Origin of the sequence: Capnocytophaga periodontitidis, from assembly GCF_016126015.1 — a bacterium.
Classification (GTDB): Bacteria; Bacteroidota; Bacteroidia; order Flavobacteriales; family Flavobacteriaceae; genus Capnocytophaga; species Capnocytophaga periodontitidis.
Genome location: NZ_JAEFDB010000003.1, coordinates 109,730 through 166,424 on the forward strand (window position 1 = coordinate 109,730; position 56,695 = coordinate 166,424).

Sequence of the window (56,695 nt, forward strand, 5' to 3'; positions counted from 1 at the left end):
GCCGTTGCGCCTCGTTGGTTATATAAGGCAGGTGACTTTGTAGTAGGCGGGCTATATTTTCGTAGAAATCACCTTCACTACGTACGAGCGCCCCCTCGTATATATCGTTCACCGAGTTGAGCATCTCATAGAAAAAGAAGTCTTCGAGGGTGTTTGCCAATAGCTCAGCCTCGTCCGAGTCGTGATGCAAGAGTACTATTGGGCACGAGCAACAAGCTCGCGCCAGCGAAAGAGCGTTTTGGTCGTACAAAAAGCAATAATAATCACCGCCGCCCGTTTGTCCGAAAGGAATAAAAAGGTAATCGGGGTTGATGCTGAACCAACTGTCCTCGCCGTTGAGTTCTTCGATAGTTTCGGCAATATTAGCAAGTGGAATCAACTCAAACTCACCGCTGTACAAAAAGAGCGGTGGGTGGTTTTTAAGTCGTGGATATACTTCTTTACTCCAAAGCGAAGAATATTCGCCTATATCGAGCATTTGGTCGGCATAAAGCCGATGATATAGTTCAGAATATTGAAATTGGTATTGTTGTTCTAAGGCTTTTAACATAATGGAAAATTAGCAAATTAGAGAATTAGCAAATTGGCAAATTGACTAATTTGCTAATTTGTGAATGTGAATAGCATCCGATTGGTGGAGGGGAGTGACGGTAATATCAGTAATCTGGATTTTATCAGGCAGATTGACGATATAGGCGATAGTATCGGCGATATCTTCGGCATATAGGGGTGTGATGCCTTTGTAGACATTATCCGCTTTCTGCTGGTCGCCTTTGAAACGCACCTTGCTGAAATTGGTTTCTACCAAACCTGGTTTTACGTTGGTTACCTTTATATTTTTGTCCATTAGCTCTATGCGCATCGCATCGCTGAGAGCTCTTACGGCAAACTTGGTCGCGCAATAAATACTGCCATTTGGGTAGGCTATTTCCCCCGCTACCGACCCGACGTTCACTATCGTCCCCACCTTGTCGGTGGCAATCATTAGCGGAATCACACTATTGGCAATATAGGTAAACCCTTTGATGTTGGTGTCAATCATCTGGTCTATATCTTCTATGGCGTAGGTGTGGAGGTGTTGCAATCCTATTGCCAAGCCCGCATTGTTGATAAGCATATCTATTTGTTGCCATTTTTCGGGTAAGGATTGGATATTTTTCGCCACCTCTTGGTAGTTTCTCACATCGAAAACTAAGGTAATGACCTCTATAGCGTGTTCTTTTTCGAGTTGGGTTTTCAATTCTGCCAATACCTCAGCACGGCGAGCGCAAAGAATGAGGTTTACGCCCATTTGCGCCAATTTTTCAGCTACTGCTTTACCTATCCCACTGCTAGCACCTGAGATAAAAGCGATTTTTCCTTTGATACGATTTAGTTCCATTTGTTTAGATATTTAAGTGTTAGGTTTTAGAATATTTCACTTTAGAAAATTATTCTTTTCTTAAATAGGCTATTTCTTTCTGCAACTGAGCAATTAAATCATCTTTAGATTTGATGAGTAGTTCAGTTATTTCCTTATTTTCTTGGTAAAAATGTTCTATTTTTTGTTGGTATACAGCATCGTTATGGTAATTGTTCTGTACCATTTGTTGTTTTTCTAAATCGAGCAATTCTCCTACGGGGATTTCTAATATCATAGAAATTTGAAAGAGTCTTTCTACTGATAGTTTAGTTTCTCCTATTTCCAATTTGCGATAAGCAGGCACAGAGAGGTGTAATTCCTCCGCCATATTTTCATAAGAATACCCTTTTTTAGTTCTCTCTTGTACAATTCTATTGATTACTTTTTCTATATCCATCATAATAAGTTAATGATTTGAGAGGCAAAAGTAAAAAATATTATCGAAAAAGTAAAATATTTTTTGAAAAAGTTTAAATAGAATATTGTTTTAAACACTTACTTTTGCACCATTAAAAATCATTTAAAAACCATAAAACAATGAAGAACTTTCTATTATTTCTAATTTTTGGAATGGGATTAATGTCTTGTTCTGATAATCTAACAACTTCTAAAACTGATAAGCTAATAAAAGAAGCCTTGGCAGAAACAACTCCTTTTTATGGAGCTGCCCGTATTTCAGAAAGTAAAGGAGAATTTATTTCTAAAGATGATTTACCTATCTATGAGAAGTTAGTTCAAGAAGGCTATATCACTATGAAAAATACAGAGTTGCCTTATGGTATTATTAGTAAAAGTAGCTATGATATAGCTTTTACTGATAAAGCTAAACCTTATATGATTGGTAATAGAGTGCGTGCTTACACTCTTGTATTTGATAAAACTGACGAAATACAAATAGTAATGCAGAACAAAGCACGTGTAAAAGCTATTTTTAAAAAAGAAGATAGAACGCCTTTTTACGATTTGTCTTTTTTAGGTAAAGATGACACGTATATGAGAACCTTTACCTTTGATAAAACAGAGAACAAGGGTTGGGTAACACACAGCGTACTTCCTATGCTTAGACTTTCAATGGGAATTTTTCAAAAAGAATAAATAATTAAAACAAGTATATAAACTGATGAAAAATCTATTTTTAATGCTATTTGCTGCCTTGTCTTTTATAGGGTATGCTCAAACCAATAACGATTGGGAAAAAGTAATCATCACTCGTAATCCTGAAGATATTAAAGGATTAAAACGTTTGAATGATGTTTCTGCCGAAACGAGTAGATTGTATGGAAAGCAATCTAAATTGCGAGATGAAACTACTAAGAAAATCAAACAAGAGGCAGCTAAAATAGGTGCTACTATAGTACTTATCACAGTTGATAATTTTGCGATGACACCTATCAATAACGTGAATATGGTAGGGACTGCTTATAGTGGTGAAGTTTCTCAGCAGGAAGAAAAAGTTCCTCAAAAAGTAGAAGTGAGTGGAGAAAAAGTATCAGAAGAAGATATTATTATTACACGAAATCCTGAAGATATTAAGGGATTAACACGTTTGGGAGATGTATCATCAGAAGCAAGTAGACTTTATGGAAAACAATCCAAATTACGAGATGAAGCAACCAAAAAATTAAAGAAAGAAGCTGCAAAATTAGGAGCGAGTATAGTGCTCATCACAGTTGATAATTTTGCAATGACCCCAATCAACAATGTAAATATGGTAGGAACAGCTTATAAAAAATAATCTGCTATCATAATAATATCTAACTTTGCCAAAGTTTTTGCCTATGTGGCTCGCATCTTTGGCAAAGTTTTTTTATTCTATCTCCTAACCCCATATTTTCTTCATTACCTCCTCCACAGTAGGCTCGTGATATTTGCCTTTTTTATCTTTGGTGGTATTGAACACAGTAGGGTCGAAATGCGGGCAGTTGAGTTCTAAAAACTGAAAGAAGTAGCCATCGCTGTAAAACATATAAGGCATAAACTCCTCCTGAAAGTCGTTTTCGCACTCAAATTCATTGTCTATGATGATACGTACAAAAGCAGCGATATCTTCACGAGTGAGGTTGTTGTGCTTTATAGGGTCGGGCATTGCCAAATCAAAGGCAAAAGCCTCAATACCATTGCCTTCCCACCATTCCCATAGCCAAGTATCGGAAAGGTCTTTGCCCGTGAGTTTACTGAGGTATTGCTCCATCGCCTTGTATTCTTTGTCAAATACTTCTTCGGGAGTGTCTTCACTTTGGGCATCATGAAAGGCTTCGTAGTCTTCCAAACGTTTTAGTACAAACGGGTACAGCTTTTCTGCTGTTGCAAAATCGGGGCGTAGTTCTTTTCTAAGTGTTTGCATTTGTTTAGGGTTTAGAATGGGACAAAGGTAGTGAAAAATTAGTAGATTAGCAAATTTTCCAATAGGCACATTAGCTGTATTTCTTTTCTATTCTGTTGATGATGATTTTGCCTGTGCTTTTGTAATAGGCTTCTGTAAAAGGGAGTGCTTTGAGGTAGGGGATATCACTCTTGTCACCAAACGCCTGAAAGCATACAGCAGCACTACACATTAGCATTTCGTCTTTTTTAGACTGCCCAAAGCTGATGATTTGTTTTAAGATAGGTACAAAAGCCTCGTGAAGGTTTTTATTCACTTTTTCACTTTTGAGTTGGTGTGATATATCACAAAGTTCATAGGTGTATTCTTTTACAAAATCCTGCTGCTCATCGGTGATTTTAGAAGAAAAATTTTGGGCAATTTCCAAAAAAGCAGGGAGTGATTCCTCTATGGGTAACTCTTTTAATACTCCAAAAACAATGCTAAAGAAATCTTTTGTTTTGTGTATTGATTTTACCAAGCCTTGTACCCCTTCTTCTAAATAAATGCAAATGGCATCTACCCACGAGGCGAAAGGCACAATAAGCTCATCGTTCAGTGGTTGCCAATGGTATTGCACTACCATTTCCTGCAAGGGAGTAATGTACTCTTTATTAGGCGTTTTGAGAATTTTTAAGAGGTCTTCTACCTCCAAATTGCCTTTTTTCTCCAACTGATGGAGCTTTTTGATGTGTTTTGCTACTGCTTCGGTCATATTGTTAATTTAGTTAATTTAGTAGCTATATAATTTTAACTTTACCAAAATATTTAATTGCCTGTCGTGCTACGACTCATCGTCGTAGGAAGTGTAATCCCATTCCAAGCCAAAGTTTTCCATAGCGTCTAAAAGAGTATCAAATAACTCTTGTTGAGCGCTGCCTATAAAAATAGCTGTGGCTCGGTTTGTATCTCGGTGTACAGCAAGGGTAATGACTATTTGAAAATTAGCATCGGTAAAGGTGCGTTGTCCTTCCCAACTGAGAGAGGTAAGTTCGGTATATTGTTTTTCTATATGGGCAACTGCTCCTGTGGGTACTTCAAAGTCTTCCATTTTCCAACCGCCCATTGCATTAGCATTGTAACGCAAGCCTCCCATCACACCGTTGTAAATAGCTATGTACAGCCAAAAGTCGGAGAGCGTTTGAGTTTCTAATACCCAATCGGGGTCGGTTTCTGAGCCGTAATTTCCCCAAACGGGTGGGTTAGAGATTGTCAAATCCTCTTTGCGAATTGCCCACATTACCACCCCTTGGTTTTCTTCACAAAAGCAAAGGTAATCCCCTGCAAAGTACAACTGCTGGGGTGTTGCTAAACTGTTAAACGACTGGTTTACGCTTTTCGTTGCCCCTAACTGTAAGTAATACGCTCGGAACATTTGAGGCAAGGTGATGTTTAAGCGCTTTTCAGCTTTTAACAACTGTGCTTCCGAGAAGCCTTTGCAGTCTTTTGGTGTGAGATTGTATAGTTTTTTGATGTTTTCCATATCACTCATAATACTTGTTTTTTAATTAATTAACTGAAATATTTGCTAAAATCTAAAAAGTGTTGTATTTTTGTCCCCGAAGATGAGTTAAAGTCATAGACTCGCTGGGCTAATAACCCAGATGCGTTATCGGACGTGTTGAGTAAGGATTTTAACTCATCTTCTATTATTTTATCTTCTTTCTTTTTCAAGAATAAAGCTGAAATATTTTTCAATATCTCCATTGCATCAGGAGTTAATGTTGCAATTAAATAATCTTTAGCAACTATTTCACTTCTTTTTACTTTATTGAACAAACTCATTATAAAGTTCTTAGCCTTATCCTTTAAAGTTTTCATAATCACGATTGTTTAATATTTCAATAAATAAAAGCCCCATATCATATTGCTAAATTCTCCTGCTACAAAGCTGTGTGTCTCGCCGTTTATCACTACTTTATAAAGGCAAAAAGACCTTTCGGCGTGATAGAGAGGGTCTGTTACTTTTACGTATTCTCCCGTATCTTGCCATTTGTAGTCAAATATATTTACGCCAAAGAGTTTTACCTCGCCTTCTACTCCCGAGGTTTCAAACTGCCACGTTTTTTGCTTGAATAATTTCATACGTTAACGATTAGTTCTAAAAACTTCGAGAGTACTTCATCTGTAAGCCAAACCCCATTGGCAGAAAGGTAAAAAACATACCCAGACTGGTGCATTGCCATTGTATTTACTTTAAAAATGACGGGCTTGCCGTGTCGGGCACCTACTTTGGTTGCGGTTGCTATATCAATGCTGAGGTGTACGTGTTGGCGGGTTTGCTTTTGGAGTCCGCTTTTGAGAATGCTCTCTACAAACCTGCTGGCAGTGCCGTGATACAAACATTCGGGAGGTGTTTGGGGCTCTAATTCTAATGTTACGGCAAGTGAATGCCCTTGATTGGCGCGTATTTTTGTGTTATCCTCGCTAAAAGCATACCGCTGTTTGCTATCGGTAGTGACGATTTCTTCTAACATTTTAAGGCTGAACACTGGGAATTTACGCTTCATATTCTTAATGAGCACATTCACCTCAGCCCAACCGTGTGTGTCGAGGCTAATACCAATCGCCTCAGGGTGGTGTCGCAGTACCAAACTAAGAAATTTGCTCTCTTTTTTATGTTTTTCAATCATTTTTATAGGGGGTAGGGAGTAATTTTTGATAGGTTACTTTTTACAAAAACACTATTTTATTTTCAAATAAACAAGATATAAAACCTATTTCCGAAACAAGTTCCTCGCTGCTTTCTCACTGCATTTTTGGTGTTTAGCATAAGCCTTAGCTGCACGCAGGCGTATCTGTTCATCGCTTTCACCATTCACATAGCCCGTAAGTGCATCGTGAAGCGTGTAGGCTTCGGCAGCCATCAATCCTGAAGTCCAAACCAGTGGATTTACCTTTGCGTGTTGCAGGTGAGGCTCGAAAAAACGCTTACTATAGCACGCCAAGATAATCACATCGCGTGTCTTGCCATCGGTATTTTTATAAGTGGTGTTGAGTTGAAAATCCATCAGTCCGTCGTGTCCTACATACGCAACCAAATCGGCATTGCCAGCAGCGGCATTTTTCAAGAAGTTTTCTGTACAAGTTTTGATATATTTGCCGTCGTAAGCATCGGCGATGAGCGTATAGTTTTTAGTAGCGTGTTTAAAGGTTACTCGCTCCAAAATAATATCACTATAAGGCTTTTCCGATTTTATGAACTTCCATTCCTTACTGCGTTTAAAATAAGTGCGCACGCCATAACCACAACCCCAATAGAGGTTGCTATCAGCATCTTGCCCATTGCCAATCCCTTTGGGTACCGGCACAATGCCCTGATACTTATTATCGCAGAGGGCTACCAAAACGTGTATGGTTTTCGTCTGTTGCGCCCATATAGGGGCTGTAACCAAGCAAAAGAATAATAGGAGGTGTTTCATTGTGTTTTCAGTCAAATATTGTTTGTCTGTTTCTAAGAAAGAATCTTTTATAGTTTTAATTATTTCAATCGAAATGTCTCGTTATATTCTTCTTAAAAATCAAAGGTTGAAAAATGGTTTTGCTTTCCTCTACACCACCTTCAACCTTTGATTATTATTTAAAGTCTATTGTTTAAACACGTTGTTTTCTCTGTTGATATCCACACTTCTGTTGTTAGGGTCTAACACTATGCTTTGGATATCACTCAGTGGCATATCAAGCTCAAAAGTGTAAGTGAGGTTACCCCATCCCCAAGCAGGGAGCACAAGGCGAGAGTAAGCAGGATAAGTATTAGGTTTTTCGCCGTAAGTCATTCGCAAAGGCACATATACATATTGAGTTTTTCCAGCTTTATCAGTTACAAAAAGGTCGATAGAGAGGGGCAATCTGCCTAAACGCTTGAGGGTAACAGTAGTTTTATTGCCTTTGGCAGTCACCTTGTCGATAGCGTAATCGGCTACGTGGTCGGTTTGCATAAACTCGTTGAGAAACCACTGCAATTGCAAACCCGATACTTTTTCGGCAATGCGAATAAAATCGTTAGGGGTAGGATTTTTGAAAGCAAATTCGCGGTAGTAACGTTTGAGAGTTTTTAGTAGTGCCTCATTGCCCATTAAGTAGTCTAACTGGGTGAGAAACAACTGACCTTTGTAATAAGCGGCAATGCTATAGGCGTAGTTGGTTGCATAACGATCGGAATGAGTGATAGTAGGCTCTTGCAAACCCGATTGTACCAAATTGAAGTAGCCTTCATAAGCATCTTCAAAAGGATATGCGTTTTGAGGGACAAGTCCTAAAACTTGCTGTTCCGCAAGGGTTTGTATATACGAAGTAAAGCCCTCGTCCATCCACGGATAAGCTGCTTCATCGGTAGCTAAAAGATGCTGAAACCAAGCGTGGGCAAGTTCGTGAGTGGCAGTACCTACTAATTTTTCATATTTTTCACCGCCTACCATAAGGGTACACATAGCGTATTCCATACCGCCGTCACCACCTTGGATAAAAGAGTATTGAGGCCAAGGATAAGCACCGATGAGCTTGTTGAAATAATCAAACACTTTTAGCATATCAGGCTGAATGCGTTTCCAAGTTTCAGGATATTTTTTGTAGAAGAAGTGTATAGTTTTACCATCGGCAAGTTGGTGTTTGTCGTGTACATACTGAGGGTCGGCAGCCCAAGTGAAATCGTGTACGCGTTCGGCGACAAAATGCCAAGTTCTGGTTTTAGCTTTTTTAGGTAGCGCAGGAACTTTCACTCCTGTATCTTCATAGCCAAAACCTATTTCGTTAGCGTTTTGGAGTATACCTGAACCTGCTACCATATAGGTTTTGTCGAGGGTGATTTTCACATCAAAATTGCCCCAAACGCCATAGAACTCACGTCCTAAGTACTCGGTGGTATGCCAACCTTGGTGATCGTAAGCCACCATTTTGGGGTACCATTGTGCCATTGAAAGAGCTACACCATCGGGGTTGTTGCGCCCTGCACGGCGTATCATTACGGGCAACTGACCTTCAAAAGTCATATCCAGTACTGTTTTGCTATGAGGGAGGATAGGGGAGGGGAGGGTAACTTTCAAGATAGTACTCTCGTGAGTGAAAGTCGCTTTTTGCCCATCTTGAGTCATAGCTGTAATGCGCAAAGAGCCTATTTCCGAAGGTGATAGTTTGGCAATTCTACTCTCGTAGATAGGTTTTTGTTTAGTACCTACGTTGTTAGCCATACGTCTATCGGGGTCGGGGAGGGCTTGCAAGTTGCTGTCCATCTCGCTATTAGGTTGGAAAGCATTGTAGTAGAGGTGGTAGAATACCACGCGAAGAGTGTCGGGGGAGTTGTTTGTATACGTGAGTTTTTGAGTGCCTTTGTACTGAAAGGTTTTCACGTCCATTGTCACGTCCATTTGGTAATCAGCTTGTTGTTGCCAAGGATTGTCTTGCGCACTTACATTCAGCGCAAAAGCGAAGCCACAAAGGGCTAATAGCATTTTTTTCATCAGATGAATTGTTTTAGTTTTTTTAGAAAGCGCAAAGATAAAGGTTAATTTGCTCATTTCCAAATTTGCTCATTAGCAAATTCTTTACTACCTTTGTCGCCTCAATTATTGTTAATTATTCATTGTCAATTGTTAATTGAAATATTATGGATTTTTTATTTTCTGTTGATGCTCTTGTGGCACTCCTTACCCTTACTTTCCTCGAAATCGTTTTGGGGATTGATAATGTGATATTTATCTCTATCGTTACAGGTAAATTACCCGAAAACCAACGCAAACGTGCTACTCGCTTGGGACTCTTCTTGGCAATGTTTATGCGCATAGGTCTGCTATTAGGGATTTCCTTCCTCATTCGCCTCAAAGACCCGCTTATCAGTTTTGATTGGGGTTGGTTCTCAGCACATTTCAACGGACAAGCACTGATACTTCTCGCGGGAGGTATTTTCCTACTCTACAAATCAACTAAAGAAATTCACGCGAAAGTAAATCATATAGAGCACGTTACAGAATCGGAACAGCCTCAAGCGCGACAACACGCCTCATTTGGCGGGGTTATCGTGCAAATCTTACTGATAGACATTATCTTTTCAATAGATAGTATCCTCACAGCTGTGGGTATGACTAACGGACTTAATGGTGCTTTGTACCTAATGATTATCGCTGTAATTCTTTCGGTGGGAATAATGATGCTCTTTGCCAACCCAGTAGGTAATTTTGTGAACCGCAATCCGTCAATCCAAATATTAGCACTTTCATTCCTGATACTCATTGGTTTTATGCTCATTACCGAGAGTATGCACCTATCAGAAGCAGTACTCGCTGGACAAACAGTAGGGGCAGTGCCTAAGGGTTATTTATACTTTGCTATTGCCTTCTCATTGGGCGTTGAGTTTTTGAATATGAAAATGCGGAAGAAGACTGAAAAATGAAAGTATATACCAAATGCAAACATTGCGCTGAAGAACTGTCTTGCGCTACAGAAGCTACTGATCGTGTGGAATTTGCGATGCGCGAAGGGGAAGAAAAATCACTCGTCTGCCCTAACTGCAATCGCCGTTTTACTTATGAACCCAACGATTTTCGCGCCAAACCCTCAAAAATAGGGCAAATAGTAGCCTTAGCCATTCTCATTTTGGGAGTGCCTATACTTATCTATGCTTTTGCGGGAAAAAACTACATTGTATTAGGAGGCTATTTACTGATTCCGTGGGCTGTCTATGCGATTATCACCCAACAAGACCGCAGCAGAGTAAGTAGTTTTAACCAAGTGCTTTTTAGAAGAAAATCACAACGAGAATAACTTGCCAGAAAATATAAAATAATACATCTTGACACATCTTAGTGAAATTGCTGAAGTTGTATAAGTTATAGAAAAACAAAACCCGATAGTTTGATTGCTCAGAGACCTATCGGGAATAAAACTGGGGCAAAAATACGAATAATTTTAGAAACAACAAAAAATATAATGGTTTTTGATGATTTTAAAGATATTATTTCAGAGCAACGTATGAATAGATATCTTTTTTCTGTAAACAATAACACGCGTAATGCACAAACTCTCTACAGGAAAAATCTAAAACTCTCACAAGAAATGTTTACTATTATTTCTTGTTTTGAAGTAGCTTTACGAAATAAGATAAACAAACATTATACTTCTCTATATGGTATTGAGTGGCTGTCCGATTTTATTTATGAAGGAGGAAGATTTGATACTCCATCTACAGAAAGAACTCAAAATATTATTCGTTTTGCAAAAAATAAATTAGGTGCTGATTATACACATTTTAAGTTGATGGCAGAATTAGATTTTGGTTTGTGGAGATATTTATTTGCACGTCCTCAATTTGTAGCAGGAGGACAGAATTTATTACAGATTTTTCCTTCTAAACCACGCAGTTCAGTTTCTATGCAATATAATAACACTTATATTTTTAACGAACTTACAAAAATTAATGAACTTAGAAACAGAATAGCCCATCACGAACCAATATGTTTCAAAAATAATACTGCTGTTATTGATACTAACTATATAAGACAGATATACAATTTGATTTTACAATTATTTACTTGGATGAATATCAATGCTGCTGAACTACTTTATGGTTTAGATCATATTCAAAATGTTTGTAATGAAATTGATAAATTAAAAAATTAGTAAAAACAATGAACAATATTTTAGGATATGACACTATAAAGAACTATTTAAAAGCTAGTGTGGAAGCAGGTCGCATTCCACACGCTCAGTTATTTGTCGCTAGCGAAGGACAAGGAGGACTGCTAATGGCAATCGCCTACGCGACTCTCATTCTTTCGCACGATAACCCTAAAGCAAAAAACCAATGTGCTCAACTCGCTCACCCCGACCTCCATTTTGCTTTCCCCACAGCGACTAACGACAAGGTGAAAAAAGACCCTATTAGCTCGCTCTTTATGGACGAATGGCGCACTTTTGTAAAGGAACAGCCCTATGGCTCTCTTTTCGATTGGTTCGTATTCCTTGGAATTGAGAAAAAACAAGCCAACATAGGGGTAAACGAGGCTAAAGAGATTACTAATAAGTTAGCACTGAAATCATTTGAAGGGGGCTATAAGGTGATGATTATCTGGATGGCAGAGAAGATGAATCCCGAAGCCTCTAACAAGCTCCTCAAACTCCTTGAAGAACCCGCCGATAAAACGGTCTTTCTCTTGGTGGTAGAAGATGAAAATGCCCTATTAGACACTATCAAATCGCGTTGCCAAATTCTGCGTTTTCCGCCACTCAGTGAGAAAGCTATCAAGGAAGCGCTCATCGCACGTGGTTTGGCTGAAGCCGAAGCAACCAAAATAGCCCTACGCGCTCAAGGAAACTTCAACAAAGCCCTCCAACTGATGGACAACAAAGAAAGCGAAGAAGCAACCTTTGAACGTTGGTTTATTGCGTGGGTGCGTACTGCCTACCGTGCGCGTGGCAACAAAGCCTCTATACGAGGACTCTTGCAATGGAGCGACGAGATTAATACGGTGAATAGAGAGATGCAAAAGCAATTTTTACTCTATTGTGCAGAGGTGTTTCGTCAGGCATTTTTGCTGAACTACACAGCCTCCAATTTGGTGTATATGCAATTCAACGATCCTACTTTTCAACTTGCTAAATTTGCGCCTTTTATTCACGGCAACAATATCGAGGCAATACATAACCTCCTCGAAGAAGCCCAGTTACACGTGGAGCGCAATGGTAATGGCAAAGTTATTTTTACCGATTTGGCTATCAAACTCACCCGACTATTACACACTAAGCAATAAGACAATTTTTCTAATTTTCTAATCTGCTAATTTGCTAATTTGAAATTATGTTAACCGCAATTTCCCCCATTGATGGTCGTTATGCCGATAAAACGACCTCCCTTGTGCCTTTCTTTTCCGAAATGGCACTCATTCGTTATCGCGTACAAGTGGAAGTAGAGTACTTCATCGCGCTCTGTGAACTCCCCTTGCCTCAACTCGCTGCCTTTCCTAAGGAAAAATACACCGATTTGAGAAAACTCTACCAAAATTTTACCGAAGAGGAAGCTCTAAAAGTAAAAGAAATAGAGCAAACTACCAATCACGATGTGAAAGCGGTAGAATACTTTATAAAAGAAGCCTTTGATTACTTACAACTGCAACCCTATAAGGAGTTTATCCACTTTGGTCTTACCTCTCAGGATATCAACAATACCGCTATTCCGCTTAGCATCAAGGAAGCCGTACAACAAGTGTATTTACCTGCCTTAGAGCAATTACTCGGAAAACTGAGAAGTTTAGTAGTCCAATGGAAAGATGTGCCATTGTTAGCACGCACTCACGGTCAGCCGGCATCTCCTACGCGTTTGGGCAAGGAATTCGAGGTGTTTGTCGTTCGTATGGAACAGCAGTTACAAACCCTTATCGCAGTGCCTTATGCTGCCAAATTTGGGGGAGCAACCGGTAACTACAACGCTCATAAAGTAGCCTATCCTAATATCGATTGGAAGGCTTTCGGTACCCGCTTTGTTGAGGAAATATTAGTGTTACACCACTCATTCCCTACTACCCAAATTGAGCATTACGACCATTTAGCTGCTCTTTTCGATGCTCTCAAACGCATCAATACGATTCTCATCGATTTGAACCGCGATATTTGGACGTATATCTCTATGGATTACTTCAAACAACAGATAAAAGCAGGCGAGGTAGGCTCTTCGGCTATGCCTCATAAGGTAAATCCTATTGATTTTGAAAACTCTGAAGGTAATTTAGGTATTGCCAACGCTCTTTTAGAGCATCTATCGGTGAAATTGCCTATTTCCCGCCTGCAGCGCGACCTCACAGATAGTACAGTATTGCGCAATGTAGGGGTGCCTTTTGGTCATATACTCATCGCCTTGCAATCTACCCTCAAAGGACTCAACAAACTGCTTTTAAACGAAGATAAAATCCGCCAAGATTTACAAGACCATTGGGCAGTAGTAGCCGAGGCTATCCAAACGATTTTGCGTCGTGAAGGCTATCCTAATCCGTATGAAGCCCTCAAAGCCCTTACGCGTACCAATACCGCTATCACTGCCGAGACTATCAGCAACTTCATTGATACCTTGGAAGTAAGTGAAGATGTAAAGGCAGAACTAAAAGTCATCACCCCCGAGAACTATACAGGAGTTTAGTTTAGGCAAGAGATAAGAAGTAAGAAAAAATGCTATACTTTGCCAAAGTTTTTAATTGCTCGTCGTGCTACGCCCTTTGGCAAAGTTTATTACCCTGATAATCAATCGTCTTTAGTTACATTGTAGGGGCGTTTTGCAAACGCCCCTACAAATAGAATTCTTCAAACAGATTTATTTTTTATTGGAATAGTTGTATCAAATTTTCTATGACCCCGAAGTTGGTTTGCTTAGCAAGGGCGCGTAAGCGCTCTTTTAAGGTCAAACGCTTGCTCAACTCTCCTTTTTTACAGCGCTTCAAATCGATGAGAAGTTGCTGAATTTCTTCATATATCCTTGTTTTCCAATGCGGCTGACGTTTAGAAACAAGCTCAGGAATTGAAGGGTCAAACAAACGCAACATATCCACCGTTTGGGCAGCAAATTGAGTGTCGCGCTCATACACAAAACGCTGCGACATATTTTCTACAGGATCTTTCGTTAGAAAAAGTTCTTCGCTAAAAGTACTATAAATCTCTATTGCAAAATCCACTTTCCCCATCCATATAAGGGCATTACACAGTTTAGAAATGAGAATATCAGGAGTGTTAAATTCCTCATCAAACACGTGTAAGGGTTTGGCGCGTAGGTTGCGATGTAAAGCAACTTCAGCCACGCGAATCGCTTCTTGTTCATTGTTGTTCAAGTAAGCCAATACTACTTTGGCTATGGTATAACGCGTTTCAGGATAATGAAAGAAACTATCAGGATAATCTCGCCATACCGATTCGATGTATTTATCAGCTTCTGCAGTATATTTTTCTACAAAACCCCCCCCCCCCCCCCCCCCCATTTTGTACTGCAAAATACACCATAAGCAAGAAAAGAATTTTGGCATACTCTCAAGTGTTCCAAAGGTTGAGTGGCGAGATAGGTTTCGATGAGGTGAACATAACTCGCTTGTGCCATATAATCGTAGTACGGGAACCAAGGGTAAAGCGACTGAGTGATTTTTGGAGTGTTTTTATAGCGTTCCAAAAACGAATAGGCATAAGGTAAATCGTTTAAAATGATAGGAGCGTAAGCCTCGTGAGTGTCACGCAGTTTAACGTCGAAAAAACTCGCGCCCGAGAAAGCAATAGTGTCGTAGAAAGAGTTGATAACCTCGCGCAGTTGTGTAGGGGTAGCAGGGGTTGTGTTGTTGCAAAAGCTCTGCCAGTCAGCAAAACCAATGTAGTTACACAGCAAGTTTAAGCTTGCAGTGCTAAGTTGTTTCTCCTTGTCAATTTTTCCAAAGAAGCGGCGCAAGGTTTGGGTAGATAGACGCGTTTTTTCCGATAATTCTTCAAAGTCAGCTATAGAAGTAACTGTTTTTCCAAAGGAGCGGTTTACTTCGTTTTGTAAGCGGTTAATGTGTTGTTTATAAGCGTTATCAGTAGCTAAATCATTTGTCATTTTCCACGTCAAGTATTTATAATAGGGGTGCAAATATACACAAAAAACACCAAACTGTACAAAATTGTACAGAAATTTTATACACAATTGTACAAAATTGGACTTTTGTATTTTTTGGAGCGATTATACTTTTGCCGCTGAAAAAAGATAACAACAGAAACCGAAAAATAATAAATAATGTCAGTAGAATATTACAGAAAACAAATCATCGACCTCAGAGCGCGATTAGCCAAAGAGAAAGAAAACAAGAAGAAGGACAATGCTTATTATGGCGATATGGCAAAAAAAGCTTCTTCTCCTAGTAGTAAAGCTTCTTATAAAAAGACTAAAGTAGATAAAGCCGCTTCTCACGACCGTGCTATCGAAAGTCTCAAAAAACAAATAGAGCGTTCTAAAGAAAGTCTTGCTCGCGAAAAGGCAAGAAAAAAATAAACAAGTAAACAATTTAAAATTTTTATAATATGATTAAGCAATACAAAGAATTGGTAGCTACTGATTTGTATATCGTGGCTATCTACGACAACAAGTCTATCGACGTGTACAACCGCTACGAAAACGCTAAAGGTGCTTTGCGTCAAATCGCTGATGAAAACAACTTCAAGTATGACGAATCTTGGAATACTCGTCAGTTTGGCAAAAAATTAATTGATGCCCTTGGAGGCGGAGCTCCTGCTATTGCCGATGAAACTTACTGTGTGTATACCGATGCCAAAGGTACCGTTATCTGTGGAAGCAAGTTTGAAGGCAGTACTAAAGAAGGTTTGCGTACCGTAGCTGCTAAGTACAAAATTAAGTACGACGAGGCTTGGAACACTCAACAGTTCGGTAAAAAAGTAATTGAAGCTTTGCGATAAGAGCTGATTTCTAAGAGAGTGTCTATTTTTAGGCACTCTCTTAAAAAAAACTGAAATAAACATACTAACACTAAATAAAGAAATAAAAATGGCAAAAAAAGCTCTTGTAACAGGAAGAACACAGAACAGAACAGCCCTTGGTATTATTGCTGCTTATTTAGAAATGTACCCTAGTACAACTCTAAGTGAGTTAAAACAAATATTCGCAAAAAGTAGTGTATGTCCCGATGCAGGTATTGGCGAACTATTCTACACTACTAAAGACCTTGAGGCTGAGAAAAAAGCAGGAAATGAATGGTTTGAAAAAGACCAAGCTTGCTTTACTCAAGATGGTGAATGGTTAAAAGTAAAAGGCAATAAAATCGCTTTCTGCAAAATGTGGACAGCTCCCAGCCTTGCTAAACTACAACAAAAAGCCGAACAATATGGCATCACAGCTCAAGTAGGCGACCTTCCTAAAACCGCCCCTAACTACAAAGTAGGGTATGCAATCACTTATGAAGGTGGTAAAAAAGGAATTCCTTTTTGGGTGTGGATTGTATTGTTAGTACTCTTAGCAGGAATCGCCTATTTTTTATTAGCCAATAAATAAAAAAACTGTTGCTATTCAAACCATTCCTCCTACTGAAGAAGTACAAAAAGTAGAGTCGCCTCAGCTATGAAGGTTTTGGAAGTAGCAAACAAAAAACACTAATACCCCCAACTCCGATGAAAATAGACGTGTGGAGTTTATCGTACTTAAATAAAACATTTTTTTAACACTTAAAAAATTCTAATATTATGGGAATTAAAACAAAAACTATTGCCCCTTTTATCGCTGCTGCTGCAACTGCACAAGGAACTTACGATGAAATTGCACAAGAATGTGTAGCCGATTTGGCTGAAGAACTCGAACTCAACGACCTACAAAAAGAAGTAGAAGCAGCTTTCAAAAAAATAGAAAAACTCAGCGATGACGATTTTGATGCTTATCTCGAGGAAGCTGCTAAAGCTGTGAAAGCTGGTGAAAAAGAAGCTACATTACTTATTAGCTTGCAAGTATTAGCATCCGATGGTGTGATTACTGCCGACGAGATGGAAAACTATTTTGCTTTTGCTGAACTACTTGGCATAGACGATGAAAAAGCAAGCAAATTGTTTGACGATTTTGTAGAAGAAGCTGATGATTTAGAAATCGAAGCCTAATGTATAACCTTAATTTTTTTAACTATGGCACTTAAAAAAACAGCAACTGGAAAAGTAGATAAAAGAACTACTGAATACAAAGAAATGGTAGAAAGAGCAAAAAAAGCTCGTGAAGCTGCTAAAAAAGAAAAAGCAGCTAAAAAATCCGACAAGAAAACTACAACTTCAAGTGGGGTAAAAAGAAAAGCCGATGGTAAAGTAGACCTTCGTACCAAAGAAGGAAAAGCTATAGCCGAAAGAATGGAAAAAGCCCGTAAAGCCAAAGAAAAAAATAAAAAGAAAGGCGGCGTATTGTCACGACTCATTAAAAAATTAGTATAATAGCAATACACACTTTTTTAACTTTGCCTGAGTTCCAAACTTAGGCAAAGTTAATATTAAATAATCAACTTATGGGACTATTTAGCAGTATTTTAAAAGGAACAGGATTCTCTTTTTCGTGGAAACGTGCTGTAGGACTTACAGCACTCCGCAGTAAAACCTCTCGCAGAATAGGAGTGCCTACTTCTCGCCAAGGGGTAGAACGCAAAATAGGTGCAACTTTATTGGGAGTCCTATTTGGTACAAGCAAAAAGAAAGGAAGAAAGAAAAAATAAATATTTGTACAATGAAAAAATATAAAGAAATAGCAGCTAAAGGAAAGTATGTAGTCGTTTTGTATGACAATAATGCTGTAGAAGTATATGTAAAACAAAAAGTGACTATTGCAATTTTGCATAAAATAGCTGGCGAAAACGGGCTTAAATTTCATCAAGATACAGCCGTTGAAAATGGCATAGAATGGTTTGCTAAAAAGATACTTGACACATTGGGAGACCCCAATGCTATCGTGGGAGGAGAAGATTGTTTGTATATAAACAAAAATAATACTCTTATTTGTGGAAATCGCTACGCGGGAACAGTCAAGGAAGCTTTAAGAAAAATCGCTGAGGAATTTGAAATAGACTATCAAGATACTTGGAATACTCAGCAATTTGGTCGTAAAATTATAAATGAGTTAAAATAATAGATACTATTAGTTTATGAAAAAAATAGTACTAATCTCTTGTGTTTCAAAAAAAGCTCCTCAGCCTATGCAAGCAGAGGAGCTATACCAAAGCCCTTTATTTGTAAAAAGTTTAGCTTATGCTAAAAAGCTAAGACCCGATGCTATTTACATATTATCGGCACTACATCATCTGCTCCCTCTTGATAAAGTAACCGCCCCATATAACCTTACTCTCAACACTATGAGTAAAAAGGAAAGAACAGAATGGGGTAAGAAAGTAGTGGAGCAACTTAAACAAGTGGCAAATTTAGAGGAAGATACTTTTGTGGTTTTAGCAGGAGAAAACTACCTCGCACCTATCCAATCTCACCTAAAACATCTCGAACTCCCCTTAAAAGGAATGAAAATAGGTGAACGGCTACAGTTTCTAACGAATAAAACAGCTTAAAATGAACTCATTAGCAGTACAATTACATCAGTTATTTAACGCACAAAAGCGTTTTACTTTTCCTTTTGAAGCAAATAAGAACGAAATTCCTACTAATGGTATTTATATTATCTTTGAGAAAGGTGAAAAATTTAATGATTGTGATAGAATCATCAGAGTAGGTACCCATACAGGAGATAACCAACTCTATTCTCGCTTAAAACAACATTTTGTAAAAGAGAATAAGAATAGAAGTATTTTTAGAAAAAATGTAGGGCGTAGTCTGTTGCGTAAAGATGACCCTCATCATCCTTATGCTGAAAAATGGGAATACGATACTACCTCAAGGGAAGGTAAACAAAAGTATGCACACTTGCTGGATGTAAATTTTGAAAAGGCTTTAGAAAAGCGAATTAGTGAATATATACAGCAAAACCTCTCTTTTGTAGTTTTTGAAGTAAAAACTAAAGACGACCGACTATTCTGGGAGAGCAGAATCATTTCTACCCTTTCTAATGCTGCAAAAGCAGGAGAAATAAAACCTTCTGAAAATTGGTTAGGTAGTTATTCTCCTAATGAAAAGATTAGAGAAAGCGGACTTTGGTTAGTGAATGAATTGTATAAACAAAGTCTCAACAACGAAGAATTTGAAAAGCTAAAAAACTTAGTAGAAGGTAAATAATTTGATCACTTTCAAGCACTCCCCTGTTATGCGAGTCTTATAAAGGCTAAACCATAATTAGGTATCAAATATCAGGTGTCAGACATCAGGTGTTTAGTAATAATCAAACAAAAACCACCGTTGTGCATTTACCCGCTCAGCGGTGGTTCTTTATTGCCTTAACTTTCCTAATGAGCAAATTGGCGAATTGTCAAATTATTATTACCTTTGTGTCTCAATCTTTTAGAAAAAATGTGAGCCTACAAACTTTATAAAAATGAAACACCACCTTACCACCTATAGCCATATTGTATTAAGAAAGAGGTATAAAGATATTACTTTTAGTGTAATGTACGAGACTATCAATGGCGGACTTGTAGAGAAATTTAATGAAGGTACTCAAAGTAAAACCGAAAAGTACAAGAATATTGAGGCTTTGAAAATCTTAGCTGATAATGGGAGGAAGTATCGCCTATTACCTGTAATTCAAGATAGACAGAAAAATCCTGATGCATTTAATTTGATAAACTTAAGATATGTAGATATAAAAGTAGCAGAAAGTACCAATGGGAAGAATGTTACACAAAGTGCACTAAAAGAGGCTAATAGACAGAATGTAAGTGAGCTAATTATACATTTCCCCGAAGAATTAGAGTCTAATCGTGATGTGTACGATGCTTTAAAAGCTTCATTTAAGCAAGGAAGAGCAAGTAATATTGAGTGTATAACTATTATTACCCATAAGAAAAAAGTAATATCCTTTAAAACAGATAGGCTAAAATAACTAGGAGGCAAATTGAATTACCATCAATTTGCCTCCCGGGGGGGTGTGTGCGTATAGAGACCCGAAGTCTCGTCACTCACCATCAAAACGATTTTAATCTGTTTTGCGTTGCAAAGATATTACTTTTTTAATACATACGCAAATTTTTTGACTGTTTTTTATTTGTAATATTTCTATCAACTATACTTAATGATTGATAATTAAACCCTTACACCCTATCCTCTAACCTCTTCATTGTTATCTGTCCATTGTTAATTATTAATTGTTAATTGTAAAGAATACTGCCTCCTAATCTTCTCCTCTGGTCGTAAGCAAAAGGTGTATAAACAAAGTAGAAAACCCCATTCTAAGGGCTTCATCAGTATATAAGTGAGGTTTGAAGCCCAGCGACTTTTGATTTTTTTAGAGAGGTCGTAACCATAGCGGTCATAGTTCTTGCGTATAAAGCGGTGTAGGGTAGGGGAGAGGTCGACGATAAGTTCTTCAAAGGCGTTAGCAATTTGCAACTGTCGGTTTACGATAATGCGCTGCTTGCCCCGTATCCCCCAGCGCAAAGGTTTTACTAATTGCGGACTTCCGCAGGCAGCTACAGTGCAAAGATAATGCCCTTGGTGGGGTAAATGCGGCGGGTGGTCGTGTTGTGAGAACCCCCAAGTAGTAGTCTCTGTCAGTGCTTTGCTCACAGCATCGTAATCATCTCCAAAGAGCATCAGGATTAAGGTAATGAGTACAAACACAGGCAATATAGCTATTACCGAGGAGCAAAACAGCGCGCTTTTGGTAGAGAGTTTTTTGTTCAGCTCGTTGAGCCATTGGTATTTAGAAGGTCTAAAAGATAGGTTTTTAGGCAAATTATAGAGCGTGCGAATGATGATGCTTAAACCTACTAACAGACTGAAAGTAGGGAAGCAAGCTAAGATTTCAGCACCTTCTTTGGCTCCCGTCAGTTGTAGGATAAGAGCTCCATTGAAAAACAACCCTATATAGAGCACACACAATCCCAATGCTAAAATTAGTGGGGGTAAAGCTGATTTGCGAAACCAAAGTAGTAGCAGGGAAATATGGTATAACACAAAAAATATCATATATATCAGTCGGTGTTTGGAAGCAATAAACTCATAACTTTCAAGTCCAGCAGGGTCAATCGCTTCGTAATAAGGGTGTTCCTCTCCTGAAAATAAAAGGAATAGTAAAAATGTAACAAAATAAAATTCTGCTATGATAATCTGCCATATAGGTACAAATTTGCGCAATAGTAGTATAAAGCATATCGCAAATACAACTAAAAATAGTAATTCTATCATATTTCTTACCTATTAATTGTTAATTGTTAATTGTTAATTGTTAACTCTTACCTCTTACCTTACTTAAAACAATCGCTCCTGCCATTGCCACATTTAGGCTTTCTGTTTGTTGGTGTTTGCTAAAACGCGGAATAGTGATTGCCTTATTCGCTAAGGCACGCACTTCGGGGCTTATCCCATTGGCTTCATTGCCTAAGATGAGTACACAATCTTTGGGAAATTCGGTAGTATAGAGGTCTTCTCCTTCCAAATCCATTACATATACGGGCAGACTACAAGTAGCCAAAAATCCCGCTAAATCCACATAATGCACTGCTACACGCGTAAGTGAGCCCATAGTGGCTTGCACTACTTTAGGGTTATAGCAATCTACGGTTTGGGTGTTGCATAGCAAAGTTTCGATGCCAAACCAGTCGCAGAGGCGTATCAGTGTGCCTAAATTACCAGGGTCTTGTACGTTGTCCAAAGCGAGAATTACCCCCTCTTGCAGTATGCCCTTTTGCTTGCGTTGGTGAAAAATAGCCAAACCCTCATCAGGGTTTTTGAGGGCACTTACCTTTCTCAATTCCTCTTTGCTCACCAGCGTGATAGGGTGATTGCTAAGAGCTTCAGCAAACACTTCAGTAGCAATGAGCAGTTCCAATCGGTAGCCTGCTTGCAGAAATTCCACGATGCTCTTTTTCCCCTCTACTATAAAGAGATTCAGTTCGTTGCGATATTTTTTCTGTTGTAGTTTCTGAATTAATTTGAGTTGATTTTTGCTAAGCATAAAATAATTGTGTATTTTTGAGCCCTAAAAAACAAAAACTTGTGAGAAATACGCGTTCCCCACTAAGTCTTATCGGTATGCTACTCGTCTTAACCATTGCACTCAGCGCGTGCGATGCTACCAAGCGTGTGCCTAAAGACCGCCATTTGCTCAGAGAAAATCTCGTGTACGTGAATGGCTCTAAAACCGACGATGCAAAGATAAACAATTTTGTGTTACAAAAGCCTAATTCGTATATTTTAGGAATGCCCATCAGTTTGTATATCTACAATTTGGGAAACCCTAATGCCGAAAAAGACTTCGCTCAATGGATTGACACACACCCGCGTTGGCATCGTTTTCTCAAAGGATTCCTATCCGAAAAACAGGTGGGCAGACTCCAGAAATCGTTTTTAGTATCGGGTATCGACCACCAATTGCAACGCATAGGCGAAGCTCCTGCCGTACTTGATACAGCCCGCGTACATAAATCTACCAAACAATTGGGAGCGTACTTCCGCAGTATAGGCTATTTCAACAACAAAGTAACCGATAGCATTTTCCCTCTTCCTAAAGAAGAAAAACAACAAGCCAAAGTAGGCTACTACATCACCACGGGCGAGCGTTACTATTTGGATAGCCTCAAAACGAAAATCACTTCTCCCGAAATTGATTCGGTTTACCAATTGCACAAATCAAAAACTTTCCTCAAATCGGGGGCGCCCTATCAGCTTAGCGATTTTAGCAACGAGCGTTCACGCCTATACGAACTTTTCCGCAATAATGGTTTTTACACTTTTCAGCAGAGTTCTATCAACTTCCAAATTGTGCGTGATACAGTTACCGCCCAAAAAGACACTAAATTGCAGGTAACCACCGATATAGGTGACCTTGTAGAACGCGATGGCGATGTGATTACCACCAAAAAATACAAAGTACACCACATCAATAAAATACGCCTCTACACCGATTATGACAACAAAGTAGATAAGAGTACTTTGGACTCTTTGCAGTATCGCGATATGCTTATTTATTACAAAGGCAAACTTCGCTATCGTCCGCGTGTGCTGTACCACGCTACGGGGCTGCGGAAAGGGGCGGTCTACTCCGATGTGGAGCGCGGTAATACCTATCGTCAGTTCAATAACTTGCGCGTGTTTCGTTACCCTAATATGGAGTTTAAATACGCTGCCAATGATACCTTGCAAAACAAACTCGATGCGAATATCTACCTATCGTCTATGGATAAATTTTCACTGCGCCTTACCAATGAGATTAAGCGTTCGGAAATTGAAGCTATTGGTTTTGGGATAGGTACTTCGTTTGCAGCGCGTAATATATTTAGAGGGGCTGAAACTTTAGAGCTGAACTTCCAAGGTACTTTTGCCTCTCAGCCTACACTCAAAGATACGCGATTTTTCAATACCTCGGAAGTGAGTGGTGATATCCGCTTGATATTCCCTTCTATCGTTTTCCCACTGAATACTCGCAAACTCATTCCGTACTATATGACCCCTCAAACTATTTTGCAAGGAGGTATGAGCTATCAAACGAATATAGGGCTCGACAAACGCACTACTTCGGGCTTGTTGCGCTATGTGTGGAATCCGCGTAACCAAAAGAATAAGGTCATTTTCGATTTGATAAACGTACAATATGTGAACAATATCAACCCTGGTAACTTTTTCAATATTTACCAAAGTACGTATGAAAAGCTGAACGATATTGCTCGCAAATATAGCTTAGGCAGCCGATATGTAGATAGCAGAGGAAATCTTACCCCCAGCGAAGGTACATTCAATTTCTTAGAAGATATTTTTAATCGAACAATAACTGTTCAACCTGATGATGCGTTGCCTTTATTCGGTATTTTGGAGCGATATAACCGTATTACTAACAACGACTTTATCGTGGCGAGTAGTTTTACTTATATCATCAATAGCAAATCACAGTTTTTTGAACGCAATTTCTCTCAACTCCGCTTCAAAATAGAAGGAGCTGGCAGTTTGCTCAATGCTATTACAGCTACTTATAAAGTGGTGAATACCGATGGGAGTACCAAAAATAAACTCTTTGGGGTGGAATATGCCCAATATGCCAAAGCTGAGGTCGATTTCATCAAGCACTTTCCTATTGGCAAACAGAGTTCTTTGGCATTCCGTTCGTTCTTAGGAGTGGCAATTCCGTATGGCAATTCCGATAATATACCGTTTTCACAGAGTTATTTTGCGGGAGGTACTACCGATAACCGCGGGTGGAAAGCCTATCGTTTAGGTCCAGGGTCAAGTCAGTCGATTTTGGACTACAACGAGGCAAATATGAAGATTACTCTCAATCTTGAATATCGTTTTCCTATTTTAGGGGCACTCAAAGGTGCACTTTTCACCGATGTGGGGAATATATGGAATGTTGCCGATAACACACCTTTTGAAGAAAATAAATTTAAGAATCTTTCATCACTGAAAGATGTAGGGTTGAGTACAGGTTTAGGTTTGCGTTATGATTTCAATTTCTTTGTCATTCGCCTCGATATGGGTATCCCTACCTATGATCCTGCTGAACCTATAGGCGATCGCTGGATAAAGAAATTCAGAATAAAAGAAACGGTGTTTAACTTTGGTATCAACTATCCTTTCTAAACGAATATGCAACCGCTTACGTGTATTATAGTAGATGATGAGCCTATGGCGCTCTGCCTTCTAGAGAGTTATGTGAAGAAAACTCCTTCCTTGCAACTTGTAGGGAAGTTTAGCAATGCCATAGAAGTATTGCAATTTCTGCACAACCACCCAGCTCCCGAGCTTATCTATATGGATATACAGATGCCAGAACTCAACGGTTTGCAACTCTCCAAAAAGCTCCCCACGGCTTCTAAAATCGTCTTTACTACAGCTTTCGATCAGTATGCCTTAGAAGGTTATAAAGTAAATGCGATAGGCTATTTGCTGAAACCTTTTGATTATTCCGAGTTTTTGGAAACGGTAGAAAAAGCCCTACTTCTCACCGAAACTACTGCCCCTCAACTCACCGAAGTACCTGATTATATGTTCGTAAAAACCGATTACAAACAAGTGAAGGTGCTCTACAGTGATATTCTTTATATAGAAAGTCTAAAAGACTATGTGAGAATATACCTCATCGGTGATACACCTCCTATCACCACCCTGATGAGTTTAAAGAAATTAGAAGAAGAGTTACCTCCAGAACAATTTATGCGCGTACATCGCTCGTTTATTGTAGCCTTAGATAAAGTGGAAGTGGTAGAGCGCAACCAAGTAGTATTTGGCAAACAGCGCATCACCATTGCCGAACACTGCAAAGAGGCATTCTTTGAGAAGATTAAGTTATAAAAAAGCTGTTTAAACACATTGTTTAAACAGCTTTTTATCTATTACTTGTTACCTGTTACCTCTTACCTGTTACCTCTTACCTATTATTTAAGAGTCTTTTTAACGGCAACCTCTTGGAAGGCTTCTATAACATCGCCTTCGTGGATATCGTTGTAGTTCTTGATTTGCAAACCACAATCGTAACCTTTGCTCACTTCTTTTACGTCGTCTTTGAAACGCTTGAGTGAAGAAAGTTCGCCGGTATAAATCACCACATTCTCGCGCAATAGGCGTATCTTAGAGTTGCGGTAAATTTTACCATCGGTTACCATACAGCCTGCAATGGTTCCTACTTTAGAAATCTTGAAGAGTTCGCGTATCTCTACTGTACCGGTAACCTCTTCTTTGAACACTGGTGAAAGCATACCTTCCATCGCGTCTTTCAAATCGTTGATAGCGTCGTAGATGATAGAGTAGGTACGGATATCAATAGATTCTTTTTCTGCCAAAGCACGTGCATTGGTCATTGGGCGAACGTTGAAACCGATGATAATCGCATCAGAGGCTGAAGCCAACAATACATCCGATTCGGTGATAGCACCCACACCTTTGTGAATGATAGATACTTGAATCTCTTCGGTAGAGAGTTTTTGGAATGAATCGGTGAGCGCTTCTACCGAGCCGTCTACGTCTCCTTTGAGGATAATGTTCAACTGTTTGAAATCGCCGAGGGCAATGCGTCGTCCAATCTCGTCGAGGGTGATATGGCGCTGTGTACGCACCGATTGTTCGCGTTGTAATTGAGCGCGTTTAGCTACTATTTGTTTAGCTTCTTTCTCATCTTCAAATACGTAGAACTTATCACCAGCTTGAGGAGCGCCATCGAGACCTAAGATAGTAATAGGAGTTGAAGGGCCTGCTTCTTTCACCTTTCTACCACGCTCATCCTGCATAGCGCGTATTTTACCTGAGTTAGTACCTGCAAGCACATAATCACCTACGCGCAAAGTTCCTGATTCTACGAGTACAGTAGATACATAACCACGACCTTTGTCGAGAGCAGCTTCTACTACAGTACCTACAGCAGGCTTGTTAGGGTTTGCTTTTAGTTCGAGAATTTCGGCTTCTAAGAGTACTTTTTCCAATAGTTCAGGAACGCCAATACCTTTTTTGGCTGAGATGTCCTGTGATTGTATTTTACCACCCCATTCTTCCACAAGTAGGTTCATACCTGCCAAGCGTTCTTTAATTTTATCGGGGTTGGCATTAGGTTTATCAATCTTGTTGATAGCAAAGATGATAGGCACTCCTGCCGCTTGAGCGTGGCTAATAGCCTCTTTGGTTTGAGGCATCACATCGTCGTCGGCAGCTACTACAATAATAGCGATGTCGGTTACTTTGGTACCACGAGCACGCATAGCGGTAAAGGCTTCGTGACCAGGGGTATCGAGGAAAGTGATGCGCTCACCGCTTTCGAGTTTTACTCCATAAGCCCCTATGTGCTGAGTAATACCACCACTTTCACCTGCGATTACATTTTCTTTACGAATGTAGTCGAGGAGAGACGTTTTACCGTGGTCTACGTGACCCATAACGGTTACGATAGGCGCACGAGGTACTAAATCTTCAGGTTTATCTTCCTCGGTGTGGATAGCCTCTTCGATGTTAGCGGTTGCGAACTCTACTTCATAGCCAAATTCATCGGCTACGATAGAAAGTGTTTCGGCATCAAGGCGCTGGTTCATTGTAACCATAATACCAAGTGACATACAAGCGCCAATCACTTTGTTGATAGGCACATCCATCATTGTAGCCAATTCGTTTACGGTAACGAACTCGGTTACTTTGAGTACTTTTTCTTGTTGTTCTTGTTCTGCGAGTTCTTGTTCTGCTTTTTGGCGGTGAGTTTCGCGTTTTTCTTTGCGGTATTTAGCTCCTTTAGATTTGGCACCTTTTCCTTGCAAGCGTTCGAGGGTTTCGCGTACTTGTTTTTGTACCTCTTCTTCAGTAGGTTCTATTTTAGCAATAATCTTGTTTTTCTTTTCTTTTTTAGGAGTGTCGCCGCCTTTAGCCACATTCACTTCATCTTTACGGATGCGTTTGCGTTTGCGTTTTTCGCTATCGTTAATAGCGCCAGTAGCACCAATAGCGGTTGTTTGTGCCTCTTTATCTTTGTCCTTGTCCTTATGGCGATTGCGTTTGCGTTTTTTCTTCTTTTTCTCAAACTGACTGAGGTCAATTTTTTCACCTACCACTTTAGGGCCTGTAAGTTTTTGGTATTGAGTTTCAATCACGCCAATAGGAGTCTCAGGGGTAGCTTCTTCTTTGTGTTTGGCGTGTTGTTCCTTTTTCTTAGGCGGGGTAAGGGCTTGCGTCAAAGGGTTTTGATAAACAGATTTATTTTTTTGAGCGTCGGGTTTTGGGGATTCTTTCTTTTTGATATCTTTCTGGTCTTTGTGGTTATGATCTTTATTTTCGTTGTTTTTAGCAGGCTCAGCAGGAGGGGTTACAGCTGCTTTAGATGCTACTATGGGCTCCACAGGAGTAGGAGGGGTGTTCACTACTTCGGTTTTAGGAGTTTCGTCAGGAAAAGTTTTTTCCTCTTTTTTACCCCCGTCGAGGTCAATTTTGCCCAGAGGTTTGAGTCCTGCCAATTGAGCTTTAGCACGAATCACTTCCTGTTCTTGTTGCTTGCGTTTTTCTTTATTTTCCTTCTCTTGTTCCATACGGATGGCTTCACGCTCTTTGCGCTTATCTTCTACAATTTCTTTAGAAACCGCACGCTTGTTTTTGTCGGCTTTAAATTTGTTAGAAAGAAACTGAAAATCTTCTTCAGTGATTTTAGTGTTCAAACTCGCTTCAATTTCAACATTTTTATGTTTTTTGAGTTCGTCCACGGCTGTCGCCAAAGAGATGTTCAAATCCTTTAAAACTTTGTTAATTCTTATTGTTTTTCCCTCGCTCATATATATGTTTTTAATTATCAATTAGCAATTGGCAATTCGCAATTGTCAATTTCCTTTTTTTGTTACCTCTTTTCACTTACTTTTTACCTGCTACTCAAATTCGGCAGCAAGTACTTGTAGCACCTCTTTTACGGTTTCTTCCTCAAGGTCGGTGCGTTGCATTAGCTCTTCAGCTGAAAGTTCAAGTACGCTTTTAGCAGTATCAAGACCTGCTTTTTGGAGCTCTTCAATTACCCATTGTTCAATTTCGTCGTTGAACTCGGTAAGTTCAATATCTTCTTCGGTTACTCCTTCGCGATATACATCAATTTCATAACCTGAAAGCTGACTTGCTAAGCGGATGTTGTAACCTGATTTTCCAATAGCTTTAGATACTTCTTCGTTAGCTAAATACACATCGGCGCGCTTTTCTTCTTCATTGATGATTACTGAAGATACACGTGCAGGTGCTAAGGCGCGAGTGATGAGCAATTGTGGATTGGTGGTGAAAGGCAATACATCGATGTTTTCGTTGCCTAACTCGCGCACAATACCGTGAATACGAGCGCCGCGTACGCCTACACAGGCTCCTACGGCATCAATGCGCTCATCAAATGAATCTACAGCTACTTTAGCTTTTTCACCTGGGATACGCACTACTTTACTAATGGTGATGAGACCGTCGGCTATTTCGGGGATTTCTTGCTCAAACAAACGTTCTAAGAACACTGGAGAGGTACGCGACATAATAATGGTAGGTTTAGTGCTTTTAAGCTCTACCGATTCTATAATTCCGCGCACGTGTTCCCCTTTTTTGAAGAAGTCGGACGGAATTTGTTTTTCTTTAGGGAGAATGATTTCGTTGCCTTCGTCGTCAAGCAGGATAATAGCTTTGTGACGAATGTGGTGAATTTCGGCAACGTATAGCTGACCTATCAAGTCTTTGAAACGCTGATAGATAGTCATGCTATCGTATTCGTGGATTTTGGAGATAAGATTTTGGCGTAATGCTAAAATGGCACGACGACCTAAGTCATTAATTTTAATTTCTTCAGAAACGTCTTCCCCTACTTCAAAGTCGGGTTCGATTTTGCGAGCTGCCGAAAGGGCGATTTGCTGGTTGTCGTTAGTAACCGCATCGTCTTCCACTACCACGCGGTTGCGGAAGATTTGTAGGTCGCCTTTATCGGGGTTGATGATGATATCGAAATTATCGTCAGAGCCGTATCTCTTCTTAAGGGTGTTGCGGAAAACCTCTTCCAAAATAGCCATCAAGGTTTCGCGGTTGATGAGTTTATCATCTTTAAACTCTGAAAACGATTCGATTAATTCAAGACTATTCATATACGTTTAATTAAAATTTAATGATTACTTTAGTTTCTTTTATGTCGGTGAGCGCAAAAAATTGCTCTTTTTTTACAGTGATTTTTCCTTTGCCTACGGGTTTAGGTTCGCGAGTTTCGGTTTCAAGAACGGCTTTACCTTCTTGCAATCCTTTGAGTACCCCTTCGTGAGTTTTACCGTCAAGGGTTGTGATTTGTACGGTTCTTCCAGCGTTTTTGGTGTATTGGCGCTCCATTACAAAGGGTTCGGTAGCACCAAAAGAGGTTACTTCTAAAGCGAAATCTACAGTTTCGCGGTCTAAAGCACCTTCTACAGCACGACTGAGTTCAATGCAATCGTCTATACAAACGCCTTTATCGCCGTCGATAGTGATGCGGATGGTATTGTCAGCACCCACAGTTAAATCAGTGAGGAAGAGTTCAGGATGATTGCTTAAAGCCTTATCTACTAACTCTTTAACTTGGTCTTTAAAATTCATTTGTTATAAAAAGAGGGGACTAAAATGTCCCCTCTAATGTTGTTTTTCGGGGCAAAGATACAACGTTTTTTTGAAATAACAAGAAAAAAGTAAAAAAAGTTTTGGAAATTAGATAAATAGGTGGTAGTTTTGGGGCTCTATAAAGCAATATAAATAATGAAGAAACTTCTAATTTCTAAAAAGTTTGAACGCGATAGTATCCTTGCATAGACAATTTATGTAGGGGCTAATGGCAATTAGCCCTCATAAAAAATAATTGAAAAAACAATGAAAACATTTCTATTAACAATATTGTGCTGTGTGAGTACTCTCACTTGGGCGCAAGAAAATAGCTTTTATCAGCAAGATTCTATTATGTTGCTCAGTCAGCTTAAAGATAAAAGTTTTAAGATAGATAAAAAAGTAACAATTGATTGCATTCCTTCTATAGATATGCACCACTCTACTACCTATAGCAGGACAAAAGTAAAGAAGGCGTTTAGTGCTATTTTTGATGAGTTTTTCGAGAGAAAACTCAAAGAAAAAGATTTTAAGTTGTTCTATTATCCAGCTATGGATTATAATACTACACCAGAAACAGAGCATAAACTTTATGGTCTTGTTTTAAAGGAATATGATGGTAAGGTTGATGAGCTTTTGAGGATTTATTGGTTTGAAAAAAAGGATAATAACTTTTATTTTATATGGATAGAATGTGCTATTAAGAATGAATAATAGAAATGAGAAAAGTGACTTTATTGTCGGGTATTTGGTGTTTGATTTGTGTGATAATCAACCCTTTTGTATTTTGGGAGATGTTGTTTAATAATCTTTTGCATACAAGTGATAGTTTTAGGTATAATAATGCGGTTGAAATAATAGGGGGGACTATATTTTTTACTGCTTTTATAGTGTCACCTATATTTCTCATATATCAAACGGTGTTGAGATTAATGCAAAAGTCTCATTATAAAGTCTTTAAAATTGTAAAAATTACTTATTTCTTTTTGTTGTTGAATGTAGTGTTTTATAGCTTTATATATTATATTTTGAGTAACGCAACAAAATAAAGTTTAGGAAATTAACATAATAAAAGGCTGATTTCATAATAATTTATTACTAAAATGAAAAGAAAAGAAACTTTTTTCTTGCAAATAAAAAATAAAAGTCGTACATTTGCCTCATCAAACAAAAGTTTGTGGAAATGAAATAATTTAAAAAAATAGAGTCTTATGAAAAACATCTTAGTAACTACCGATTTCTCTGAGAAGTCTATCGCTTCTCTTCACGTAGCAATAGAATTGGCTAAAAAACACAAAGCTAAAATCTATTTGCTTCACGCTATAGAATTGCCACTGCGCTTAATGACCGAGAGTCAAGTATCTGTGCCCGAGGCTATGTACTTTCTCAACCTCACCAAGCAACGTTTCACCGATCTCCGCAAAACTCTCAATACCGATGTAGAAATCCTTGATTTGGTAGAAACATCTCCTCTACCCGATGCCGTAGAAGATGTTGTGAAAAAACACCATATCGACCTCGTGTTAATGGGTTCTAACGGTGCTTCAGGAGCTAAAGAACTCTTTATAGGTTCCAATGCCGAGAAAGTAATTCGCTCTGCTTCTGTACCCGTGTTAGTAATTAAAAATCCACACGAAAAACTCAAAATTAAACACGTTATGTTCGGTTGCGACTTCTCTAAACGATTTTTAAAACCTTTTGAAAAAGCGTTGAAATTAGCAAAACTCTTTGGTGCTAAAGTAGATTTAGTGTATGTGAATACCCCTTATCAATTCCTTACCACTCACGAAATTAACCACCGTATGCAAGAATTTCTCAAAGAAGCTGAACACGTACGTCAGCATTACGAAACTCACGTATACAACGATATTCGTGTAGAAACAGGTATTCTCAACTACGTGAAGGATAATAAAATAGACCTTATTTGTATGTTCCCTAACGGACGCAAAGGTATCGCTCATTTCTTCAACGGCAGTATTAGTAGCGACCTTGTAAACCACTCTAATACTCCAGTGCTTACCATTAAGTTAGAAAAAGAAAAATAGTCGCTTTTGTGTTGCGAACTTTGCCAAAGCTTCCTGCCCGTGCGGCTCGCATCTTTGGCAAAGTTTGTTATAACAAATTTGCTAATTTGCAAATTATTCGTATCTTTGCACCCAAATTACATAAATGAACACTTGGGGTCGACCGGTTTTGACAGTAAGTGGCATTGAACAGTAAGCATACCGAGCTGTGAAATGAATGCTCGTTAATCTCTATTTCAAAATTTTAAATGGCGAGAATAACTACGCTCTTGCTGCCTAATCTGAAGTTTAGTAAGATTTCTGGCTAAGTCCCTACAAGGTAGGGAAGCGAGATGTCTCTGAAAAGCCCTTGTTGACGGCGTTTCGTATAGAGGCACCATAAAAGTCAACATCGAACCTGCAGTAAGCTTCTGCTAATGGTTCTTAATTTCAGGAAGCTAAGCGTAAAATGGGCGGTGCTCGGTCAGTTTTACGACGAAAATCAAACGAGTACTAAGTATGTAGAAAGCTCTTTGATGACTTATTTGGACGAGAGTTCGATTCTCTCCGACTCCACTAAACAAGCAATAGGCAATAGATAACACGTAACAATTAGAAGTTGATAGGTTATTGGTTGCCTTTTTCTATTTTTAACCATTTACTAATTTGCTAATTCCCTAATTTGCTAATTATACCGTGTGGATTGTAATTCGTGAAAATATAAAAATAGCTCTCGATAGCATCCGTGGGCAACTCTTGCGCACCATCCTTACTGTGCTCATTATTGCCATCGGTATTACTGCATTGGTAGGTATCCTCAGTGTGATTACCGCTTTGCGCAATACCCTCGAAGGTAACTTCTCTTCTATGGGAGCAAACACATTTTCTATAACTCGCTATCAGTATAGTCAGCGCGCTGAAGGCAGCGGAACTACCCAAAAACCTCATCCTTATATCACTTATCAAGAGGCAACTGCTTTCAAAGAACAGTTCAATAGTCCGTTTGCCAAAACAAGCATTTCTATAAATGTTGCTTCAGCAGCCGAAGTGAAGTACGAAAACAAAAAAACCGACCCGTTAGCGGTAGTAATAGGGGTAGATGAGTACTATATTGGCAATTCAGGATTAGAAATAGAAGAAGGACACAATTTTAGTGATTTTGATATCCAAAACAACAGCAAAGTATGTGTCATAGGTCCCGATTTTAAGAAAACTCTCTTCAAAGATATAAATCCTATCGGAAAAACTATTTCTATACGGGGGTATAAATTCAAAGTAATAGGGGTGCTCAAAGAGCAGAGTTCTTCTTTTGGCAATTACGAAAATTTTCAAGTGTTCATTCCCTTAAATATAGCACGTGCCGCTTTTCCTGTAGATAATCCTAATTTCCAATTAAAAATAAGCGCCCAAAGTAAAGATCAGCTTGACGGCCTTGTAGACGATGCTACCATCGTGATGCGCAATCTTCGTCAGTTAGCACCTTTGCAAGAGAATAATTTTGGTATAGAGCGCAGTGACGACCTTTTGCAGCGCATAGGTAATATCACAGGTACACTCACCATTGCAGGTTTTGTAATTGGGCTTATCACTATATTAGGTTCTTCCATAGCCTTGCTGAATATTATGCTCGTTTCAGTAACCGAACGCACTAAGGAAATAGGCATTCGCAAAGCTTTAGGAGCAAAACGCAAATCCATAATCTTACAATTTTTTACTGAAACGCTACTTATCGCACAAATGGGAGCAGTAACGGGTATTGTGTTGGGTATTAGTTTAGGATTTGTGATAGCCAAAGCCGTAAAATTCCACTTTACTATTCCGTGGGGTGTGATAGCAATAGCTATCGTCATTGCAATAGTAGTATCTGTAATTTCAGGCTTGTACCCCGCGATGAAAGCTTCAAAATTAAACCCTGTAGAAGCATTGAGATATGAATAACTAACCCCTTACCTATGTTTAACAACCTCCATATAGAAAACGAACCCGTAAATATCCCGTTGCCCTACGGCATTACCCTCACTATCAAGCGTGAGGATAAGAACCACCCTTTTGTGTCGGGTAACAAGCTCCGCAAACTCAAGTATAACATTGCTAAAGCTCAAGAGGAAGACAAAGATACCCTCCTCACCTTTGGAGGGGCTTATTCTAATCATATCGCTGCTACAGCTGCTGCGGGGCAAATTGTAGGTTTGAAAACTATAGGTGTGATTCGTGGTGATGAATTAGCTTCTAAAATAGATGTTAACCCAACGTTAAAGTTTGCTAAATCTTGCGGAATGGATTTTTGCTTTGTCAGCCGTGAGAATTATCGCCAAAAGCATACGCCCGAATTCTTACAAAATCTCCAAAAACGCTATAGTAACAATATTTATATAGCCCCCGAAGGGGGTACTAATGCGCTGGCTGTGAGGGGTTGTGAAGAAATCCTTACCCCTGAAGATAGCGTTTTTGATGTGATATGCTGTGCAGTAGGTACCGGAGGTACTATCTCAGGACTTGTTAATTCAAGCGCTAATCACCAGAAAGTCATAGGTTTTCCTGCACTTAAAGGCGAGTTTCTCACTGATGTAATCAAGCAATATACTACCAAAACAAACTGGGAATTGATACACGATTATAACTTCGGTGGTTATGCCAAAGTGAACGACGAATTGGTGGATTTTTTAAATGATTTTAACAGTCAAACAAAAATTTTATTAGACCCTATATATGTAGGTAAAATGATTTTTGCTATCTTTGCCCTCTCAAAGCAAGGGTATTTTCCGCCCAATACCCGCATATTAGCCATCCACACAGGTGGTTTACAAGGAATTAAGGGCTTTAACAACGAACGAATTAAAAAACATAAAAGTATATTGAATTATGATGAAAAGATTTAGTTTACTATTACTATTTCTCTTTATAATATCATCTTGCTCTGAACAGCATTATAGGAATGGGAAAAATTCTCACTCCGTGATCTATCGTGGGCAACGACCTACACCACGTATGGACGTCAAAAAACCTACCCATTCAGAGCTCGCTCAAAGGAATAAAGCCTTGATGGATTCAAAACTCAATCGCAAGGATTTTATGGAAGACGATTTCCACGAAGTACCTCCTGCTCTCCAAGTGACAGAAGCGGTAACTCAAAAGTATATTGGAGATTACAAAGATATTGCTATGGTCGAAATGCAGCGCTATAACATTCCTGCAAGTATCACATTGGCACAAGGTATCTTAGAAAGTGGCTCTGGGCAAGGTCGCTTGGCACGCTATGGCAATAACCATTTCGGTATCAAATGCCACGCTACTTGGAACGGCAAAACAATTACTCACGACGACGATGAGAAAAGTGAGTGCTTCCGCCGTTATAAATATGCTTACGAATCTTTTGAAGACCACTCTCAATTCTTAGTAAAACGCGGTAGATATAGCTCCTTGTTCGAGTTAGACCCTACCGATTACGAATCGTGGGCGCACGGACTCAAAAAAGCAGGCTACGCTACCGATCCTGCCTATGCTAAAAAACTGATTGCCCTTATCAAGAAATTTAACCTGCATCTGTACGACAATCAAGTGATTGCAATGAAAGGAACAGAACTCAAAATGCCTAATACCGATGTCATTGCTACACCTACACCTAAAATTGCAGCAAAAGAAACTACTCAACCAGCTGTTAAAGAAATAGCTAAACCAACAGTCAAAGAAACACCTAAGCCGGTAGTTAAAGAAACGCCTAAAGTCATAGCTAAAGCTGAAACAACTAAAGTGCCTGCTGCTAAATCTGCTTCAGCAACAGCTAAAGAAAGTCCTATCAAAAAAGATGCAATTGCACAAGTGTTTTATCAAGTGCAAACAGGCGATACTTTATATAAAATAGCACGCGAACAACAAGTGCCAGTACAACAACTGATGAAACTCAACAATTTTGATGATGTAGCTAGTAGCAATCTGAAAGTAGGACAACAAATCCGTGTAAACTAATGACTTTTGCCGAATTGAAAGCGCATATTCACAATAGTTTACAATCTTTGTATCCTAAGAGTGAAATCAATTCTTTTTATTTTATCTTGTTAGAACATTATGGTAATTATACTACAGCCGAGGTATTAGCCAATGTTAGTACTCAGCTCACTGATAATATAACAAAAGCGATACAACAAGCGATTACAGAATTACAAACAGCTAAACCCATACAATACATTTTGGGCGAAACTGAGTTCTTCTCTAATCGTTTTTTTGTAGATGAGAATGTCCTCATACCCCGACCCGAAACCGAAGAATTAGTGGATTGGGTATTGCAAACCTATCCTGATAAAACCTATCCATTACATATTTTAGATGTAGGTACGGGCAGTGGTTGTATTGCCATTTCATTGGCAAAAGCCTTGCCTGAGGCACAGGTAACTGCTATAGATGTTTCGCCTAAAGCCATAGCAGTGGCACAGCGCAATGCCGAGCACAACGGAATAAAAGTTCAGTTTTTACAACGAGATATTTTGCAAACCGAAACCTTGCCCGAGAAGTACGATATAATCATTTCTAACCCCCCCTATGTGCGTGAGTTAGAAAAAAATGAAATGCATAGCAATGTGCTCAACTATGAACCTCATTTAGCTCTTTTTGTCCCCGATGATCGCCCACTGTTGTTCTATGAGCAAATAGCTACTCTCGCTCAGCAATATCTGAAGCCTAAAGGCAGACTGTTTTTTGAGATTAATCAGTATTTAGCAGCCGAAATGCAAGTGATGTTAGCACAGAAAAACTTTACTGAAATTACCCTTCGTCAAGACCTTTCTGCTAATGATCGTATGCTTTGCGCTCGCACCTTTACCAAAGTTAAATAATATCAGTTCAATATAACAGAAAATTGATTTACAGCAATATAACACAATATATTCACAAAAAAATCACCGTCAGGTGAAAATTCGTGAAATTACTTACCTCGAACTCACATTAAATAAACTCCGATAACTCTGAGAATACTGAGACCTCCAAGATCTCTGATACTCAGAGAACTCCCATCCCATAGAACTCAATACCCTTACTGTTTAAAATTTGGTATTTCAAAAAAAAGTATTACCTTTGCCGAAAATTACTAAGTGGGTCTTGTAGTTCAACGGATAGAATAGAAGTTTCCTAAACTTTTGATCCAAGTTCGATTCTTGGCAGGACCACTTGTTTTAATCAGTAAAGATTATGAAAGATTTAAACGTATACATCGAAGAGTTGCTCTACAAACACCAATGCGTGATTATCCCTAAGTTTGGAGCATTCATCTCTAATAGAAAATCAGCCAAAATGGCTGATGATAAGACTTTTGACCCCCCTAAACGCGAGCTGAGCTTCAATGCAAGCCTCAATTCTAACGACGGATTGCTGATGAAATATGTCTCTGAACAATCAGGTATCGACTATAAACTCGTTGAAGACTATGTAAATCTCGCTGTTGAAGGTTGGAAACGCATCTTACAGCAAGAACAACCTTTGGTGTTAGACAGAATCGGTACTTTGCGCCAAACTCGTGAAGGCCGTGTGTCTTTTGAACCAGCTAACGAAGTAAACTACCTTACCGATTCTTTCGGTATGGGACCTTTTGTGCCTCACGAAGTCCCTACTGCCGACCTCCAAATTGCTGAAAATCAAATTAAACCTACAATCGATCCTGAGTCAATTCTCCCTCCTGAAGAGAAATCTCTCGCCGCTATTGAAAGCCCTATTTCACAACCAGCACCTCCTGTAGAGCCTATTTCTCAACCCGAAGTAGAAAATATAGTCCCTCCTAAGCCTACTGTAAATAAAAAGAAATTCAAACTGCGCCCTTATATCAAATATACAGCAGTAGCAATGTTAGGATTGGCAATATTGGCCTATGGTGCCTATGCTTTGTTTAGTGAAAAACTCGCTAATGGCAGCTCCGATGAACAACAATATGTGGTAACCGATAGTTTGGTGCAAGAACGTTTAAACCAGCAACTTAGTGAAGCAGCGGTATTTACTCCACCTATCACTATGCCCGTAATCAACCTTACCCCAGAAAAAGGTAAGGCAAAACCTGAATCTAAACCTAAAACGGTTACTGAATCACCTAAACCTACAAGAACAGAACCTACACCAACCTCAAAACCTACACAAACTACAGCAGGTACTAAACCTACACAAACCACCACAGGTACTAAACCTACACAAACCACCACAGGTACTAAACCTACACAAACTACAGCAGGTACCAAACCTGCTAACACGAACACTCCAAGTGCACCTAACCGACCTTCACCTTTGGCTAACAAAAAATACCAAGTGATTGCAGGAGCTTTTAGTTCCGAGAAAAACGCTCAGGCTCGTGTACAACAACTTAGAAAAATAGGATACCCTAATGCTTTCGTCTTAGGTGTAAACGCCAAAGGTCTATACCAAGTGAGCTATGGTGGTTTCGACTCTGTCGATGAAGCAAGACTACAACAACGCGAAGTACAAGCTTCTAAACAAGAGAAAAAACTCGACGGCGGATGGATACTCACTCAACCCTAAAAAAATGATACCATATAAGAAAACCCCTTCTGATTCACGTACTATACTCACCGACCTCGTACTACCTGGCGAAACCAATCACCTGAACGCTATGTTCGGGGGTGAGCTCCTCGCTCGTATGGATAGAGCCGCAAGTATAGCCTCTCAGCGCCACTCAGGTCGTGCTACGGTTACCGTATCAGTAAACCACGTCGCTTTCACCCATAGCATACGCGTCGGGAGTATCGTAACTGTTGAAGCGGCTATCTCACGCGCATTCTCTTCTTCTATGGAAGTGTATATAGATGTGTGGATGGAAAATACCTATGGCGAACGCACTAAAGCTACCGAGGCGATCTACTCGTTTGTCGCGGTCGACGAAAATGGTCGCCCCGTAAAAGTACCCGAATTAGAACCCGAAACCGAGCTTGAAAAAGAACGTTTCAAAGGCGCTTTGCAACGTCGCCAACTCAGCCTCGTAATCGCTGGTAAATTGAGCCCTCACGATGCTACCGAGCTCAAAGCCCTATTCACCGAGTTAGAAAATAGTTGATGTAATAGCAAGAACCGCCACTGTAAAAAGGCGGTTTTTTCTCTTAAAAACAAATAAAAATGACCTTATCAGAAGAAAACCACTTGAAAGCTATCTTTCACCTCTATGCCGAAACTAAACAGGCTGTGAGTACCAATGCTATTGCCGAAGTGATGAACACCAAAGCTTCATCAGTAACTGATATGCTCAAAAAATTAGCCGAAAAACAACTTATCAACTATGTCAAATATCAAGGTGTTACACTCTCCAAAAAAGGCTATCAAAGAGCTGTTAGCATCATTCGCAAACACCGTTTGTGGGAAGTGTTTTTAGTAGAAAAACTTAATTTCTCGTGGGACGAAGTTCACGAAATAGCCGAAGAACTCGAACATATACAATCCGATAAACTCATCGAACGCCTCGACGCTTTCTTAGGATTCCCTAAAAAAGACCCTCACGGCGACCCTATCCCTAATAAAGAAGGTGTCTTCTCTACCACCGTCCAAACCCTTCTCAGCGAACTCAAACAAGGTGATAAAGGGGTCTGTGCCGCCGTAAAAAATACCTCTAAAGAGTTTTTGGTGTATCTCAACAAAATGAACATCGCTTTGGGTGATGAAATAGAAGTACTCAGCAAAGAACCTTTTGACGACTCTATGTTCCTGCTGGTAAATGATAAACATATCAACCTCTCTGCAATGGTTTGCAGAAATATATATGTCAATGGAAATACTAAAGAAAAATGAATAAGAAAAAACTAACCCTCATTATAGCCCTTATTGCTGTAATAATAGCTGGCGCTTACTGCACCTATAATTATTTTAGTAAACTCCGCTTTGAAGAAATAACCATAGAACGTAGCGAAGAAAATTGCGACGACGATTGCTTCTCTGTGAGCTTGAATTATTTGCATTGTAAAGGCAATAGCGAGTTCGCCCAAAATTTCAATAAAGAAATTGAGATGCAAATTTCTAATTTCCTCCTTTCCAACGAAGATACGCTCCAAGTAGAAGGCATCAGTGTCGAAAAAGCCTTGGATAGTTTGAGCAACGATTACTACAAACTCCACGGCCATTTCCCCGAGCTCCCAGCTTTCGAGTTCATCGTTACTGATAGCATTATGTGGAAAAATACCAAAATGCTCTCTTTGGTATCTAATCGCTATGCCTCTACAGGTGAAGCTCAACCTACACAAACAAAAGTATTTACTAACTTTACCCTCGATGATGGCGAGGTAATTACAAACGAAAATCTCTTTACCGATGAACAAAAAGTAACTCAAATTGCCGAACGTTACTTCAAAAAAGCAAAAGAAACCGCTACAATTACTCCTTTAAACGATAAAAAATTCGATTTTGAAGATGGAGTATTTTCCCTCCCTAACAAAATGGGAATCGCTACCGATGCCCTCATTTTGTACTACGACCCTTTTGAAATCGCTCCTTATGTAGATGTGCCTTTTGAAGTAAAAGTACCCATCAAAGAGATTATGCCTTATCTTACTTTTGCCGATGATAAATAATATGAAAGAACAATTAACAACACTCCATAATGCTCTCCTGCAAAAAAACGAAGTAGAAGGTCTCGCTTTCTTAGCTCAACAATTCCCCAATGAAATTGTCTTTTCTACCAGTTTTGGATTAGAAGATCAAGCAGTTAGTCACCTTATTTTGGCAAACCAAATCCCTATCAGTATCTTTACTTTGGATACAGGGCGCTTGTTCAACGAAACTTACTCCGTTTGGGAAAGTACCAATGAACGTTATCACACTTACATTCAACCTTATTACCCTAAAGCAAACGATATAGAAGAATACGTACATAAAAACGGACCGCTCTCTTTCTACCGCTCTGTCGAACTCCGCAAAGAGTGCTGCCATATCCGTAAGGTAGAACCTCTCAGTCGCGCGCTCAAAGGTAAAAAAGTGTGGGTTACAGGCTTGCGTGCCGACCAAAGTACAGCCCGCAAAGATCTTCCAATACTCGAGTGGGACGATACCTATCACCTATTTAAGTATAATCCTATTCTCCATTGGACTTTTGAGGATACAAAAGCTTTCATCAAAGCACATAATATCCCCTACAACGTGTTGCACGACAAAGGTTTTGTAAGTATCGGATGTGCCCCTTGTACCCGCGCTATCAAAGAAGGTGAAGATTTCCGCGCTGGCCGCTGGTGGTGGGAAAGTAACAGCAAAAAAGAATGCGGACTCCACGAACACAAATAAATCAACAAATAAGCAAATCGCCAAATCGACAAATTGATAATATGACTTTTTTCAAAACCCTCTTAGCTACAATCCTCGGATTCTTCATCTCTATGGGAATATGCCTCCTCCTATTCCTCATCTTCATCTCTATGATGATAGGTTCAGTAGTAGGAAGTTCCTCTGGCGATGAAATAACCGTAAAGGATAATTCAGTATTGGAACTTGCTTTCAACGAGCCACTTACCGACTATAGTGAGCGCATTAGCTTCAAAGATTTTGATTATATCTCTCAGTCTTACAACGGATTGAACACTACTCTAAAAGCTATTCAAAAAGCCAAAAACGATAAACGTATCAAAGGTATTTACCTCAAAAGTACGGGCAACATCGGGGGGTTAGCGTTCGCTCAAGAACTCCGTAAAGCCTTAATCGATTTCAAATCTTCTGGTAAATTCGTCTTAGCCTATAACGACGAAGTTTCTCAACTTGATTACTACCTTCAAAGTGTCGCCGATAAAATTTATATAAGTCAGCTCGGAAGCGTTGCTCTCCGCGGTCTCTCTTCCGAAGTGCTCTTCTTCAAAGGTTTGCAAGAAAAAACAGGAATCCAAATGGAAGTAATTCGCCACGGTAAATACAAAAGCGCTGTCGAACCTTTCTTAGATAATAAAATGAGCGACAACAACCGCTTGCAAATCACACAACTGCTCAATGCAATGTGGAGTGTTATCGCTGCCGATATCGCCCAAAGCCGCAATATCTCTGTCGATAAACTCAACGAAATCGCTACAAATGTAGGCGGACGTACTGCCCAGCTCGCTAAAAACAACGGACTCGTAGACGATATCCTTTTTCGAGATGAGTTCGAGAAAATTATATGCGATAAAACAGGTAGCAAAAGTATTGACAAAGTAGATTTTATCAATATAGAAGACTATGCCGAAGCTGTGATAGGTAAAAACTCAAGCCATAAAACTAAAGATAAAATCGCTGTGATTTACGCCGATGGTGAAATTATGCAAGGCGAGGGGCGTGCCGAAGTAGTGGGCAACGAAACTATTATCCGTGCTTTGCGCAAAGCCGCCGATAAAAAAGAAGTAAAAGCAATCGTTCTTCGTATCAATTCCCCCGGTGGTGATGCCTTAGCTTCAGAGCTGATGCATCGCGAAATAGAAATCACTAAAAAGAAGAAGAAGGTATATGTATCTATGGGAAATTACGCCGCTTCAGGTGGCTATTATATAGCTTGCAATGCCAATCGCATCTTTGCTGAAGCAGGTACCATTACAGGTTCTATCGGGGTGTTTGGAATGATTCCTAACGTAAATGCTTTAGCGACTAATTGGGGTATAACTGCCGAAACGGTGAGCACTCACCCTAATGCTCAATGGTATAGCCCTTATCAAAAGCCTACTGAACAATTCAGAAAAGAAATGACTGAATCTATCGAACAGGTATATACTGTATTTTTAGACCGTGTAGCCAAAGGACGTGGAAAAACAGTAGCTCAAATAGACTCTATCGCACAAGGCAGGGTGTGGAGCGGTAAAGAAGCTCTTGCCAATGGTTTGGTAGACGAACTCGGCTCTCTTAACGATGCCATCGCCTATGCCGCTAAAGATAACGGACTTAAAGAGTATCGCACGATTTCTTATCCTATATTCGAGATGGATTTCAAAACAATGTTCCGCCGTTTTGGTGCTCAGTTAAGAGGAAATAACCTGCGTGACGAAATGGGGGTAGAAGCTTATGAAGTATATCAGCAGATAAAACGCATCGCCCAACAACGCGGCATACAAGCCCGTTTAGAATATGATGTGAAACTGAAATAGTTATGAAATTTAACACAAAATTAACATTTTTAAACTTGCCTATCTCATTTTTATTACCTACATTTGTACAGAAAAACATTAAAACCTATCTATTATGAAACGTGCAATGTTTGAATACACAAAAATGATTTTATCAAAGGTAAGTTTTGATCCAAACTTATTCTACAAAGAACTTAACAAAGCAATAGATAGACTATTGCCCTACGAAGTAGAAGAACTAAAAGTTTGGCTTGATGCCTATACTAAAAATAAGCCCGAACTTTCACACTGCAAGGTGCTTATGGATAAATAATAATAAAGCTGCCTACGTAAGTAGGTAGCTTTTTCTTACTTCTTACCTCTTATCTAAAAATGAACATCACTAGTACTCAAAACCCCCTAATAAAAAAAATCGCTCTTTTGAGTGAAAAATCACGCGAACGCAAAAAACAAAGTTTATGTGTAGTAGAAGGCGCACGCGAAATACGTTTGGCTTTACAAGGTAACTATACCCTTGAAACGCTCTTGTATCAACCTGATATCTTCAGTGAAGGGCAACTCACCGAATTGCTCGGTTATACTACCCAAAAACTCACGCCTATTGCTATCAGCAAAGAAGTGTATGAGAAGATTAGCTATCGCAGTTCTACTGAGGGGGTGATTGCTTTAGTACAAGTGAAAAAGCACGGCTTAGGTACTTTGGTATTCAAAAATGAAAAACCCTTGCTATTAGTAGCCGAAGCTCCCGAAAAACCAGGAAATATAGGGGCGCTCCTCCGTACTGCCGATGCTGCTCATATAGATGCTGTGATTATCGCCAACCCTAAAACCGACCTCTACAACCCCAATATCATCCGCTCGAGTGTAGGCTGTGTGTTTACGGTGCCTATCGCTACGGGCACTACTGCCGAGGTCATTGATTTTCTGAAAGCTAAAAACATCAGCAGTTATTGTGCGGCTCTCACAGCATCTAAGCCTTACTACGAAGTGTCGTTTAGCGAAGGCTCAGCCATAGTAGTAGGCACTGAAGACCAAGGTCTCACCGATGAATGGCTCACTCATAGTACCCAAAATATCATCATCCCAATGGAAGGCGTAATCGATTCTATGAATGTATCAGTAGCCGCTGCTGTACTCATCTTTGAAGCAAAACGCCAAAGGGTAATGACGAACTACGAATAACAAATTACGAATATGAAACACCTCATAACAATCCTTTTTCTATTCTTTTGTAGTTTATCACTGCAAGCGCAATATACCTTGCCTTCTTCTCAGATAGATGTTATAGCCTATGATTCTAAGGGGTACTTCTATTTCTATCAGCAAAAAGGAGAAGATATGCTTTTGAGAATGCAGCTAAATGAAGATAGAGAAAAAATTCAAGAAGAGAGTTGGTTGTCAAAACTCAGTTGGCACTCCACTGATAATCCCATTCTCTTTGATGAGCTCCAAAAGAAAGGATTACAGTTGATTTATATAAAAGATATTCGCCCTACTCAATTCAAGGATTTTATTAAAAAAGATTTTACTTTTTTTGGGCAACTACGCGAATATACCACTACTCCTAAAGTGAAATTTTTTAGTGAAAACTTAGGGGCTATACAACTCTTTTCTCGTAAAACTATTGAAGGAAAAGAATACTTTTTCCCCGATAGGCATTATTTTTCTATCCCTTTAGTGCTAAAATTTAGTGACGAAAAAAAAGCTTATATGCTATATAATCACGCTATTATCATTCCCTTAAAAGATGAAAATAGATTTATTACCGATTGGTTTAAAGGGGCTAATGTTCCATTAGAACCTACCTCACCTATTAAAGTTTCGTATTACGCAAATTTTAATAACTTCTATTCTAAAGGGATGTTTATTTCTTACAAGCGCAACAACGGTTATGAGCTCATCAATAAGTTGGGGACTAAGTTGCTATCTCAAACTTATGATACACTCTATTTCAATGATTATGCTATTGTAGGAAAGAAAGCCAATGAGTTCAGTGTGTATAATCTGTTATTGGAAAAACAACCTATAAAAGGAATAAAAGCACTCTATTTGTACAATAGCTATGATTATGTAGAGGTACTCAGCTCAAAAGGCGCTTATTATTATAGTCTTAGTGAAAAGAAACCACTGAGAAGAGTAGATATGAAATTAGGAAATTGGTGTCCTGTAGGTAAATACGACGTTTCGGTTACTATTGAAAAAGATACTACAGTTCCTCATCCTTATACATTACTGTTAGCATATCATATAGAAGGATTCCAAGATAAAAAAATCCCTCTTATAGACCGTACTGCCGACGAAGAACTTTCTCTGCTCAACTTAGGAGCTGAACTTCCTTTTATAAGAAAAGTAAAAACACCCTCAGGCTACTGTGTTGTAGTGAAGAAAAATGGAAAATACGGACTGATGAACTATCCATATCACGAAGATTCTCAACCTTTAGAGGCAAATGTACTACTTCCTATTACTTTTGACAAGATAGAAAAACGCGAAGATCAATTAGTATACATTTATAAAAATGGCAAAGTAGGTATCTATCCTGAGCAAGAAAAACCTTTATACGATACGATTCAGCCCCAAACTCATTCTTTCTACCGCATTACTAAAAACGGCAAAAAAGGCTATCTTGATATTCGCACCTTTAAAGAATACTTTTTTAACTATGAAAAATGAAATACAAAAAGCTGTCAAACATTTCTTTGTTAGACAGCTTTTTTGTTACCTGTTACTTGTTGCCTGTTACCTAAACAGAAACTCCGTATTCTCTTAGAGCATCGTTTAGTGAAGTTTTCTTATCGGTTGAGGCTTTGCGCTGCCCGATGATAAGGGCACAAGGCACTTGGTAATCGCCAGCAGGGAAGTGCTTGGTGTAACTACCAGGAATAACTACCGAACGTTCAGGTACATAGCCTTTCAGTTCTTTAGGTTCGCTACCCGTTACATCAATGATTTTAGTAGAGGCTGTAAGCACTACATTAGCACCAAGTACCGCTTCTTTGCCTACACGCACTCCTTCTACCAAGATACAACGCGACCCGATGAAAGCCCCATCTTCTACTATCACGGGAGCTGCTTGCAAGGGTTCTAATACACCTCCTACACCTACGCCACCACTCAGGTGCACGTGCTTACCTATTTGAGCGCAACTACCCACAGTAGCCCACGTATCTACCATTGTACCTTCATCTACATACGCCCCTATATTCACATAGCTGGGCATCAGTATAGCTCCTTTGGCGATAAAAGCACCACGGCGTGCTACAGCAGGTGGTACTACGCGCACTCCTTTCTCATCATAATTATGCTTGAGCGGAATTTTATCGTGATACTCAAAAATACCCACCTCTACAGGTTTCATATTCTGAATAGGGAAGTACAACACTACGGCTTTCTTTACCCATTCGTTTACTTTCCAGTCATTGGCAGTAGGCTCGGCTACTCGCAGCTGCCCTAAATCTAAGAGGTGAATGACCTCGCGGATAGTCTGCTGTACGATTTCCTCGCGAAGCAATGAGCGATTTTCCCACGCTTCATCTATTAGTTGTTTTAAGTGTTCCATTTGTTATTATTTTGATAAGGTTGCAATTGCTTTTTCAATAGTTGCTATTTTAGCGAGCGCATCGGCTTCTTTTTTGCGCTCGATATCTACTACTTGAGCTGGCGCTGAATTTACAAACTTTTCATTAGAAAGTTTCTTGCGCACTGACGCCAAAAAGCCTTGTGCGTGGTCTAATTCTTTCTGTAGTTTTTTAAGTTCTTCTTCTACATTGACCGCTCCCCCCATAGGGATAAAGTACTCATTAGCTTTTACGCGGAAAGACATTGCACCTTCTATGGCTGTACTTACTTCGGTAATAGCCTCAAGTCCGCCCATTTTGCTAAGTACCACATCAAAACGATTGCTCATTTGCTCTTTGTTTAATACCGAAAGGCTAAGCGGTGTTTTGAAAGGTATATTCTTCTCTTTGCGCACCGTGCGGATACCTGCTATCACTTCGGCGGCAAAATCAAATTCTGCCAATAGTTTTTCGTCGTACGGCTGTACGATGGGGTAGGTAGCCACGATAAGAGCTTGTTCAGGGGTACGAGGTGCTAAACTTTGCCATATTTCCTCGGTAAGGAATGGCATAAAGGGGTGAAGGAGTTTTAGTAAATTCTCAAAAGCGATTACCACGCCCTCGTAAGTTGCTTTGTCCATTGGTTTGCCGTATTCGGGTTTTACCATTTCCAAAAGCCACGCACAGAAGTCGTCCCAAGCGAGTTTATAGATTGCCATTAGGGCATCGGAAATACGATATTTTTCGAAATGGTCTTCTACCTCAGTAAGCACGGCGTTGAACTTGGCATCGAACCACTGCAAAGCGAGCTTAGATGCCGCTGGTTGGTCGACTGTATCGACCTGCCAACCTTTCACCAATTGGAAAGCATTCCACAATTTGTTACCAAATCCTTTTCCTTGCTGACAAAGGGCTTCGTCAAACAGCAAGTCATTACCTGCTGCCGATGAGAGCAAGAGCCCCACGCGCACGCCATCAGCACCGTAGTCGGCGATGAGTTTGAGCGCATCGGGTGAGTTACCTAAAGATTTAGACATCTTGCGGCGTTGCTTGTCGCGTACCAATCCAGTAAGATACACATTGCTAAACGGACGCTCGCCTTTGTACTCAAAGCCTGCTACGATCATTCGGGTTACCCAGAAGAAAAGGATATCAGGTCCTGTTACCAAATCGTTGGTTGGGTAATAATACTCAATTTCAGGATTATTAGGCTCTAAAATACCGTTGAACACACTCATTGGCCACAGCCAAGACGAGAACCAAGTATCGAGGGCATCTTCATCTTGTCGCAAATCGGCTTCAGTAAGATGAGCATTGCCACTCTTTTCTTTAGCCAATACAAGAGCTTCTGCCTTAGTTTTGGCTACTACAAATTGGTCTTTGCCCTCGCCGTAGTAGTAAGCAGGAATCTGTTGTCCCCACCACAATTGGCGTGAGATATTCCAATCGCGTACGTTCTCTACCCAATGGCGATAAGTATTCTCGAACTTTTTGGGATATAGTTTGATGCTTTCGTCTTCCAATACCGCCTTGATAGCTGGCTGGATAAGGGTGTCCATTTTTAGGAACCACTGGTCGGAAAGGCGGGGTTCTATCACGGCTTTGGTACGCTCGGATGTCCCCACTTTATTAGTATAAGTCTCTTTTTTAGCGAGTAAGTTTTTTTCTTCTAATTCGGCTACTATCTCTTTGCGCACTACAAATCGGTCTTTGCCAGCATAGTGTAAACCGTAGTGATTAAGGGTTGCATCATCATTGAAAATGTCAATTACTTCCAACTGATGTTTGTCGCCCAAAACCTTGTCGTTAGGGTCGTGAGCAGGGGTTACTTTCAGGCAACCTGTACCAAACTCTACATCTACGTACTCATCTTCAATAATCGGAATCACGCGGTTGCAGATAGGTACAATCGCTTTTTTGCCTCTGAGGTGTTGCCAACGCTCATCGTTAGGGTTGATGCAGATAGCCGTATCACCAAAAATGGTTTCAGGGCGTGTTGTAGCAATCACGAGGTGCTCATTCGTCCCTTCAATTTGATATTTCAAATGATACAAAAATCCTTGACGTTCTTCGTAAATCACCTCTTCATCAGAAAGGGTAGTTTTAGCCTCTGGATCCCAGTTCACCATACGGTGACCGCGGTATATCTGTCCTTTGTTGTACAAATCTACAAACACTTTGATAACCGAAGCCGAAAGCTCCTCGTCCATAGTGAATTTAGTGCGCTCCCAGTCGCAAGAGCAACCCAATTTTTTGAGTTGTTCGAGGATTACCCCACCGTATTGGTGTGTCCATTCCCACGCGTGTACGAGGAATTCCTCGCGAGTGAGGTCGGATTTCTTTATACCTTGTTCTTTGAGTTTGGCTACCACTTTGGCTTCTGTTGCAATCGAAGCGTGGTCGGTACCTGGTACCCAGCAAGCATTGAAGCCTTTGAGGCGCGCACGGCGAATAAGCACATCTTGAATGGTGTTGTTGAGCATGTGCCCCATATGGAGTACCCCTGTAACGTTAGGGGGCGGAATCACAATGGTGTAGGGAGTACGCTTATCGGGGGTTGAGTGAAAATAGTTGTGGGCAAGCCAATAGGCATACCATTTTTCTTCTAATTCTGTAGGATTGTATTTTTTAGGTTCTGTCATACGTATCGATTTGTCGATTTGCTATTAATTATCAAGGTTTGTTAAATCAAAGAACATCTGGCGAATGTCTTCATTGTTGTCTTTTTCAGTTAAGAATTCAAAACCTAACTTTTGGTAGAAGGTTAAAGCTCCTTTATAGGCATCTACTGTGATAAGTCTACAAGCTATCTTTTTGTTTAATTCAATACACTCATCCATAAGATTCTGCATTATCATCTTTCCTAATCCTTTCCCTTTATAAGTTTTATCAATAGCTAAACGTCCTATTTTTACAGCAGGTACACTTTTCAAATGTCGTTTAGGGTGAGGAATTAGATGACTTAAGAACTTTTTGTATTTACTCTTTGACGGAAAATCTTCTTCCTTGAGTTGCAAACTATCATTAAGCACACTATAGTAACCTAAAGTGCGTTCTTCACTTTCTACTACAAAAGTGGTTGCGAGTAGTTCTTTTTGATATAGTAATGCTTTATTGAATAGAAAATCATTCAAATCGTCATCTTCACAGTCAAAAGGTTTGATTGGGTGGTTTTCTTTCAATAATTCAACGGTAATTTTTGAATTATTTATCATCTTCTTTCACTTCTTTTTTAAATAAAGCTTTAAATTGTCTTGCGCCTTCACGAATACTTTCTCGTGTAATGCCTTTTTTCTTTAAGTTCTCTTTAAAGTTCGCTAACTTGTTGTAGAACTCTATGACTTCTTCTCCCTCCAATACGGGAGTAGGTAATATATCTCTTGCCATAATGTTATTTCTCTAATGTGTTGATTTTGGGTGCAAAGGTAGTGATTAATTGACAATTAACAATTATCAATTGTCAATTATTTCAGTTTGCCAATTTCTGTAGGGATTTTTGCTCAGCATAGCATTGTAGTAACGCGCCTCATTGGTTACTTCCTCGCCTAACCACTCAGGACGCTCAAAAGAGGTGTTTTCAGAGGGTAATTCTATCTCAGCAATCACCAATCCTTCATTGTCTCCATAGAACTCATCTACCTCAAAAAACAACTCACCACAAGGCACGAGGTAACGGGTTTTATCAATCACTCCTTTTTCACAAAGAGTGAGCAGTTGCTCAGCATCGGGTACTGCAATGGCTTTCTCCCACTCAAAACGCGTAGTACCACTCTCGTTGCTACCGCCCTTTATAGTGAGGAATGCTTCGTCGCCTTTCAGGCGCACTCTCACTGTGCGCTCAGGCACCGAACTCAAATAGCCTTGTGTGATGCGTATTGCCTTAGTAGCGAGCGATTTATAAGCATCGCTTTTTACCTTGAATTTGTGTTCTATCTCTTGTAACATTACTTTTCTTTTTTGTAGTTGTCGTAAGTGAATGGCACTTTCCACGTCATATAAAGAGCTGGGATAGTGCAAATCATTACTAACAAGAAGAAATGTTGATATCCTAAGTAAGTGCTCAAGAAACCACTAATCATACCTGGAATCATTACTCCTAAGTTCATCAAACTATTGGCAAAAGCGTAGTGTGCCATTTGGTATTTACCAGGGGCTATTTGTTGCATCATAAAGAGGGTAAGCCCCACAAAACCAAATCCGTAACCGAAGTATTCTCCTACAATTCCCATAGCGATAACAGGTAAATGAGTAGGTTGAAAATAGGCAAAAAGCAAATAAACTACAAACGGAATATTGAAAGCACACGCCAAAGTGAACAAAGCTTTTTTTAGACCTATTTTCGATACAAAATATCCTGCTACAATAGAGCCTAAAATAAAGGCTGCTGTACCTGCTGTACCATACACTAATCCGTATTGTTCGTTGCTGAGTCCTAAACCTCCGATTGATAGCTCGTCTTTGAGGAATAATGGAGCTATTTTCATTGCCAATCCTTCAGCGAATCGATATAAGAAAATGAAGAAAAGATAGAATAAAATATGTTTTTTTTGGAAGAAATCGGCAAAAATGCGCCATAACTCCTCCGATTTTTCACTAAAACTACCTTCTTTTTGTAGTTTTACGTCTTTTGGAAGCGCGTAGAAGTGATATAAGCCTACCAAACCGAGTATAGCTGCACAAATGCTCAGTATCAATTGCCAAGAGGCTACAACTGTCATTCCTCGAGAGGTTACTAACCAGCCCGCCAAGAAGATGAGTCCGCCATTGGCGAGTACTTTAGCTAAGTTGTAAAAAGCTCCTTGCCAGCCTGAATACAAACTTTGGGTAGCCGAATCTAACTGTTCCATATACATTCCATCGCCTGCAATATCGTGAGTAGAACCACTTAGTGCTATGATTCCCATCAGTGCTAAACACATATTGAAAAAGTTAGGCAAAGGTAATGAGAATACAATACACCCAAAAACTACTGCCGATACAATTTCAGTAATTACAATATACTGTTTTTTAGTGCCGTAGAGTTCCATTATCACACTGATGATAGGTTTAAGTGACCACGGAAGAATTAATAAGGAAGTCCAAAATGCAATGGTTTCATTAGGTACACCTAAGTCCTTGAAAATAATAGGAGATACTAAAGATAACATCACAAAGGGTAGCCCCATAGCAAAGTAGGTGGTAGGCACCCAAGTAATAGGATTTTTCTTTTTCATAACGGTTGTTGTTTAATATGTTTTTATGCGTTTGTTAAAAAAATCCGACAAATGTACAACTAATTTGGAAATTAACAAACTTTTAAGTCTTTAGCACAAAATAAGTTTTGCTCATTCGCTATTTATTTATACCTTTGCAAAGTTTTTCATATAACTCAAAAAAATCATAATTAACAAAGAATGAAAAAATCATTTATTTTAGCAACTTCAGCAGCCTTATTGTTAGCGAGTTGCGGCACTACTAAGGGCGCGTTAGACAAAGCTCCTACTTCCACTTTTGCTGAAAAAAAATACAGCGACGACACTCTCAAAAACTGGCCTCACCAAGGTTTTAAACAAAATTTCCCTGGTATCAATTTAGACGAGGCTTATGCCCTCCTAAAAAATCTTACTCCTAAAAAAATTATCGTAGGGGTGGTAGATTCTGGTGTAGATATCAATCACGAAGACCTTAAAAACGTGATTTGGACAAACACTGCCGAAATTCCTAACAATGGTAAAGACGACGATAAAAACGGCTATGTAGACGACATTCACGGTTGGAACTTCCTCGGTAATATCATTCAAGAAAATACCGAAATGACCCGTATCTACAAAACTAAAGATACTAAAAATCCTGATTATGCTCGCGCTAAAGAAGAGTACGAAAAAGAAGCCTCTGAAGCAAAACGCACTAAGGCTTTCTATCAACAACTTATCGAAACTACTGATTTCGCCGATAAAGCCGTACGCAAAATCGTAGGTAAAGATACTTATACCCTCGAAGATATCGAAAAAGCTACCAAAGGAAAATCTTATGACGCAATGACTACCGATATGATAGGCTTTATGAAAGAACTTTTGGCTCGCGCTAACGATAATGAAGAAATTAAAAAAGAATTGAAAGAGGGCGTAGACTATTTCGATACTAAACTTAAATATCACTTGGGATTAGACTTCAGTCCGCGTAAAACAATCTTGAAAGACGACGAAAACGACTTTTCTAAAAAATATTACGGCAACAATAACGTAATAGGCCCTGATAGCAAAGAAGCTCTTCACGGTACTCACGTAGCAGGAATCATTGCTGCTGAACGCAACAACGGCATCGGTATGGATGGAGTTGCTAATAGCGTATGGATTATGCCAGTACGCGCCGTTCCCGATGGTGATGAATACGACAAAGATGTCGCTCTTGCTTTGCGTTATGCAGTAGACAACGGTGCTAAAGTAATCAACACCAGCTTTGGTAAAGGTTTTTCTCCTCATAAAGAGTGGGTGTACGATGCTATCAAATACGCAGCTTCTAAAGATGTACTGATCGTAAACGCTGCTGGTAACGACTCTCAAGATATCGACGTGAAAGATACTTACCCTAACGACGAGGTAAACAAAAAAGAAATCTCTGATAATTTCCTTACTGTAGGAGCTCTCAACTATCAGTTCAACAAGAATTTAGTAGCCGAATTTTCAAACTATGGCAAACGCAACGTCGATGTATTTGCCCCAGGTGTAAAAATTTATGCTACTGTTCCTAACAACAAATACCAATTCTTACAAGGTACTTCAATGGCATCGCCTGAAGTAGCTGGAGTAGCAGCCTTGTTGCGTTCTTACTTCCCAAGTCTTACAGCTGCCCAAGTGAAGAAAATCATTATGGATTCAGGGGTGAAAGTGAATATGAATGTATATGTAGGTGAAGATAAAGGCGATGGCAAAAAACGTCCAGAAAAGAACTTTAGTGAACTTTCTACAACTGGAACTATTGTAAATGCTAAAAACGCTGTGATAATGGCAGCGAAAATGGCAAACGTTAAATTGAAATAATCAGATAATAGTTCAAAAAAAGCTGCCCTAAGGCAGCTTTTTTTATTCGTCATCGTCATCATCTTCGTCGTCTTCGTCTTCATAACGCTCAATGAACTCATCGCTTACCGCATTGAAATCTTCGGCAGTTTTTACTATAAAAGCGTTGTTTTTCTTAAGTTGGGCTTGCTCTTCTGGAGTACCTCTCAAGCCTTTTAAACGCATTTGGATAAGGGTTTTGTAACCATCTTTCATCAAAGCATCGTAATTATCGAAGTATTTGATAGCGGCTTCAAGCAATGAAGTATCACCTTTGTAAGCACCGAGTTTGCGTACTTCTTCTTTGAAAGTTACAAGGTCTTCAATCCATTGCAAACGCACTTCTTCAGCGCGGTTGAAATCGTTGTCGTCCATAGCGTCGTTCATTTCAGCCATTTCGTCTGTACAACCATTGGTGATACACACAATTTCGTTGTTGTACTCTACGGCATTATCGTACTCACCTTTAGCGTAGTACACACCTTCATCAGGTTGCCAACCTCTTTTTTCATTGCCACCCCCCATAGCAGCATTCATTTGTTGTTGCATTTGTTGTTGCATTTGCTCCATTTGCTTTTGCATATCTTCAGCTGATCCTCCCATCATATTCTGAAGATTCTTTAGAAAATCCATCATAATCTAATTATTTTATAAAATTTTTAATAGATTGCAAATGTAATGTAAATGTTATAAACGACCACAATATCGTTTAAATATTAACAATAATTTAACGCCTAACTCTTATTTTCTTTCGTCTACCACTTCTTTAATCTATACCACTTAAATCCTATTTCCTTAATAAATAGCTATTTACAAAAAAGAGTAAAAAATATTTTCACTTTCCTGCACGTAAATAAAAATAAAAATATTACCTTTGTAGCTCAAAAAAACTTTTTGATAAAAACCGATGACAGTACAAGTAAAAAAAGAAGGTAAATTTACATACATCGAAAAAGGTGAGGGCACTCCTATTATTATCTTACACGGCTTGATGGGTGGGCTTAGTAACTTTGAAGAAGTAGTTTCTTTTTTTTCCCATAAATATAAAGTGGTAGTCCCCGAACTGCCTCTCTTCTCTATGCCTTTGCTCACAACTTCAGTGAAAACATTGGCTAAATATATACAGAAATTTATCAAACACAAGAAGTTTGAAAAAGTAATCCTGCTTGGCAATTCACTTGGCGGACACGTAGGTTTGCTCTATGCTAAAATGCACCCTAAAAACGTACTTGGATTAGTGCTTACAGGTAGTTCTGGGCTGTACGAAAAAGCAATGAGCGATGGCTATCCACGTCGTGGTGATTACGATTTTATCAAAAAGAAATGCGAAGAGGTGTTCTACGACCCTGCCGTAGCTACTAAAGAAATTGTAGATGAGGTATTTGCTAATATCTCCGACCGCTCTAAACTCATCAAAACTTTGGCACTTGCCAAAAGTGCTATCCGCAACAATATGGCAAAAGATTTGCCTAAAATGGAGACCCCTACTTGCCTTATCTGGGGTAAGAATGACAATGTAACCCCTCCTAAAGTCGCTGAAGAATTCCACGAACTATTGCCTAATTCCGAACTGCATTGGATAGACAAATGTGGGCACGCCCCAATGATGGAGCACCCTCAAGAGTTTAATGAGATTTTAAATAAGTGGCTTGAAAATAAGGAGGTAAAATGATAAAAAAAGCTGAATTTGTGATGAGTAACTCTCAGGTGAGCAAGTGCCCTAAGGAAAACTTACCTGAGTATGCTTTTATAGGGCGTTCTAATGTTGGGAAATCGTCGCTCATCAATATGCTTACCAATCACAAGAATTTGGCTAAAACTTCTGGTCGTCCAGGGAAAACCCAACTCATCAATCACTTCAAAATAGACAATAGTTGGTTTTTAGTAGACCTCCCTGGTTATGGTTATGCAAGAGTGTCTAAAGAAACTAAAAAGGTATTTCAGCAATTTATTACTAAATATTTTGAGGAGCGGCAACAGTTGGTATGCGCATTTGTATTAGTAGATGTGCGCCACGAACCTCAGAAGATAGATGTAGAGTTTATGCAATGGTTAGGCGAACACGGAATTCCGTTTGCTATTGTCTTCACCAAAGCTGATAAACTCAAACCTTTAGCTATTGAACGCAATATAGCTGCTTATCAACAAGTACTCCTCGAAACTTGGGAAGAATTCCCGCCCTACTTCATCACTTCCGCCGAAAACAAAACCGGCAAAGAAGAACTTACCCATTACATTGAACAAATCAATGAAGAAATAAAAAATAAGAGATAAAAAGTAGGATTCTTACCTCTTATCTCTTACCTAATTAAAAAACTTCTGATATTACTTTTACTATATTATCCGATTTTTCCATTGAATAGTAGTGCAAAACAGGTACCCCAGCGGCTTTGAGCTCTTTGCTCTGCCGAATTGCCCACTCTATACCCACTTGTTTAACCTCGTTGTTGTTCTTGCAGGCTTCTACTGCTTTGATGAGCTCTTCGGGGAAATCTATTTTAAAGGCTTGTGAAAGCAGGTTGAGGTGCTTTTTAATAGCAATAGGTTTAATCCCTGGTATGATAGGTACATTGATGCCTGCTTCTTTGGCTTTCTCTACAAACTCAAAATACTTCTGATTGTCGAAAAACATCTGTGTTACTACATAGTCGGCACCGGCATCTACCTTTTCTTTAAGGCGCGCCAAGTCCG

General features: G+C 39.4%; 63 protein-coding genes, 1 tRNA gene and 1 other RNA gene (2 of these 65 cut by a window edge). 39 read left to right on the forward strand and 26 right to left on the reverse strand.

The genetic code is table 11. The annotated features are described in order from the left end of the window. The 3 genes in view from I7X29_RS06700 to I7X29_RS06710 are tightly spaced (at most 49 nt apart) and all read right to left on the reverse strand, a layout consistent with a single transcriptional unit that may run on beyond the window. Window positions 1-550, reverse strand: partial view of an SMI1/KNR4 family protein gene (locus tag I7X29_RS06700; protein WP_198473498.1) — the 5' portion only. 458 nt of this gene lie to the left of the window's left edge; 550 of the gene's 1,008 nt are visible here — the first part of the coding sequence; it begins with the start codon at window positions 548-550; its stop codon lies beyond the left edge, outside the window. 45 nt (window positions 551-595) lie between these two features. After that, window positions 596-1,381, reverse strand: coding sequence for an SDR family NAD(P)-dependent oxidoreductase (locus I7X29_RS06705; RefSeq protein WP_198473500.1), 786 nt, complete (start codon window positions 1,379-1,381; stop codon window positions 596-598). A 49-nt stretch (window positions 1,382-1,430) separates the two neighbouring features. Beyond that, entirely contained in the window at window positions 1,431-1,802 is a 372-nt protein-coding gene (locus I7X29_RS06710) for a helix-turn-helix domain-containing protein (RefSeq protein WP_096088047.1), read from the reverse strand. Window positions 1,803-1,939: 137 nt separating this feature from the next. Here I7X29_RS06710 and I7X29_RS06715 point away from each other — a divergent pair, with 137 nt between their 5' ends. After that, window positions 1,940-2,497, forward strand: a complete 558-nt coding sequence (locus tag I7X29_RS06715) for a hypothetical protein (protein WP_198473502.1) — start codon at window positions 1,940-1,942, stop codon at window positions 2,495-2,497. Between the two features lie 25 nt (window positions 2,498-2,522). Then, window positions 2,523-3,137 (forward strand): hypothetical protein, encoded by a 615-nt coding sequence (locus I7X29_RS06720; RefSeq protein WP_198473504.1) that lies wholly within the window; start codon window positions 2,523-2,525, stop codon window positions 3,135-3,137. Between the two features lie 84 nt (window positions 3,138-3,221). Here the strand turns inward: I7X29_RS06720 and I7X29_RS06725 are convergent, their stop codons facing one another. The 8 genes from I7X29_RS06725 to I7X29_RS06760 form a co-directional block, all read right to left on the reverse strand. Further along, the gene (locus I7X29_RS06725) at window positions 3,222-3,746 is read right to left on the reverse strand and encodes a hypothetical protein (RefSeq protein ID WP_198466392.1); all 525 of its coding nucleotides are present in this window, start codon (window positions 3,744-3,746) and stop codon (window positions 3,222-3,224) included. 70 nt (window positions 3,747-3,816) lie between these two features. Then, window positions 3,817-4,479: a hypothetical protein gene (locus I7X29_RS06730; RefSeq protein WP_198473506.1), complete on the reverse strand. Its 663-nt coding sequence runs from the start codon at window positions 4,477-4,479 to the stop codon at window positions 3,817-3,819. A 69-nt stretch (window positions 4,480-4,548) separates the two neighbouring features. Next, window positions 4,549-5,247 carry an SMI1/KNR4 family protein gene (locus I7X29_RS06735; protein ID WP_198473752.1) on the reverse strand — a complete coding sequence of 233 codons (699 nt, stop codon included), beginning with the start codon at window positions 5,245-5,247 and terminating at the stop codon, window positions 4,549-4,551. 29 nt (window positions 5,248-5,276) lie between these two features. After that, window positions 5,277-5,585, reverse strand: coding sequence for a hypothetical protein (locus tag I7X29_RS06740; protein WP_198473508.1), 309 nt, complete (start codon window positions 5,583-5,585; stop codon window positions 5,277-5,279). A 12-nt stretch (window positions 5,586-5,597) separates the two neighbouring features. Continuing rightward, window positions 5,598-5,849 carry a hypothetical protein gene (locus tag I7X29_RS06745; RefSeq protein ID WP_198473510.1) on the reverse strand — a complete coding sequence of 84 codons (252 nt, stop codon included), beginning with the start codon at window positions 5,847-5,849 and terminating at the stop codon, window positions 5,598-5,600. After that, entirely contained in the window at window positions 5,846-6,397 is a 552-nt protein-coding gene (locus tag I7X29_RS06750) for an RNA 2'-phosphotransferase (RefSeq protein ID WP_225883683.1), read from the reverse strand. The genes I7X29_RS06745 and I7X29_RS06750 overlap by 4 nt, the downstream gene beginning before the upstream one ends. An 84-nt stretch (window positions 6,398-6,481) precedes the next feature. Beyond that, the gene (locus tag I7X29_RS06755; RefSeq protein ID WP_088595114.1) at window positions 6,482-7,186 is read right to left on the reverse strand and encodes a hypothetical protein; all 705 of its coding nucleotides are present in this window, start codon (window positions 7,184-7,186) and stop codon (window positions 6,482-6,484) included. Between the two features lie 165 nt (window positions 7,187-7,351). Continuing rightward, entirely contained in the window at window positions 7,352-9,220 is a 1,869-nt protein-coding gene (locus I7X29_RS06760; protein ID WP_198473512.1) for a M1 family metallopeptidase, read from the reverse strand. Between the two features lie 146 nt (window positions 9,221-9,366). Here I7X29_RS06760 and I7X29_RS06765 point away from each other — a divergent pair, with 146 nt between their 5' ends. The 5 genes from I7X29_RS06765 to purB all read left to right on the forward strand — a co-directional run bounded on the left by I7X29_RS06765 (window position 9,367) and on the right by purB (window position 13,884). Further along, the gene (locus I7X29_RS06765; protein ID WP_198473514.1) at window positions 9,367-10,149 is read left to right on the forward strand and encodes a TerC family protein; all 783 of its coding nucleotides are present in this window, start codon (window positions 9,367-9,369) and stop codon (window positions 10,147-10,149) included. Next, window positions 10,146-10,520: a hypothetical protein gene (locus I7X29_RS06770; RefSeq protein WP_198473516.1), complete on the forward strand. Its 375-nt coding sequence runs from the start codon at window positions 10,146-10,148 to the stop codon at window positions 10,518-10,520. Before I7X29_RS06765 ends, I7X29_RS06770 begins: the two co-directional genes overlap by 4 nt. Window positions 10,521-10,610: 90 nt before the next feature. Then, entirely contained in the window at window positions 10,611-11,375 is a 765-nt protein-coding gene (locus I7X29_RS06775) for an Abi family protein (RefSeq protein ID WP_198473518.1), read from the forward strand. Window positions 11,376-11,383: 8 nt separating this feature from the next. After that, window positions 11,384-12,505: a DNA polymerase III subunit gene (locus I7X29_RS06780; protein ID WP_198473520.1), complete on the forward strand. Its 1,122-nt coding sequence runs from the start codon at window positions 11,384-11,386 to the stop codon at window positions 12,503-12,505. A 47-nt stretch (window positions 12,506-12,552) separates the two neighbouring features. Then, window positions 12,553-13,884, forward strand: coding sequence for an adenylosuccinate lyase (purB, locus tag I7X29_RS06785; protein WP_198473521.1), 1,332 nt, complete (start codon window positions 12,553-12,555; stop codon window positions 13,882-13,884). Window positions 13,885-14,062: 178 nt separating this feature from the next. Here the strand turns inward: purB and I7X29_RS15355 are convergent, their stop codons facing one another. Both I7X29_RS15355 and I7X29_RS15360 read right to left on the reverse strand, forming a co-directional pair. Further along, window positions 14,063-14,713, reverse strand: coding sequence for a hypothetical protein (locus I7X29_RS15355; protein WP_225883684.1), 651 nt, complete (start codon window positions 14,711-14,713; stop codon window positions 14,063-14,065). Further along, window positions 14,683-15,315 carry a hypothetical protein gene (locus I7X29_RS15360; RefSeq protein WP_225883685.1) on the reverse strand — a complete coding sequence of 211 codons (633 nt, stop codon included), beginning with the start codon at window positions 15,313-15,315 and terminating at the stop codon, window positions 14,683-14,685. The genes I7X29_RS15355 and I7X29_RS15360 overlap by 31 nt, the downstream gene beginning before the upstream one ends. A 177-nt stretch (window positions 15,316-15,492) precedes the next feature. Between I7X29_RS15360 and I7X29_RS06795 the strand changes: the two genes are divergently transcribed. From I7X29_RS06795 to I7X29_RS06840, 10 genes are all read left to right on the forward strand, one after another. After that, window positions 15,493-15,747, forward strand: a complete 255-nt coding sequence (locus I7X29_RS06795) for a hypothetical protein (protein WP_009413796.1) — start codon at window positions 15,493-15,495, stop codon at window positions 15,745-15,747. Between the two features lie 29 nt (window positions 15,748-15,776). Then, on the forward strand, window positions 15,777-16,169 hold the full coding sequence (locus I7X29_RS06800; RefSeq protein ID WP_198466382.1) for a hypothetical protein: 393 nt from the start codon (window positions 15,777-15,779) through the stop codon (window positions 16,167-16,169). Between the two features lie 88 nt (window positions 16,170-16,257). After that, window positions 16,258-16,761 (forward strand): hypothetical protein, encoded by a 504-nt coding sequence (locus I7X29_RS06805; protein WP_198473523.1) that lies wholly within the window; start codon window positions 16,258-16,260, stop codon window positions 16,759-16,761. Between the two features lie 188 nt (window positions 16,762-16,949). Then, window positions 16,950-17,354 carry a cysteine--tRNA ligase gene (locus I7X29_RS06810; RefSeq protein ID WP_198473525.1) on the forward strand — a complete coding sequence of 135 codons (405 nt, stop codon included), beginning with the start codon at window positions 16,950-16,952 and terminating at the stop codon, window positions 17,352-17,354. A 24-nt stretch (window positions 17,355-17,378) separates the two neighbouring features. Continuing rightward, entirely contained in the window at window positions 17,379-17,675 is a 297-nt protein-coding gene (locus I7X29_RS06815) for a hypothetical protein (protein WP_198473527.1), read from the forward strand. Window positions 17,676-17,746: 71 nt separating this feature from the next. Next, on the forward strand, window positions 17,747-17,950 hold the full coding sequence (locus tag I7X29_RS06820; RefSeq protein ID WP_198473529.1) for a hypothetical protein: 204 nt from the start codon (window positions 17,747-17,749) through the stop codon (window positions 17,948-17,950). Between the two features lie 11 nt (window positions 17,951-17,961). Continuing rightward, window positions 17,962-18,360, forward strand: a complete 399-nt coding sequence (locus tag I7X29_RS06825) for a hypothetical protein (RefSeq protein WP_198473531.1) — start codon at window positions 17,962-17,964, stop codon at window positions 18,358-18,360. A gap of 16 nt (window positions 18,361-18,376) precedes the next feature. Next, window positions 18,377-18,790: a DUF6884 domain-containing protein gene (locus I7X29_RS06830; protein ID WP_198466378.1), complete on the forward strand. Its 414-nt coding sequence runs from the start codon at window positions 18,377-18,379 to the stop codon at window positions 18,788-18,790. Window position 18,791: 1 nt separating this feature from the next. Further along, window positions 18,792-19,451 (forward strand): hypothetical protein, encoded by a 660-nt coding sequence (locus tag I7X29_RS06835; RefSeq protein ID WP_198473533.1) that lies wholly within the window; start codon window positions 18,792-18,794, stop codon window positions 19,449-19,451. A 256-nt stretch (window positions 19,452-19,707) separates the two neighbouring features. Then, window positions 19,708-20,214: a hypothetical protein gene (locus I7X29_RS06840; protein ID WP_198473535.1), complete on the forward strand. Its 507-nt coding sequence runs from the start codon at window positions 19,708-19,710 to the stop codon at window positions 20,212-20,214. Between the two features lie 251 nt (window positions 20,215-20,465). On the opposite strand, the gene I7X29_RS06845 is transcribed toward I7X29_RS06840, so the two are convergent. Further along, window positions 20,466-21,518 carry a DUF6688 domain-containing protein gene (locus tag I7X29_RS06845; protein ID WP_198473537.1) on the reverse strand — a complete coding sequence of 351 codons (1,053 nt, stop codon included), beginning with the start codon at window positions 21,516-21,518 and terminating at the stop codon, window positions 20,466-20,468. Window positions 21,519-21,558: 40 nt separating this feature from the next. Further along, on the reverse strand, window positions 21,559-22,287 hold the full coding sequence (locus I7X29_RS06850; protein WP_198473538.1) for a TrmH family RNA methyltransferase: 729 nt from the start codon (window positions 22,285-22,287) through the stop codon (window positions 21,559-21,561). 41 nt (window positions 22,288-22,328) lie between these two features. Between I7X29_RS06850 and tamL the strand changes: the two genes are divergently transcribed. After that, entirely contained in the window at window positions 22,329-24,905 is a 2,577-nt protein-coding gene (gene tamL / locus I7X29_RS06855) for a translocation and assembly module lipoprotein TamL (RefSeq protein ID WP_198473540.1), read from the forward strand. A gap of 6 nt (window positions 24,906-24,911) precedes the next feature. Then, a complete protein-coding gene (locus I7X29_RS06860) occupies window positions 24,912-25,616 on the forward strand; it encodes a LytR/AlgR family response regulator transcription factor (RefSeq protein WP_198473542.1) in 705 nt (234 codons plus the stop codon). An 83-nt stretch (window positions 25,617-25,699) separates the two neighbouring features. Here the strand turns inward: I7X29_RS06860 and infB are convergent, their stop codons facing one another. From infB to rimP, 3 genes are all read right to left on the reverse strand, one after another. Further along, on the reverse strand, window positions 25,700-28,561 hold the full coding sequence (gene infB / locus I7X29_RS06865) for a translation initiation factor IF-2 (protein WP_198466372.1): 2,862 nt from the start codon (window positions 28,559-28,561) through the stop codon (window positions 25,700-25,702). A gap of 90 nt (window positions 28,562-28,651) precedes the next feature. Next, on the reverse strand, window positions 28,652-29,884 hold the full coding sequence (gene nusA, locus I7X29_RS06870; RefSeq protein WP_198466371.1) for a transcription termination factor NusA: 1,233 nt from the start codon (window positions 29,882-29,884) through the stop codon (window positions 28,652-28,654). A 10-nt stretch (window positions 29,885-29,894) separates the two neighbouring features. Beyond that, on the reverse strand, window positions 29,895-30,362 hold the full coding sequence (gene rimP, locus I7X29_RS06875) for a ribosome assembly cofactor RimP (protein WP_009413778.1): 468 nt from the start codon (window positions 30,360-30,362) through the stop codon (window positions 29,895-29,897). A gap of 267 nt (window positions 30,363-30,629) precedes the next feature. Here rimP and I7X29_RS06880 point away from each other — a divergent pair, with 267 nt between their 5' ends. From I7X29_RS06880 to I7X29_RS06960, 17 genes are all read left to right on the forward strand, one after another. Beyond that, entirely contained in the window at window positions 30,630-31,076 is a 447-nt protein-coding gene (locus I7X29_RS06880; protein WP_198473544.1) for a hypothetical protein, read from the forward strand. 497 nt (window positions 31,077-31,573) lie between these two features. Next, window positions 31,574-32,407 carry a universal stress protein gene (locus I7X29_RS06885; protein ID WP_198466369.1) on the forward strand — a complete coding sequence of 278 codons (834 nt, stop codon included), beginning with the start codon at window positions 31,574-31,576 and terminating at the stop codon, window positions 32,405-32,407. Between the two features lie 134 nt (window positions 32,408-32,541). Then, window positions 32,542-32,944: a transfer-messenger RNA gene (ssrA, locus tag I7X29_RS06890) on the forward strand. 117 nt (window positions 32,945-33,061) lie between these two features. Further along, window positions 33,062-34,303: an ABC transporter permease gene (locus I7X29_RS06895; RefSeq protein ID WP_198466368.1), complete on the forward strand. Its 1,242-nt coding sequence runs from the start codon at window positions 33,062-33,064 to the stop codon at window positions 34,301-34,303. A 14-nt stretch (window positions 34,304-34,317) separates the two neighbouring features. Continuing rightward, a complete protein-coding gene (locus I7X29_RS06900; RefSeq protein ID WP_198466367.1) occupies window positions 34,318-35,244 on the forward strand; it encodes a 1-aminocyclopropane-1-carboxylate deaminase/D-cysteine desulfhydrase in 927 nt (308 codons plus the stop codon). Then, window positions 35,228-36,331, forward strand: a complete 1,104-nt coding sequence (locus I7X29_RS06905) for a glucosaminidase domain-containing protein (RefSeq protein ID WP_088595040.1) — start codon at window positions 35,228-35,230, stop codon at window positions 36,329-36,331. Before I7X29_RS06900 ends, I7X29_RS06905 begins: the two co-directional genes overlap by 17 nt. Further along, window positions 36,331-37,194 carry a peptide chain release factor N(5)-glutamine methyltransferase gene (gene prmC / locus I7X29_RS06910; RefSeq protein ID WP_198466366.1) on the forward strand — a complete coding sequence of 288 codons (864 nt, stop codon included), beginning with the start codon at window positions 36,331-36,333 and terminating at the stop codon, window positions 37,192-37,194. The genes I7X29_RS06905 and prmC overlap by 1 nt, the downstream gene beginning before the upstream one ends. A 258-nt stretch (window positions 37,195-37,452) precedes the next feature. Next, a tRNA-Arg gene (locus I7X29_RS06915) sits at window positions 37,453-37,524 on the forward strand. Between the two features lie 22 nt (window positions 37,525-37,546). Next, on the forward strand, window positions 37,547-38,878 hold the full coding sequence (locus I7X29_RS06920; protein ID WP_198466365.1) for an HU domain-containing protein: 1,332 nt from the start codon (window positions 37,547-37,549) through the stop codon (window positions 38,876-38,878). Between the two features lie 4 nt (window positions 38,879-38,882). Continuing rightward, on the forward strand, window positions 38,883-39,410 hold the full coding sequence (locus tag I7X29_RS06925; RefSeq protein WP_009413766.1) for an acyl-CoA thioesterase: 528 nt from the start codon (window positions 38,883-38,885) through the stop codon (window positions 39,408-39,410). A gap of 59 nt (window positions 39,411-39,469) precedes the next feature. After that, entirely contained in the window at window positions 39,470-40,135 is a 666-nt protein-coding gene (locus I7X29_RS06930) for a metal-dependent transcriptional regulator (protein WP_088595036.1), read from the forward strand. Then, a complete protein-coding gene (locus I7X29_RS06935) occupies window positions 40,132-40,911 on the forward strand; it encodes a DUF3298 and DUF4163 domain-containing protein (protein WP_009413764.1) in 780 nt (259 codons plus the stop codon). The genes I7X29_RS06930 and I7X29_RS06935 overlap by 4 nt, the downstream gene beginning before the upstream one ends. 1 nt (window position 40,912) lies before the next feature. After that, window positions 40,913-41,617 carry a phosphoadenylyl-sulfate reductase gene (locus I7X29_RS06940; RefSeq protein ID WP_198466364.1) on the forward strand — a complete coding sequence of 235 codons (705 nt, stop codon included), beginning with the start codon at window positions 40,913-40,915 and terminating at the stop codon, window positions 41,615-41,617. Window positions 41,618-41,658: 41 nt separating this feature from the next. Then, entirely contained in the window at window positions 41,659-43,431 is a 1,773-nt protein-coding gene (gene sppA / locus I7X29_RS06945; protein ID WP_198473546.1) for a signal peptide peptidase SppA, read from the forward strand. A 94-nt stretch (window positions 43,432-43,525) separates the two neighbouring features. Further along, window positions 43,526-43,723 (forward strand): hypothetical protein, encoded by a 198-nt coding sequence (locus I7X29_RS06950; RefSeq protein WP_009413761.1) that lies wholly within the window; start codon window positions 43,526-43,528, stop codon window positions 43,721-43,723. A gap of 59 nt (window positions 43,724-43,782) precedes the next feature. Continuing rightward, window positions 43,783-44,592 (forward strand): TrmH family RNA methyltransferase, encoded by an 810-nt coding sequence (locus tag I7X29_RS06955; RefSeq protein ID WP_198473548.1) that lies wholly within the window; start codon window positions 43,783-43,785, stop codon window positions 44,590-44,592. A gap of 12 nt (window positions 44,593-44,604) precedes the next feature. After that, complete coding sequence (locus I7X29_RS06960) at window positions 44,605-46,083, forward strand: hypothetical protein (RefSeq protein WP_198473550.1); 1,479 nt, start codon at window positions 44,605-44,607, stop codon at window positions 46,081-46,083. Between the two features lie 70 nt (window positions 46,084-46,153). On the opposite strand, the gene I7X29_RS06965 is transcribed toward I7X29_RS06960, so the two are convergent. The 6 genes from I7X29_RS06965 to I7X29_RS06990 all read right to left on the reverse strand — a co-directional run bounded on the left by I7X29_RS06965 (window position 46,154) and on the right by I7X29_RS06990 (window position 52,180). After that, window positions 46,154-46,969 carry a 2,3,4,5-tetrahydropyridine-2,6-dicarboxylate N-succinyltransferase gene (locus I7X29_RS06965; protein ID WP_198466359.1) on the reverse strand — a complete coding sequence of 272 codons (816 nt, stop codon included), beginning with the start codon at window positions 46,967-46,969 and terminating at the stop codon, window positions 46,154-46,156. A 6-nt stretch (window positions 46,970-46,975) separates the two neighbouring features. After that, entirely contained in the window at window positions 46,976-49,609 is a 2,634-nt protein-coding gene (locus tag I7X29_RS06970; protein ID WP_198473552.1) for a valine--tRNA ligase, read from the reverse strand. A gap of 24 nt (window positions 49,610-49,633) precedes the next feature. Beyond that, entirely contained in the window at window positions 49,634-50,182 is a 549-nt protein-coding gene (locus I7X29_RS06975; RefSeq protein ID WP_198473554.1) for a GNAT family N-acetyltransferase, read from the reverse strand. Further along, window positions 50,172-50,354 (reverse strand): hypothetical protein, encoded by a 183-nt coding sequence (locus I7X29_RS06980; protein ID WP_096089367.1) that lies wholly within the window; start codon window positions 50,352-50,354, stop codon window positions 50,172-50,174. Before I7X29_RS06980 ends, I7X29_RS06975 begins: the two co-directional genes overlap by 11 nt. Window positions 50,355-50,420: 66 nt before the next feature. After that, window positions 50,421-50,912: a CYTH domain-containing protein gene (locus tag I7X29_RS06985; RefSeq protein WP_198473556.1), complete on the reverse strand. Its 492-nt coding sequence runs from the start codon at window positions 50,910-50,912 to the stop codon at window positions 50,421-50,423. Beyond that, the gene (locus I7X29_RS06990; protein ID WP_198473559.1) at window positions 50,912-52,180 is read right to left on the reverse strand and encodes an MFS transporter; all 1,269 of its coding nucleotides are present in this window, start codon (window positions 52,178-52,180) and stop codon (window positions 50,912-50,914) included. Before I7X29_RS06990 ends, I7X29_RS06985 begins: the two co-directional genes overlap by 1 nt. 180 nt (window positions 52,181-52,360) lie before the next feature. On the opposite strand from I7X29_RS06990, the gene I7X29_RS06995 reads away from it, so the two are divergent. Further along, window positions 52,361-53,986, forward strand: coding sequence for a S8 family peptidase (locus I7X29_RS06995; protein WP_198473561.1), 1,626 nt, complete (start codon window positions 52,361-52,363; stop codon window positions 53,984-53,986). 42 nt (window positions 53,987-54,028) lie between these two features. Here I7X29_RS06995 and I7X29_RS07000 read toward each other — a convergent pair whose 3' ends face one another. After that, window positions 54,029-54,640 carry an LIC11966 family surface protein gene (locus I7X29_RS07000; protein WP_088595024.1) on the reverse strand — a complete coding sequence of 204 codons (612 nt, stop codon included), beginning with the start codon at window positions 54,638-54,640 and terminating at the stop codon, window positions 54,029-54,031. Window positions 54,641-54,911: 271 nt separating this feature from the next. On the opposite strand from I7X29_RS07000, the gene I7X29_RS07005 reads away from it, so the two are divergent. Together I7X29_RS07005 and yihA are read left to right on the forward strand one after the other, a co-directional pair. Further along, window positions 54,912-55,676 (forward strand): alpha/beta fold hydrolase, encoded by a 765-nt coding sequence (locus tag I7X29_RS07005; protein ID WP_198473563.1) that lies wholly within the window; start codon window positions 54,912-54,914, stop codon window positions 55,674-55,676. Then, window positions 55,673-56,278 (forward strand): ribosome biogenesis GTP-binding protein YihA/YsxC, encoded by a 606-nt coding sequence (gene yihA / locus I7X29_RS07010; protein WP_009410408.1) that lies wholly within the window; start codon window positions 55,673-55,675, stop codon window positions 56,276-56,278. The genes I7X29_RS07005 and yihA overlap by 4 nt, the downstream gene beginning before the upstream one ends. 34 nt (window positions 56,279-56,312) lie before the next feature. Here the strand turns inward: yihA and metF are convergent, their stop codons facing one another. Beyond that, window positions 56,313-56,695: the 3' end of a methylenetetrahydrofolate reductase [NAD(P)H] gene (gene metF / locus I7X29_RS07015; RefSeq protein WP_198473565.1), read on the reverse strand. It continues 571 nt past the right edge of the window; 383 of the gene's 954 nt are visible here — the last part of the coding sequence; its start codon lies off the right edge, out of view; its stop codon occupies window positions 56,313-56,315.

Coding starts and splice junctions, on each gene's coding strand:
- I7X29_RS06705 (WP_198473500.1), bottom strand. CDS start 1,381: ATGGAACTAAATCGTATCAAAGGAAAAATCGCTTTTATCTCAGGTGCT.
- I7X29_RS06710 (WP_096088047.1), bottom strand. CDS start 1,802: ATGATGGATATAGAAAAAGTAATCAATAGAATTGTACAAGAGAGAACT.
- I7X29_RS06715 (WP_198473502.1), top strand. CDS start 1,940: ATGAAGAACTTTCTATTATTTCTAATTTTTGGAATGGGATTAATGTCT.
- I7X29_RS06720 (WP_198473504.1), top strand. CDS start 2,523: ATGAAAAATCTATTTTTAATGCTATTTGCTGCCTTGTCTTTTATAGGG.
- I7X29_RS06725 (WP_198466392.1), bottom strand. CDS start 3,746: ATGCAAACACTTAGAAAAGAACTACGCCCCGATTTTGCAACAGCAGAA.
- I7X29_RS06730 (WP_198473506.1), bottom strand. CDS start 4,479: ATGACCGAAGCAGTAGCAAAACACATCAAAAAGCTCCATCAGTTGGAG.
- I7X29_RS06735 (WP_198473752.1), bottom strand. CDS start 5,247: ATGGAAAACATCAAAAAACTATACAATCTCACACCAAAAGACTGCAAA.
- I7X29_RS06740 (WP_198473508.1), bottom strand. CDS start 5,585: ATGAAAACTTTAAAGGATAAGGCTAAGAACTTTATAATGAGTTTGTTC.
- I7X29_RS06745 (WP_198473510.1), bottom strand. CDS start 5,849: ATGAAATTATTCAAGCAAAAAACGTGGCAGTTTGAAACCTCGGGAGTA.
- I7X29_RS06750 (WP_225883683.1), bottom strand. CDS start 6,397: ATGATTGAAAAACATAAAAAAGAGAGCAAATTTCTTAGTTTGGTACTG.
- I7X29_RS06755 (WP_088595114.1), bottom strand. CDS start 7,186: ATGAAACACCTCCTATTATTCTTTTGCTTGGTTACAGCCCCTATATGG.
- I7X29_RS06760 (WP_198473512.1), bottom strand. CDS start 9,220: ATGAAAAAAATGCTATTAGCCCTTTGTGGCTTCGCTTTTGCGCTGAAT.
- I7X29_RS06765 (WP_198473514.1), top strand. CDS start 9,367: ATGGATTTTTTATTTTCTGTTGATGCTCTTGTGGCACTCCTTACCCTT.
- I7X29_RS06770 (WP_198473516.1), top strand. CDS start 10,146: ATGAAAGTATATACCAAATGCAAACATTGCGCTGAAGAACTGTCTTGC.
- I7X29_RS06780 (WP_198473520.1), top strand. CDS start 11,384: ATGAACAATATTTTAGGATATGACACTATAAAGAACTATTTAAAAGCT.
- purB (WP_198473521.1), top strand. CDS start 12,553: ATGTTAACCGCAATTTCCCCCATTGATGGTCGTTATGCCGATAAAACG.
- I7X29_RS15355 (WP_225883684.1), bottom strand. CDS start 14,713: ATGGGGGGGGGGGGGGGGGGGGGTTTTGTAGAAAAATATACTGCAGAA.
- I7X29_RS15360 (WP_225883685.1), bottom strand. CDS start 15,315: ATGACAAATGATTTAGCTACTGATAACGCTTATAAACAACACATTAAC.
- I7X29_RS06795 (WP_009413796.1), top strand. CDS start 15,493: ATGTCAGTAGAATATTACAGAAAACAAATCATCGACCTCAGAGCGCGA.
- I7X29_RS06800 (WP_198466382.1), top strand. CDS start 15,777: ATGATTAAGCAATACAAAGAATTGGTAGCTACTGATTTGTATATCGTG.
- I7X29_RS06805 (WP_198473523.1), top strand. CDS start 16,258: ATGGCAAAAAAAGCTCTTGTAACAGGAAGAACACAGAACAGAACAGCC.
- I7X29_RS06810 (WP_198473525.1), top strand. CDS start 16,950: ATGGGAATTAAAACAAAAACTATTGCCCCTTTTATCGCTGCTGCTGCA.
- I7X29_RS06815 (WP_198473527.1), top strand. CDS start 17,379: ATGGCACTTAAAAAAACAGCAACTGGAAAAGTAGATAAAAGAACTACT.
- I7X29_RS06820 (WP_198473529.1), top strand. CDS start 17,747: ATGGGACTATTTAGCAGTATTTTAAAAGGAACAGGATTCTCTTTTTCG.
- I7X29_RS06825 (WP_198473531.1), top strand. CDS start 17,962: ATGAAAAAATATAAAGAAATAGCAGCTAAAGGAAAGTATGTAGTCGTT.
- I7X29_RS06830 (WP_198466378.1), top strand. CDS start 18,377: ATGAAAAAAATAGTACTAATCTCTTGTGTTTCAAAAAAAGCTCCTCAG.
- I7X29_RS06835 (WP_198473533.1), top strand. CDS start 18,792: ATGAACTCATTAGCAGTACAATTACATCAGTTATTTAACGCACAAAAG.
- I7X29_RS06840 (WP_198473535.1), top strand. CDS start 19,708: ATGAAACACCACCTTACCACCTATAGCCATATTGTATTAAGAAAGAGG.
- I7X29_RS06845 (WP_198473537.1), bottom strand. CDS start 21,518: ATGATAGAATTACTATTTTTAGTTGTATTTGCGATATGCTTTATACTA.
- I7X29_RS06850 (WP_198473538.1), bottom strand. CDS start 22,287: ATGCTTAGCAAAAATCAACTCAAATTAATTCAGAAACTACAACAGAAA.
- I7X29_RS06860 (WP_198473542.1), top strand. CDS start 24,912: ATGCAACCGCTTACGTGTATTATAGTAGATGATGAGCCTATGGCGCTC.
- infB (WP_198466372.1), bottom strand. CDS start 28,561: ATGAGCGAGGGAAAAACAATAAGAATTAACAAAGTTTTAAAGGATTTG.
- nusA (WP_198466371.1), bottom strand. CDS start 29,884: ATGAATAGTCTTGAATTAATCGAATCGTTTTCAGAGTTTAAAGATGAT.
- rimP (WP_009413778.1), bottom strand. CDS start 30,362: ATGAATTTTAAAGACCAAGTTAAAGAGTTAGTAGATAAGGCTTTAAGC.
- I7X29_RS06880 (WP_198473544.1), top strand. CDS start 30,630: ATGAAAACATTTCTATTAACAATATTGTGCTGTGTGAGTACTCTCACT.
- I7X29_RS06885 (WP_198466369.1), top strand. CDS start 31,574: ATGAAAAACATCTTAGTAACTACCGATTTCTCTGAGAAGTCTATCGCT.
- I7X29_RS06900 (WP_198466367.1), top strand. CDS start 34,318: ATGTTTAACAACCTCCATATAGAAAACGAACCCGTAAATATCCCGTTG.
- I7X29_RS06905 (WP_088595040.1), top strand. CDS start 35,228: ATGATGAAAAGATTTAGTTTACTATTACTATTTCTCTTTATAATATCA.
- prmC (WP_198466366.1), top strand. CDS start 36,331: ATGACTTTTGCCGAATTGAAAGCGCATATTCACAATAGTTTACAATCT.
- I7X29_RS06920 (WP_198466365.1), top strand. CDS start 37,547: ATGAAAGATTTAAACGTATACATCGAAGAGTTGCTCTACAAACACCAA.
- I7X29_RS06925 (WP_009413766.1), top strand. CDS start 38,883: ATGATACCATATAAGAAAACCCCTTCTGATTCACGTACTATACTCACC.
- I7X29_RS06930 (WP_088595036.1), top strand. CDS start 39,470: ATGACCTTATCAGAAGAAAACCACTTGAAAGCTATCTTTCACCTCTAT.
- I7X29_RS06935 (WP_009413764.1), top strand. CDS start 40,132: ATGAATAAGAAAAAACTAACCCTCATTATAGCCCTTATTGCTGTAATA.
- I7X29_RS06940 (WP_198466364.1), top strand. CDS start 40,913: ATGAAAGAACAATTAACAACACTCCATAATGCTCTCCTGCAAAAAAAC.
- sppA (WP_198473546.1), top strand. CDS start 41,659: ATGACTTTTTTCAAAACCCTCTTAGCTACAATCCTCGGATTCTTCATC.
- I7X29_RS06950 (WP_009413761.1), top strand. CDS start 43,526: ATGAAACGTGCAATGTTTGAATACACAAAAATGATTTTATCAAAGGTA.
- I7X29_RS06955 (WP_198473548.1), top strand. CDS start 43,783: ATGAACATCACTAGTACTCAAAACCCCCTAATAAAAAAAATCGCTCTT.
- I7X29_RS06960 (WP_198473550.1), top strand. CDS start 44,605: ATGAAACACCTCATAACAATCCTTTTTCTATTCTTTTGTAGTTTATCA.
- I7X29_RS06965 (WP_198466359.1), bottom strand. CDS start 46,969: ATGGAACACTTAAAACAACTAATAGATGAAGCGTGGGAAAATCGCTCA.
- I7X29_RS06970 (WP_198473552.1), bottom strand. CDS start 49,609: ATGACAGAACCTAAAAAATACAATCCTACAGAATTAGAAGAAAAATGG.
- I7X29_RS06975 (WP_198473554.1), bottom strand. CDS start 50,182: ATGATAAATAATTCAAAAATTACCGTTGAATTATTGAAAGAAAACCAC.
- I7X29_RS06980 (WP_096089367.1), bottom strand. CDS start 50,354: ATGGCAAGAGATATATTACCTACTCCCGTATTGGAGGGAGAAGAAGTC.
- I7X29_RS06985 (WP_198473556.1), bottom strand. CDS start 50,912: ATGTTACAAGAGATAGAACACAAATTCAAGGTAAAAAGCGATGCTTAT.
- I7X29_RS06990 (WP_198473559.1), bottom strand. CDS start 52,180: ATGAAAAAGAAAAATCCTATTACTTGGGTGCCTACCACCTACTTTGCT.
- I7X29_RS06995 (WP_198473561.1), top strand. CDS start 52,361: ATGAAAAAATCATTTATTTTAGCAACTTCAGCAGCCTTATTGTTAGCG.
- I7X29_RS07000 (WP_088595024.1), bottom strand. CDS start 54,640: ATGATGGATTTTCTAAAGAATCTTCAGAATATGATGGGAGGATCAGCT.
- I7X29_RS07005 (WP_198473563.1), top strand. CDS start 54,912: ATGACAGTACAAGTAAAAAAAGAAGGTAAATTTACATACATCGAAAAA.
- yihA (WP_009410408.1), top strand. CDS start 55,673: ATGATAAAAAAAGCTGAATTTGTGATGAGTAACTCTCAGGTGAGCAAG.